Source organism: Sphingobacterium sp. SYP-B4668 (assembly GCF_027627455.1).
Classification (GTDB): Bacteria; Bacteroidota; Bacteroidia; order Sphingobacteriales; family Sphingobacteriaceae; genus Sphingobacterium.
In genome coordinates, this window is record NZ_CP115483.1 from 1,730,145 (window position 1) to 1,787,815 (window position 57,671).

Annotated in this window: 52 protein-coding genes (2 of these 52 cut by a window edge); 23 read left to right on the forward strand and 29 right to left on the reverse strand. The window is 40.7% G+C overall.

Annotated features, from left to right (window positions below):
• A protein-coding gene (locus OQ289_RS07325) for an RsmB/NOP family class I SAM-dependent RNA methyltransferase (protein ID WP_270090062.1) crosses the window boundary here: on the forward strand, positions 1–1,101 show its 3' portion. It extends 78 nt beyond the left edge of the window; the window shows 1,101 of its 1,179 coding nt (coding positions 79–1,179); its start codon lies off the left edge, out of view; it ends in the stop codon at positions 1,099–1,101.
• An 11-nt stretch (positions 1,102–1,112) separates the two neighbouring features.
• Here the strand turns inward: OQ289_RS07325 and OQ289_RS07330 are convergent, their stop codons facing one another.
• Positions 1,113–1,586 carry a universal stress protein gene (locus OQ289_RS07330; RefSeq protein ID WP_033566000.1) on the reverse strand — a complete coding sequence of 158 codons (474 nt, stop codon included), beginning with the start codon at positions 1,584–1,586 and terminating at the stop codon, positions 1,113–1,115.
• A gap of 79 nt (positions 1,587–1,665) precedes the next feature.
• On the opposite strand from OQ289_RS07330, the gene OQ289_RS07335 reads away from it, so the two are divergent.
• Together OQ289_RS07335 and OQ289_RS07340 are read left to right on the forward strand one after the other, a co-directional pair.
• The gene (locus tag OQ289_RS07335) at positions 1,666–2,439 is read left to right on the forward strand and encodes a C40 family peptidase (RefSeq protein WP_270090063.1); all 774 of its coding nucleotides are present in this window, start codon (positions 1,666–1,668) and stop codon (positions 2,437–2,439) included.
• A 247-nt stretch (positions 2,440–2,686) separates the two neighbouring features.
• On the forward strand, positions 2,687–3,766 hold the full coding sequence (locus OQ289_RS07340; protein WP_270090064.1) for a tetratricopeptide repeat protein: 1,080 nt from the start codon (positions 2,687–2,689) through the stop codon (positions 3,764–3,766).
• Positions 3,767–3,809: 43 nt separating this feature from the next.
• Here the strand turns inward: OQ289_RS07340 and OQ289_RS07345 are convergent, their stop codons facing one another.
• The 4 genes from OQ289_RS07345 to gpmI are packed head-to-tail and all read right to left on the reverse strand — an operon-like array spanning position 3,810 to position 8,019.
• On the reverse strand, positions 3,810–4,694 hold the full coding sequence (locus tag OQ289_RS07345; protein WP_270090065.1) for a DUF72 domain-containing protein: 885 nt from the start codon (positions 4,692–4,694) through the stop codon (positions 3,810–3,812).
• 12 nt (positions 4,695–4,706) lie between these two features.
• On the reverse strand, positions 4,707–5,888 hold the full coding sequence (locus OQ289_RS07350) for an MFS transporter (protein WP_270090066.1): 1,182 nt from the start codon (positions 5,886–5,888) through the stop codon (positions 4,707–4,709).
• A gap of 29 nt (positions 5,889–5,917) precedes the next feature.
• Positions 5,918–6,472, reverse strand: a complete 555-nt coding sequence (locus OQ289_RS07355; protein ID WP_270090067.1) for a hypothetical protein — start codon at positions 6,470–6,472, stop codon at positions 5,918–5,920.
• 17 nt (positions 6,473–6,489) lie between these two features.
• Entirely contained in the window at positions 6,490–8,019 is a 1,530-nt protein-coding gene (gpmI, locus tag OQ289_RS07360) for a 2,3-bisphosphoglycerate-independent phosphoglycerate mutase (RefSeq protein ID WP_270090068.1), read from the reverse strand.
• A 189-nt stretch (positions 8,020–8,208) separates the two neighbouring features.
• Between gpmI and OQ289_RS07365 the strand changes: the two genes are divergently transcribed.
• The 5 genes from OQ289_RS07365 (at position 8,209) to OQ289_RS07385 (ending at position 11,783) form a co-directional block, all read left to right on the forward strand.
• Positions 8,209–8,613: a DUF4783 domain-containing protein gene (locus tag OQ289_RS07365; protein WP_270090069.1), complete on the forward strand. Its 405-nt coding sequence runs from the start codon at positions 8,209–8,211 to the stop codon at positions 8,611–8,613.
• 75 nt (positions 8,614–8,688) lie between these two features.
• Entirely contained in the window at positions 8,689–9,546 is an 858-nt protein-coding gene (gene nadC, locus OQ289_RS07370) for a carboxylating nicotinate-nucleotide diphosphorylase (RefSeq protein ID WP_270090070.1), read from the forward strand.
• A 30-nt stretch (positions 9,547–9,576) separates the two neighbouring features.
• Positions 9,577–10,227 carry a glycerol-3-phosphate 1-O-acyltransferase PlsY gene (gene plsY / locus OQ289_RS07375; protein ID WP_270090071.1) on the forward strand — a complete coding sequence of 217 codons (651 nt, stop codon included), beginning with the start codon at positions 9,577–9,579 and terminating at the stop codon, positions 10,225–10,227.
• 185 nt (positions 10,228–10,412) lie between these two features.
• The gene (locus OQ289_RS07380) at positions 10,413–11,213 is read left to right on the forward strand and encodes a M48 family metallopeptidase (RefSeq protein ID WP_270090072.1); all 801 of its coding nucleotides are present in this window, start codon (positions 10,413–10,415) and stop codon (positions 11,211–11,213) included.
• 87 nt (positions 11,214–11,300) lie between these two features.
• Positions 11,301–11,783 (forward strand): ecotin, encoded by a 483-nt coding sequence (locus OQ289_RS07385; RefSeq protein ID WP_270090073.1) that lies wholly within the window; start codon positions 11,301–11,303, stop codon positions 11,781–11,783.
• A 172-nt stretch (positions 11,784–11,955) separates the two neighbouring features.
• On the opposite strand, the gene OQ289_RS07390 is transcribed toward OQ289_RS07385, so the two are convergent.
• The 8 genes from OQ289_RS07390 to OQ289_RS07425 all read right to left on the reverse strand — a co-directional run bounded on the left by OQ289_RS07390 (position 11,956) and on the right by OQ289_RS07425 (position 21,063).
• Complete coding sequence (locus tag OQ289_RS07390; protein ID WP_270090074.1) at positions 11,956–15,126, reverse strand: efflux RND transporter permease subunit; 3,171 nt, start codon at positions 15,124–15,126, stop codon at positions 11,956–11,958.
• Positions 15,127–15,152: 26 nt separating this feature from the next.
• Positions 15,153–16,298, reverse strand: coding sequence for an efflux RND transporter periplasmic adaptor subunit (locus OQ289_RS07395; RefSeq protein ID WP_270090075.1), 1,146 nt, complete (start codon positions 16,296–16,298; stop codon positions 15,153–15,155).
• Positions 16,299–16,321: 23 nt separating this feature from the next.
• The gene (locus OQ289_RS07400) at positions 16,322–17,641 is read right to left on the reverse strand and encodes a TolC family protein (protein ID WP_270090076.1); all 1,320 of its coding nucleotides are present in this window, start codon (positions 17,639–17,641) and stop codon (positions 16,322–16,324) included.
• 2 nt (positions 17,642–17,643) lie between these two features.
• On the reverse strand, positions 17,644–18,252 hold the full coding sequence (locus OQ289_RS07405; protein ID WP_270090077.1) for a TetR/AcrR family transcriptional regulator: 609 nt from the start codon (positions 18,250–18,252) through the stop codon (positions 17,644–17,646).
• A 554-nt stretch (positions 18,253–18,806) separates the two neighbouring features.
• A complete protein-coding gene (locus OQ289_RS07410; RefSeq protein WP_270090078.1) occupies positions 18,807–19,232 on the reverse strand; it encodes a c-type cytochrome in 426 nt (141 codons plus the stop codon).
• Between the two features lie 89 nt (positions 19,233–19,321).
• Positions 19,322–19,957, reverse strand: coding sequence for an SCO family protein (locus tag OQ289_RS07415; RefSeq protein WP_270090864.1), 636 nt, complete (start codon positions 19,955–19,957; stop codon positions 19,322–19,324).
• Positions 19,958–19,963: 6 nt separating this feature from the next.
• Positions 19,964–20,395, reverse strand: a complete 432-nt coding sequence (locus tag OQ289_RS07420) for a transposase (RefSeq protein WP_270090079.1) — start codon at positions 20,393–20,395, stop codon at positions 19,964–19,966.
• Positions 20,396–20,535: 140 nt separating this feature from the next.
• Positions 20,536–21,063: a DUF4442 domain-containing protein gene (locus OQ289_RS07425; protein ID WP_270090080.1), complete on the reverse strand. Its 528-nt coding sequence runs from the start codon at positions 21,061–21,063 to the stop codon at positions 20,536–20,538.
• A gap of 107 nt (positions 21,064–21,170) precedes the next feature.
• On the opposite strand from OQ289_RS07425, the gene OQ289_RS07430 reads away from it, so the two are divergent.
• Positions 21,171–22,406, forward strand: coding sequence for an MFS transporter (locus OQ289_RS07430; RefSeq protein ID WP_270090081.1), 1,236 nt, complete (start codon positions 21,171–21,173; stop codon positions 22,404–22,406).
• A gap of 344 nt (positions 22,407–22,750) precedes the next feature.
• Here the strand turns inward: OQ289_RS07430 and OQ289_RS07435 are convergent, their stop codons facing one another.
• Positions 22,751–23,521, reverse strand: a complete 771-nt coding sequence (locus OQ289_RS07435) for a LuxR C-terminal-related transcriptional regulator (RefSeq protein WP_270090082.1) — start codon at positions 23,519–23,521, stop codon at positions 22,751–22,753.
• A 116-nt stretch (positions 23,522–23,637) separates the two neighbouring features.
• Complete coding sequence (locus OQ289_RS07440; RefSeq protein WP_270090083.1) at positions 23,638–24,405, reverse strand: LuxR C-terminal-related transcriptional regulator; 768 nt, start codon at positions 24,403–24,405, stop codon at positions 23,638–23,640.
• 404 nt (positions 24,406–24,809) lie between these two features.
• Here OQ289_RS07440 and OQ289_RS07445 point away from each other — a divergent pair, with 404 nt between their 5' ends.
• The 3 genes from OQ289_RS07445 to OQ289_RS07455 all read left to right on the forward strand — a co-directional run bounded on the left by OQ289_RS07445 (position 24,810) and on the right by OQ289_RS07455 (position 27,447).
• Complete coding sequence (locus OQ289_RS07445) at positions 24,810–25,559, forward strand: trypsin-like serine peptidase (protein WP_270090084.1); 750 nt, start codon at positions 24,810–24,812, stop codon at positions 25,557–25,559.
• Positions 25,560–25,667: 108 nt separating this feature from the next.
• Positions 25,668–26,660: a hypothetical protein gene (locus tag OQ289_RS07450; RefSeq protein ID WP_270090085.1), complete on the forward strand. Its 993-nt coding sequence runs from the start codon at positions 25,668–25,670 to the stop codon at positions 26,658–26,660.
• Positions 26,661–26,670: 10 nt separating this feature from the next.
• Entirely contained in the window at positions 26,671–27,447 is a 777-nt protein-coding gene (locus tag OQ289_RS07455; RefSeq protein ID WP_270090086.1) for a hypothetical protein, read from the forward strand.
• A gap of 399 nt (positions 27,448–27,846) precedes the next feature.
• Here the strand turns inward: OQ289_RS07455 and OQ289_RS07460 are convergent, their stop codons facing one another.
• The 5 genes from OQ289_RS07460 to OQ289_RS07480 form a co-directional block, all read right to left on the reverse strand.
• A complete protein-coding gene (locus OQ289_RS07460; RefSeq protein ID WP_270090087.1) occupies positions 27,847–28,533 on the reverse strand; it encodes a hypothetical protein in 687 nt (228 codons plus the stop codon).
• A gap of 175 nt (positions 28,534–28,708) precedes the next feature.
• Positions 28,709–29,323, reverse strand: a complete 615-nt coding sequence (locus tag OQ289_RS07465) for a hypothetical protein (RefSeq protein WP_270090088.1) — start codon at positions 29,321–29,323, stop codon at positions 28,709–28,711.
• Positions 29,324–29,904: 581 nt separating this feature from the next.
• On the reverse strand, positions 29,905–30,939 hold the full coding sequence (locus OQ289_RS07470; protein WP_270090089.1) for a helix-turn-helix transcriptional regulator: 1,035 nt from the start codon (positions 30,937–30,939) through the stop codon (positions 29,905–29,907).
• A 198-nt stretch (positions 30,940–31,137) separates the two neighbouring features.
• Complete coding sequence (locus tag OQ289_RS07475) at positions 31,138–32,007, reverse strand: DUF808 domain-containing protein (RefSeq protein ID WP_270090090.1); 870 nt, start codon at positions 32,005–32,007, stop codon at positions 31,138–31,140.
• A gap of 169 nt (positions 32,008–32,176) precedes the next feature.
• Positions 32,177–32,551, reverse strand: coding sequence for a winged helix-turn-helix transcriptional regulator (locus OQ289_RS07480; RefSeq protein ID WP_033565971.1), 375 nt, complete (start codon positions 32,549–32,551; stop codon positions 32,177–32,179).
• A gap of 151 nt (positions 32,552–32,702) precedes the next feature.
• On the opposite strand from OQ289_RS07480, the gene OQ289_RS07485 reads away from it, so the two are divergent.
• Both OQ289_RS07485 and OQ289_RS07490 read left to right on the forward strand, forming a co-directional pair.
• Positions 32,703–33,380 carry a YceI family protein gene (locus tag OQ289_RS07485; protein ID WP_270090091.1) on the forward strand — a complete coding sequence of 226 codons (678 nt, stop codon included), beginning with the start codon at positions 32,703–32,705 and terminating at the stop codon, positions 33,378–33,380.
• 145 nt (positions 33,381–33,525) lie between these two features.
• A complete protein-coding gene (locus OQ289_RS07490) occupies positions 33,526–36,729 on the forward strand; it encodes a TonB-dependent receptor (protein WP_270090092.1) in 3,204 nt (1,067 codons plus the stop codon).
• Between the two features lie 170 nt (positions 36,730–36,899).
• Here the strand turns inward: OQ289_RS07490 and OQ289_RS07495 are convergent, their stop codons facing one another.
• The 3 genes from OQ289_RS07495 to OQ289_RS07505 all read right to left on the reverse strand — a co-directional run bounded on the left by OQ289_RS07495 (position 36,900) and on the right by OQ289_RS07505 (position 39,294).
• A complete protein-coding gene (locus OQ289_RS07495; RefSeq protein WP_270090093.1) occupies positions 36,900–37,538 on the reverse strand; it encodes a uridine kinase family protein in 639 nt (212 codons plus the stop codon).
• A gap of 67 nt (positions 37,539–37,605) precedes the next feature.
• Positions 37,606–38,526, reverse strand: coding sequence for a LysM peptidoglycan-binding domain-containing protein (locus OQ289_RS07500; protein ID WP_270090094.1), 921 nt, complete (start codon positions 38,524–38,526; stop codon positions 37,606–37,608).
• 15 nt (positions 38,527–38,541) lie between these two features.
• Positions 38,542–39,294, reverse strand: a complete 753-nt coding sequence (locus OQ289_RS07505) for a DUF4905 domain-containing protein (RefSeq protein WP_270090095.1) — start codon at positions 39,292–39,294, stop codon at positions 38,542–38,544.
• 40 nt (positions 39,295–39,334) lie between these two features.
• Here OQ289_RS07505 and OQ289_RS07510 point away from each other — a divergent pair, with 40 nt between their 5' ends.
• Positions 39,335–40,687, forward strand: a complete 1,353-nt coding sequence (locus OQ289_RS07510) for an NfeD family protein (protein WP_270090096.1) — start codon at positions 39,335–39,337, stop codon at positions 40,685–40,687.
• A 60-nt stretch (positions 40,688–40,747) separates the two neighbouring features.
• Here OQ289_RS07510 and OQ289_RS07515 read toward each other — a convergent pair whose 3' ends face one another.
• Positions 40,748–42,307 carry an OmpP1/FadL family transporter gene (locus tag OQ289_RS07515; protein WP_270090097.1) on the reverse strand — a complete coding sequence of 520 codons (1,560 nt, stop codon included), beginning with the start codon at positions 42,305–42,307 and terminating at the stop codon, positions 40,748–40,750.
• Positions 42,308–42,393: 86 nt separating this feature from the next.
• Positions 42,394–43,536 (reverse strand): hypothetical protein, encoded by a 1,143-nt coding sequence (locus tag OQ289_RS07520; protein WP_270090098.1) that lies wholly within the window; start codon positions 43,534–43,536, stop codon positions 42,394–42,396.
• A gap of 261 nt (positions 43,537–43,797) precedes the next feature.
• On the opposite strand from OQ289_RS07520, the gene proS reads away from it, so the two are divergent.
• From proS to OQ289_RS07540, 4 genes are all read left to right on the forward strand, one after another.
• Positions 43,798–45,270, forward strand: coding sequence for a proline--tRNA ligase (gene proS / locus OQ289_RS07525; protein WP_270090099.1), 1,473 nt, complete (start codon positions 43,798–43,800; stop codon positions 45,268–45,270).
• A gap of 113 nt (positions 45,271–45,383) precedes the next feature.
• Positions 45,384–46,169, forward strand: coding sequence for an NAD-dependent epimerase/dehydratase family protein (locus OQ289_RS07530; RefSeq protein ID WP_270090100.1), 786 nt, complete (start codon positions 45,384–45,386; stop codon positions 46,167–46,169).
• Positions 46,170–46,348: 179 nt separating this feature from the next.
• On the forward strand, positions 46,349–47,494 hold the full coding sequence (locus tag OQ289_RS07535) for a cystathionine gamma-synthase (RefSeq protein WP_270090101.1): 1,146 nt from the start codon (positions 46,349–46,351) through the stop codon (positions 47,492–47,494).
• A gap of 51 nt (positions 47,495–47,545) precedes the next feature.
• Positions 47,546–48,322, forward strand: coding sequence for a TIGR02757 family protein (locus OQ289_RS07540; RefSeq protein WP_270090102.1), 777 nt, complete (start codon positions 47,546–47,548; stop codon positions 48,320–48,322).
• Positions 48,323–48,324: 2 nt separating this feature from the next.
• Here the strand turns inward: OQ289_RS07540 and gap are convergent, their stop codons facing one another.
• The 4 genes from gap to OQ289_RS07560 form a co-directional block, all read right to left on the reverse strand.
• A complete protein-coding gene (gene gap / locus OQ289_RS07545; RefSeq protein ID WP_270090103.1) occupies positions 48,325–49,329 on the reverse strand; it encodes a type I glyceraldehyde-3-phosphate dehydrogenase in 1,005 nt (334 codons plus the stop codon).
• A gap of 3 nt (positions 49,330–49,332) precedes the next feature.
• Positions 49,333–49,944 (reverse strand): redoxin domain-containing protein, encoded by a 612-nt coding sequence (locus OQ289_RS07550; RefSeq protein WP_270090105.1) that lies wholly within the window; start codon positions 49,942–49,944, stop codon positions 49,333–49,335.
• Positions 49,945–50,142: 198 nt separating this feature from the next.
• Positions 50,143–51,201 (reverse strand): AI-2E family transporter, encoded by a 1,059-nt coding sequence (locus tag OQ289_RS07555; protein WP_270090106.1) that lies wholly within the window; start codon positions 51,199–51,201, stop codon positions 50,143–50,145.
• A 207-nt stretch (positions 51,202–51,408) separates the two neighbouring features.
• Positions 51,409–52,404, reverse strand: coding sequence for an acyl-ACP desaturase (locus OQ289_RS07560; RefSeq protein ID WP_033565957.1), 996 nt, complete (start codon positions 52,402–52,404; stop codon positions 51,409–51,411).
• A gap of 376 nt (positions 52,405–52,780) precedes the next feature.
• Here OQ289_RS07560 and OQ289_RS07565 point away from each other — a divergent pair, with 376 nt between their 5' ends.
• The 4 genes from OQ289_RS07565 to OQ289_RS07580 all read left to right on the forward strand — a co-directional run.
• Complete coding sequence (locus tag OQ289_RS07565) at positions 52,781–54,004, forward strand: cysteine desulfurase (RefSeq protein WP_270090107.1); 1,224 nt, start codon at positions 52,781–52,783, stop codon at positions 54,002–54,004.
• A gap of 11 nt (positions 54,005–54,015) precedes the next feature.
• Complete coding sequence (locus tag OQ289_RS07570; protein ID WP_270090108.1) at positions 54,016–54,435, forward strand: SufE family protein; 420 nt, start codon at positions 54,016–54,018, stop codon at positions 54,433–54,435.
• Positions 54,436–54,667: 232 nt separating this feature from the next.
• The gene (locus tag OQ289_RS07575; protein ID WP_270090109.1) at positions 54,668–56,056 is read left to right on the forward strand and encodes a sensor histidine kinase; all 1,389 of its coding nucleotides are present in this window, start codon (positions 54,668–54,670) and stop codon (positions 56,054–56,056) included.
• 337 nt (positions 56,057–56,393) lie between these two features.
• Positions 56,394–57,671: the start of a zinc-dependent metalloprotease gene (locus OQ289_RS07580; RefSeq protein WP_270090110.1), read on the forward strand. It continues 1,338 nt past the right edge of the window; only the first 1,278 of its 2,616 coding nucleotides appear in the window; it begins with the start codon at positions 56,394–56,396; the stop codon falls past the right edge of the window.

Genomic DNA, 57,671 nt, shown 5'->3' on the forward strand with positions numbered 1-57,671 from the left:
AAGGAACCATTTGCTCGATTTTTGACCCAGTTTTTTAGGGAAAACAAGCAAATGGGGTCTTCGGACCGAAGGATGACTTCCCGTCTATGCTATAATTTTTTCAGGATAGGCAATGCTGCCAAAGAACGGTCACTCTTAGAGCGATTGACAATTGCTGAATTCCTATGCGAACCACAAAGCGATGTCGTAGCGATTTACCAGCCATTATGGGTAGAGCAACAAGCTTATACTCCTGCTGAGAAACTGGCATTCTTGACAAGCTCCGGTTTCATCAATAAGTTAGATATCTTTCCTTGTATACAACACCTATCTCCTTCCATTGATACACAAGCTTTCCTCAATAATCAGTTCGAGCAGCCGCATCTTTATATCCGTGTGCGGCGAGGTTCGGAGCAACTTGTTGAAAGGGCACTAATTAAAGCTGAAATAGCCTTTCAAGCATTAGAGAAAAATACATGGGTACTTAAAAATGGGACCAATCTGCAGTTATTGAAAGGCATAACAGGTCACTATGAAGTCCAGGATTTATCATCCCAGCAAACGATGAAATTGATTAGTGTGACTGCCGGAGAAAAATGGTGGGATGCGTGTGCAGCGTCGGGCGGAAAAGCTCTTCTCTTTTTGGATCAGTATCCCGGCACGGATTTATTGGTATCAGATATTCGGATGAGTATCTTACGCAATCTCGATGAAAGATTTGATCAGGCCGGAATAAAGAAATACAGGAAGAAAATCATTGATTTAACGAAAGACCCTCTTGAAGCCCTCAACGGAGAGCAATTTGATGGAATTATTTTGGATGCACCTTGTTCTGGCTCTGGGACTTGGGGACGCAGCCCAGAAATGATAGCCCAATTTAAGGAAAAGAATATTGCGTCATTCTCCGTATTGCAGCGTCAAATAGCTAAGAATGTGTTGCGTCATTTGAAGCCAGGAGGTACCTTACTATATATTACCTGCTCGGTATTTAAAGAGGAAAATGAAGATACCATTCAATTTATAGAAGACAATCTCCACTGCAGGACTGAAAAGATATTGACACTAAAAGGATACGAACATCGCGCTGACACGATGTTTGCTGCAAAGCTTGTCAAGGTATAGCCCTCTCTCTACTACTCGCATTTTCCAGGAATCACAAGTACTGGGCATGCGGCCTTACGGATGACACCTTCAGATACACTTCCTGAGATGAAATGGTCGAATCCAGTACGACCATTGGATCCCATGATAATTAAATCTGCAGCCCATTCATGTGCTACCGACAATATTTCTTGTTTTACCGACCCCACCTTATTGAACGTAAATACCTCTCCAGCCTCTGTAAATTCTCTACTCATTCGTTCTAAAAAGTCCTGTGCCGATTTTTCTTGTATTTCAGTAACCTCTGGAATGATAATAGGTTGTTGACCCAAAAGTGGATCCGCACCGTAGCTTGCGGGTGTGGCGGGAGGGACTACAGTCACCAAGGCGATAGAGGTCTTTAGCAATTTTGTAATCTCTTTCGCGTATAGTATGGCTTTTATCGAACACGGCGTGTCGTCAATCGCGACGAGGACACGTTGGAATTTTGGATGCGTTGCAGTCATGATTTATCATTTTAAAAAATTACCTTCGTGTTAGTAAAACATACATAAGCGCTATATTGTTTCACTACAATCGATAATTATGGCTATAGGCATTTGCAATTTATCAATAGTACCTTTGCGGGCAAGTGCATCGCACAGAAGTGAGATGGTCTCTCAAATATTATTTGGAGAAGCATTTGAAATTGTCGAACAAGATAGTGATTGGGCATCCGTCCGTACATTGCAGGAGACATATTCAGGATTTGTGCAGCAGGGACAATTTGTGGTTCTTACCGAAGATGAGTCAAAGATATATTATGATAAACCGCTTCATTTGATAGGAATTGATGGTGGTATCGCTACAAGTGGAGATATGCAGATCAATTTACTTCATGGTACCCGTATCCATACCGAAGTGCTTGACAAGTTGAACTTTGGAACTTTCACCTATCATCTAGAAGCCGATACCTTCGCACCTGTCGCCGAACGATTTGATACGGATATCGAAGCTCTTGTACTGCATTACTTATCCACTCCATACCTTTGGGGTGGGCGTTCCCGTTACGGAATTGATTGCTCCGGATTTTCCCAGTTAATCTACAGTCATTTTAATATAAACTTACCTCGAGATGCCTATCAGCAAGCCGAATTAGGTGTTACAGTAGATTTTTTGACCGAAATCAAAAAAGGTGATTTAGCTTTTTTTGATAACGAGCAGGGACGAATTACCCACGTTGGAATCATGTTAGATGAAGAACGTATTATCCATGCATCCGCCAAGGTGCGGATAGATCGCATGGACCTGGAGGGGATTTTCAATGCAGAGCTTAATAAATATTCGCATAGATTACGAATAGTAAAGCGGTTTCTTTGATATTTATCACTTAAAATGATGATAAATTAATTTATCATCATTTTAAGTGATAAATAGATGCTGCATACATGGTAAAAGCATACGTAGTTTCTTTTCCTATGAAATACGACATTTTTAACCACGTGTGGCTAGGCTGTAGTTGTGTTGATGAATCAAATCAGCTTATTACCAATTGCCAGAATAACGAAGTCATGATATACATGTGAATTAAGACGCTTCTTCCAACTTTTTTGGGTAATTTTGAATTATGGACAATTTGGACGAGCAGATTTCACGACTAGACGAACAGTTCAATCACCTAGGTTTGGCAACTAACGTTTCGTTTGTTTTATCAAGTTTATATTTATTCCCTTCACCCGAGAATAAGCGCGAATATGGCGTTTCTATAGCAGTACCTCGAGCTGTTTCATTGGCTGTATCAGCCATTAATCTATACACTGCAGATCAGATTGAAGAGGCGCAAGCAGTATATAGTCAAGCGATAGAAGCATACCCCGAGGAGCCTTTTTTCTATGCTTGTAGGAGTTTATTAAATACAGCTTTGGGCGATGATGAAGGTGCTTTTTATGACTATCAAGTCGCTAAGAAATTAGATTTCAATTATTATTCCTTTATGGAATGGATTGAACAGCGTGAGTTTGAGAAGGAACACCTCGCCAACAGCGAACACCTTTCTGATTTGAATGCCCTTGTCCATAAAGAACCTGCAAACGTTAGCCATCTCGTCAATCGTGCCTTGGAAAAGGTATACGCATTTGCATATTGGGGAGCATTAGATGACTATACGCTCGCTATTTCACTTAACCCCACTTTGGCTGAATTGTATGTTTACCGTGCCGCGTTACAGACTCGACTTCTTCGATATGATGATGCGCTTTTCGACTATAATAAGTCTATTGAATTGGACAGCACGCATTTCAATGCCTACATCTATCGAGCAAAATTGTATGCCGCTATTCGTGAATATGATTTGGCACTGCAGGATCTATACCGAGCAGAAAATCTACAATCCAATGAAATACCAGTATTTGAAGAACGGGCTACTATCTACCAAAAAATTGGAAATCTAGCGATGGCGGAGCAAGATTTTGACCGTTGGATCAGTATCGCAAAAGAAGATTTCTATCCGTATACCCTTCGAGCGGAATTATTAGAGAAGATGGAGAATTGGGATGGCGCTTTGGCCGACTATGATATGGCTATCCATCTAAATCCCTACTATTCTGATTTGTATCAATATCGCGCCCAGATAAAGGAAAAGCTAGGGGATAAGACAGGTGCACAACTTGATTTTCAAAAATTTGAAGAACTGGAACAGGAGGGGTAATCTTTAAGGAGCTTTCCACTGGACAGCCCCTTAAATATTCATATTAAGAAAAGAGCGTGTCATCTTTATGAGGACCTCTCAAATCTAAATCAAAATTCTCATTTAACTTTTTGATGAAATGTGTAGCTAGTAGAGGTGATTCAAGCTCGATATTTTGATGGATAAAAAAATATAGATTTTCCAGACCTGCCGCTCTCCACTCTTTGATTACCTTCACCCAGTTATCCAGACGCTCATAGTCACTTGGGTGATTAGCACCTACATAGCGTACGAAAGCGCTGGTCGTTGTCAATCTCATATGTAACATATCCCGCCTCCCCGCTGTATCTACCAGGACATTGCTGATGTTGTTTTTTTTGAAAACTTCATATAGTTTTTCACTGATGTCTTTATCTGCAAACCATTCTGCATTGCGCACCTCCACGGCCAAAGGAACACCTTTTGGGAAGTCTTCCACAAATTTCTCCAATCTATCGAAGTCCTTGGGTTTAAAATTGTCAATCATTTGAAGGAACACCATTCCGAGTTTATCTTCAAAAAGGGCAACAGCATCCACAAAAGAAGCCACCTTCTCGCTGACGTTGAGCAGACGACCAAAATGACTGATCGATTGTGGGATTTTTGGGAAAAATTTGAAATCTGCCGGAGTCTTTGATTTCCACGTTTCCACCTGTTCTTTAGAGGGACTATTGTAAAAAGTAGCGTTCAATTCGATACTATTGAATTGGGTAGCGTAGTAGCTCAGTTCGTCTTTCGTACCACGGGGATAGAATCCTTTCAAATCCGTTTTGTTCCATTTTGCGCATCCCACAGACACTTCAAATGGACGAGTGAGGTCCCCTTTTCTCAAAACGTCCAACGTATCTGATGGTGTTGGGGGAAGTGTAAAATCTATCTCTTCTGGGTTGCTGACTTGTCCAAATTTCATTACCTAATTAGTTTATCTGTTTATTCGTTTATCATAACCAAGATGCGCTATCAACGTGAGGAGAGTAAAGCTGATACCCACTGCTACTACCCCTGTCCATCCATATGCTTTCCATGCTTGTGCCGCTAGGTATGTACCCGTAGAACCCCCAATGAAATAGCTCACCATATATACGGTGTTCAGCCTGTTGTTGGCTCCTAGATTGAGTGCAAAAAAGCTTGACTGATTCATGATATGCATTGATTGCAATCCTAAATCTATGAAAATAATGCCAATAATCAATCCAAAATAAGTGCCACCACCAAAATAAAATATGATCCAGCTTGCTAGCATTATCAATGTAGAGAATAACACGATTTGATAGGCACTGACTTTGTGTGACAATTTTCCCACCAAAGCCGCTGCTAATGCCCCTGCAGCGCCGACCAATCCAAAAGAACCTACTATTGCTGGGCCATCATGAAAGGGAGGACCTTCCATATGGAAGACCAAGGTGGTCCAGAAGGCGCTAAAGGCTCCAAATCCCATAGCCCCTCTAAATGCGGCCAAACGGAGTACAGGTTGTGTTTTGGTTAGTGAAATCAACGATTGCATTAGCGCTCTATAGGATCCTTTGAAAGTAGGTGTGTTTTCAGGCAGCTTGATAGCTATTAGTACAGCTAGTATAACCATAGCAGCGGCTGCCGCCCAGTACATCTCCCGCCATCCAAAGAAATCCCCTACTATGCCGCTTACTACGCGAGAGAGGAGGATGCCTATCAATAGTCCGCTCATTACCGTTCCGATTGCCGAACTACGCTTCTCCGGTGAGGCCATTTCAGCAGCCATCGGGACAAAAATTTGGGGTATTACTGATGTGAATCCTACTAAGAAACTAAGAGGGAGTAACCAATTGACAGAAGGAGCCAAGGCCATGCCCATAAGGGATAGGATAATAAAGACAAAGTCTATAAGTATAATTCGCTTGCGTCGCAACATGTCCCCCAGCGGTACGATAAATAGGAGTCCAAAAGCATAGCCAATTTGGGTGAGTACGGCAATGTTGCTGATGCTTGATTCGCTGACGCTAAAGTCTTTGGCCATCAACGCAAGCAGGGGTTGGTTATAATAGTTGTTTGCGACTACCAATCCACTTCCGATAGCCATTAACCATAATAGTGAAGGAGTGAGTCCGACGCTTTTTGAGTCAACCATGATCTATTTTTTTCGATATGAGGCTTTTGCTATTTGCCCTGAAATCTTCCCTCTACGTGATAGGTATTGTCACTGATTAGATTGATATGTTGCTTTTTATCAATAGCATATAATGAGTCTGTCACGTACACCAATTGTTCCACCGTATTGTACAGCATATTGTTGGTAATCTTTTCAATGCGCACAGCATGTACTTGACCATCTTGATTTTCTGTAATTATAATTTTCTGAACGGTAAGATCCGGTTGTAAAGCCGTGTATATGATATCACAGTCCAGGTGTTGGACCTTATACAAGCCAACATTTGCCTTTTTATTGATATCTGATGATAGAAATGACGAAAGCTCATTTTCCCAATTCGAAATCTTGAGTGATTTTGTCTCTTTTTCCCCATCTTTTGCAACTGTTTTTTCAAGGGTAGGATTGGCTTGGGTCAATCGTATAGTTTCAGCTCGAAAGAAGCTATCTAAGGAGAAGTAGTAACGCTCATTGTTAGAAGAGGTGGTTACATTGTTGGTGCATGCTGTTAATAATAGAGCACCGATCCCGATTCCGATCAGTGCTCTATAAATAAGATTATTCATCTTGTAAGTGTTTCTATTTAGCTAACTAAAATATTGCCAGACATGTCCACAGGAATCTCTACACCCAATATTTTTAATATAGTAGGTGCAATATCTCCCAATTTACCGTCATTGACATGATGGTAGTCCTTATCAATAAGAATACACGGGACCAAGTTGGTCGTATGTGCCGTATTGACCGATCCGTCTTCATTGATCATAAACTCCGAATTTCCGTGATCCGCGATGATAATAAAAGAATAACCCAATGCAATCCCTTTCTCAACAACCTGCTTTGTGCATGAATCTACGGTCTCCACTGCTTTTACTACTGCTTCAAATACTCCCGTATGTCCTACCATATCTGGATTCGCAAAATTCAGACAAATGAAATCTGGTTGCTTACTTTCCATGTCATCGATAATTGCGTCTGTGATACCTTGAGCACTCATTTCGGGTTGAAGGTCATAGGTCGCTACTTTTGGTGAAGGGACAAGCAGACGGTGTTCACCTTCAAATTCTTTCTCCCTACCTCCTGAAAAGAAAAACGTGACATGCGGATATTTTTCTGTTTCAGCAATACGGGTTTGAGTCTTATTATTTCGTTCCAAGACTTCACCAAGTGTATTGGTCAAGTTGTCCTTTTGGAAAACTACCTGCACTCCCTTAAATGTCTCGTCATAGGCAGTCATGGTTACATAGTACAAATCCAATGCGTGCATGTTGTACTCTGGGAAGTTCTTTTGCGTCAACGCTATGGTTATTTCTCGGCCTCTATCCGTTCTGAAGTTATAGCACAGTACGACATCGCCTTCTTGAATAGTCGCTTTTGGTGTCCCATCTGCATTGGTGATGACGATTGGTTTTACAAATTCATCGGTGATATTTTCATCGTACGATTGTTGGATAGCTTCCACAATATTGTCGGTAGGTACGCCTGTTCCATGTACTAATAAATCATAAGCTTCCTTCACACGTTCCCAACGATTGTCCCTGTCCATCGCGTAGTACCGGCCAATGGCTGAGGCTAAAGTGCCTGAGGAGTGGCTAAGATATTCTTGCATGTCTTTAACGTATCCGATTCCTGAATTTGGATCGGTATCTCTTCCATCTAAGAAGGCGTGGATGAATACTTGCTCACTGCTTAATCCAGCATTTTGGGCCGCATCACATAGTCCTTTGAGGTGTTTGGTATGGGCATGTACGCCTCCATCTGATAGCAAACCAATGAAATGAACTTTTTTATTGTTTTCTTTAGCGTAGTTGAAAGCATTGACTAGTACTTCGTGGGTATTGAAGACTCCATCACGTACAGCTTTATGGATGCGTCCTAGTTCTTGATATACTACACGACCAGCACCTAGGTTCATGTGTCCTACTTCCGAGTTGCCCATTTGGCCTTCAGGTAGTCCCACCGATTCACCAGATGCCTCCAATCTCGAATTTGGATAGGTTGCTAATAAATGATCTAAATATGGGGTATTGGCGGCTAATACCGCATTTGAAATATCTTCCTTGCCATATCCTAGTCCGTCCAGGATTAATAGCGCTACTTTTTTTGTGCTCACTCACAAATATAAATTTTATATCCCGTTTTTCCATGTGAATCCTGATTTTTGAATTTGAAATGTTAATATTGGTGCCATATCATTTATTGGCATACTTTTGGCTGCAAAATGGATGATTGGATTTAATCTGTGGGTTAAATATTTTTACAGAGCTAAGAGCCTTTATGTTGATAATAAGATGAGTGTACGATGAGAAAATGGATGGTGTTAGCCATCACTCTTTTACTATGTTTAGGTAGTTTTGGTAAAGAGTATGGGCAGGATATTTCGGAGCGTATTTTAACTAGTCTTAGAGCTGGAAGTTCCAAAGAGCTAGCTAAGAATTTTGCAAGCTCGGTCAGTGTGGCTGTCAAGCAGGAGGACGGCGTGTATTCCAAATTTCAAGCAGAGCTTGTGATTTCGGAGTTCTTTAGGCAAAATAAACCTACGAAAGTTTCTTTGGCGCAACGAATGACCAATAATGCGGCTAATGCATACTATGTTTTCTCATTGAAAACCCATAATCAGACCTACAGAGTATTTACCAAACTTATCGAGAATAAAGACACTTTTTACATCTCTGAAATAAGGTTTGAACTCGCTACTACAAAATAGCCACTTAAATTTCTTTTAGAATTTAATTTATTTCCTCATCTTCGTGTTGATTTATCGTGAGATATTATAATTAATATGGATAGAGTATTTGTTGAAAAGTTAACTTCTTTTGTTAACCAAGCCCTGCAAGAGGATCTTGGTGATGGCGATCATACTACATTGTCCACCATCCCTGTGGATCATCGAGGGGAAGCGAAACTGCTTGTTAAAGAGGACGGAATAATCGCGGGAGTGGAGGTGGCACGCCATATCATCAGGCTGGTAGATCCTACTTTGAACATCGAAATACATATCAATGACGGTCAGACTGTAAATATAGGAGATATTGCTTTTTATCTTCGTGGAGCTATTCACAGTATCTTAAAAGCCGAGCGTTTGGTATTAAATGTTATGCAGCGTATGAGCGGCATTGCTACACGTACGCATCATTATGTCAAACTGCTCGAGGGAACCAAGACAAAAGTATTGGACACTCGGAAGACCACCCCTTTACTACGGTTTTTGGAAAAAGAGGCCGTTAAGATAGGAGGTGGGGTCAACCACCGATTTGGACTTTACGATATGATTCTCATCAAAGATAATCATGTAGACTATGCCGGTGGTATCACAGCAGCCCTACACTCATCTAATGCATATCGTAAGGGGCTCGGTAGACCCATGGAAATTGAAATTGAAGTCCGCAATCTAGCAGAATTGGAGGAGGTACTTGAGTTTGGACATGTCGATCGTGTGATGCTCGATAATTTTACCCCAGAGCAGGTTGTTGATGCCGTGAAGTTAGTAGATGGACGACTCACTACAGAGGCTTCTGGCGGTATTACAGAGTTAACTATTCGTGCTTATGCCGAAGCTGGGGTTGATTTTATTTCGGTAGGAGCATTGACACATTCGGTGAAAAGTTTGGATTTGAGCCTCAAAGCTAAACTTATTTAATTATATTAGAACTTTCTATTAACGGAATACATGATTTCAATTTACCTTCTGGGTATAGTAATATTGGCATATTTGTTTGGCTCAATCCCTTCTGCAGTATGGTTTGGTCAGGCATTTTATGGAGTTGATGTAAGGGAGTATGGGAGTGGAAATGCCGGTGCAACTAACACATTTCGGGTTTTAGGACCCAAAGCTGGGAGTATCGTCATGTTTATCGATATCCTCAAAGGATGGACTGCAACCAATTTGCCTTATTTGCTGGATTCTTCAGTGGTAGGTTCTCAAGACGCCCCTCAGTTTGTTAATTTTCAATTGGCATTGGGCGTGATTGCAGTTTTGGGGCATTTATTTCCAATTTTTGCGGGATTTCGGGGTGGTAAAGGGGTTGCCACTTTGTTTGGTATGGTCCTAGCTATCCATCTTCCGGCTGCTCTCTGTTGTGTAAGTGTATTTATTTTGACGTTATTGATTACACATTATGTCTCCCTTAGCTCTATTTTAGCGGGCTTTACCTTTCCTTTCAGTATTGCTTTTATATTTCGGACATCAGTCCCCTCTGTTCTTTTATATGGGATTGCTATCTGCGCTTTAATTCTGATTACACATCAAAAAAATATAGAACGATTGCTCAAAGGGCATGAATCCAAGATATATTTATTCAAGAAAAAGACCAAATCCTAAATTTAGGCACAAGAATTGTAAAATACTTTGGTACAATATTAACATTATCATGTGGTATCCATGTCCTTTTGGAGCCTATTGGTTGATAGGAATCATGAGGATATTTTATCTTGATTATCGGGATAAATAAATAGGAATAGAAAGGCAAACCGAGCGTAACGAGCTCATGAAATAATTTTATACATATGAATAAGGTATTCAAGTACACAAGCATTGCATTGCTAGGTGTAACATTGGCAGGTTGTTCTACCGTTCCTTTAACCGGACGTAAACAGTTGAGCCTAGTCAGTGATAGTCAAATAGAACAGCAGGCTGCTGCGTCATATAAAGAATTCTTAGGGTCATCAAAGACCAAAGTTATTACAGGTACCTCCAATGCTGCTTTGGTGAAAAAAGTAGGTAATAACATTGCAGCAGCAGTGAATAGATATCTGAGCTCACAGGGACTAGCTAACCAATATAACTTCAATTGGGAGTTCAATCTCATCCAGAGTGATGAAGTTAACGCTTGGTGTATGCCAGGAGGTAAGGTGGCCGTCTATTCCGGAATCCTGCCCATCACACTTAATGAAACAGGGTTGGCCACTGTAATGGGCCATGAAATAGCACATGCCATAGCTAAGCATTCTGCCGAGCAGATGAGTAATCAGATGTTGTTGCAGACCGGAGGTCAGATCGTGGGTGCCGTGACAGCTGATCAAAGCATGGCTGTACGTAGTGGTGTCAATCTGCTATACGGTGTAGGTGGCCAGATAGGAATGTTAAAATATTCTCGTAGTAACGAATCCGAAGCTGATCGCTTAGGTTTGATTTTTATGGCTATGGCAGGGTACAATCCCGGTGAAGCCGTTAAGTTCTGGGAGCGAATGTCCAATGGAAAGGCATCCGGTACTCCTGAGTTCTTGAGTACGCACCCGAGTGATGCCAGGCGAATATCTGATATTCAGAAGCTTATTCCTGAAGCCCAAAAATATTATAAGAAATAGTAGAAAAGCCGCTTTTAGAAGCGGCTTTTCTGTAGCGTTTGATTTCTCAAAAGCGTTATATATACTTATAACAATACAATAAGAGATATGATAAAATTCATTAAAGTTTTAACCCTTATCGCAACTATCGGTATGTCCAATGTTTATGCACAGCAGCAGGCCAGTTCATCAGTATCCATGTTTCCAAAGCCCGAGAAAGGGCAAGTTCAATACATCATTGATGTGCCACATTCTACGAAAGATGATACCAAGAAGATTGAGTTTTTCGTTGGTAAAATGACAGAGACCGATGCTTGTAATAATCATGGCTTGATGGGGCAGTTTGAAGAAAAGGATTTGCAGGGCTGGGGTTACAATTATTACGAATTCAAAACGGATGGACAGATTCGTAGTACCATGATGGGCTGTCCAGATGCCAAGAAAATTCAACAGTTTGTATCCTCTACAAGTCAGTTGGTTCGTTATAATGGAAGATTACCTATCGTTATCTACGTGCCTGAGGGTTATGAGGTTAGATATAAGATTTATACGACCAATGACGAGGTATTTGTCGGTAAGACTTTAAAATAGGAAGTACAAGCTGATTCCAATAGTCTTTTCAGTGAAAAATAAAAAGGGAGTTTCAACTGGTTGAAACTCCCTTTTTTCTGGGGGCATGTTATAGCCAAATGCTTTATACAAGAAAAAGGTCCCGAACAGTATATTCGGGACCTTTTTCTTGTGTTATATACCAAGTGGACGATTAGTGTGCACTTAGGTTCTTCGCTTTTTCTTCATCGAATGAAGCTTCTAACTCGGCAAGTTTTTTCTTACCATATGCCATCCTCGTAATAACGACGAATAGTACAGGTACTATAAATATGGCCAAGAAGGTGGCGGCCGTCATTCCTCCAAATACTGTCCAACCGATGGTTTGACGCGATACCGCACCAGCACCTGTCGAAAGCATCAATGGAATAATACCCAATATAAAGGCGAGTGAGGTCATAATGATTGGACGAAGACGTAGTTTGACCGCATCTAAGGTCGCCTCAATCAGATTCATACCTATATCCACGCGTTCTTTGGCAAATTCGACGATTAGAATCGCATTCTTTGCAGCTAGACCAATAATGGTGACTAGACCAATTTGGGCAAAGATATTGTTGTCAAGTCTTGGAATCAATATCAATGTCAAGATTGCTCCAAATACACCCAACGGTACAGATAGTAAGATTGAGAAAGGGACAGACCAGCTCTCATATAAAGAAGCCAATAATAAGAATACAAATAAGATACAGAGCGCAAAAATCATGATCGTTTGCGAACCAGATTGTTTCTCTTGTAAACTTAAGCCCGAGAACTCATAGCTATATCCATTCGGTAATGTTTGCGCAGCAACCTCTTCCAAGGCTTTCAATGCATCACCCGAGCTATAACCAGGAGCAGCACTACCTGACACCTCAATACTTCTGAAGATATTGTAGTGGTTGATTAGTGAAGGACTCGTTGTCAATTCATAGCTGACCAACGTTGCCATCGGTACAGATGATCCCGCAGCATTTCTAACATACAATTTATTGATATCCTCTATCCCCATACGGTAGCTCGTGTCCGCTTGTGTGACCACACGGAAGTTACGACCATATTTAGTGAAGTCATTTACATAGCTACTACCTAGGTAGGCCGCGATGGTAGAATAGATGTTGGATACCGGTACCCCCATTCTCTTCGCCTGTTCACGGTTGACGTGAAGTTTGTAGTTCGGTGAGTTTGAGTTGAAGAGGGTATAGGCCATGCCAATCTCCGGTCGTTGATTTGCGGCAGCCAAGAACTTCCCAACAACGCCTTCAAACTCTTTGATGTCAACAGTCTGTTGATCTTGAATCATCAAGGAGAATCCACCTGAAGTACCTAATCCTGGAATCGCAGGAGGTGTCACGGCTAAAATTCTAGCTTTTTGATACCCCATGTATTTTGCCATAATAGCTCCCGTGATTTCTGCGGCCGTACGCTTACGATCTTTCCAGTGTTTTAAGGAAACGAATAGTGTAGCACCATTTGGCTTAAATGCACGGTTCAAGATGTTGATACCTGAGATTAGTGTCACGTGGTTGATTTCGGGGAAGTCTTTTCGCAAGTCAGCTTCCAATTCGCTAAGAACAGCGTCTGTTCGAGCAGATGAAGCACCCTCTGGGAGAGTCACACCAGCGAAGAACATACCCCCATCTTCCGAAGGAATAAATCCAGTAGGCTTGGCGGTAAACATGACGCCCGTCCCAACAAAAATACAGACGAGAATGATCAATACCAATGGAGCCTTACGGATACATTGTTGGACACCTTTAGAATAATTGTTTGTTACCTTTCCAAACCAGATGTTGAATTTGTAGAAGAACTTATTCAGTCCCCGAGCATTCTCATTTACAGCGGTTGGTTTTAGCATGATCGAACATAGTGCTGGGGTCAGTGTAAGGGCAATGAATGCAGATAGCATTACCGATACGGCAATGGTAATGGCAAATTGTTGGTACAGCTTACCCACCATACCAGGGATAAAACCTACTGGTACGAATACTGCAGATAAGATTAAGGCAATTGCAATAACCGGAGCAGTAATGTCTTTCATTGCACGTCTCGTTGCTTCTTTTGCATCCAGTTTATAATGGTCGATATAGTGCTGTACGGCCTCCACGACCACAATCGCATCATCCACCACGATACCGATGGCGAGTACGAATGCCAACATCGTCAAGTTATTGACCGAGAATCCGAATAACAAGAAGAAGATAAACGTACCCACGATAGATACTGGAATAGCAAGCACCGGAATCAAAGTTGCTCTCCAGCTTTGAAGGAAGAAGAATACAACCACCGTTACGAGCAGTAAGGCTTCTAACAACGTATGAATTACCGATTCGATAGATGCATTTACCACAGATATGGTTTCATAACCCACTACGTAATCCACGTCATCTGGGAAAGATTTTTTTAGTTGGTCTAGGGCTTTGTATATCCCTGCCGCAGTCTCTACAGCGTTACCACCAGGAGTCTGGTTGATCATCATACCTGTAGATACCATTCCATCTGTTTTGGTCGATGTACTGTAAGAGAATTGACCCAATTCAACGCGAGCTACATCTTTTAGAAGCACAATCGATCCATTGGCATTGGCTTTGACGATAATGTCTTCAAAGTCTTCAACATTGGATAGGTCACCATCTGTCAGGACGGGATATTCAAATACTGTCGATGATTCTTGCGGACGACCACCTACGCTACCTCCAGGCATACGGATATTTTGCTCCTGTATGGCATTTGATACATCTGTTGGCGTCAGGCCAAGGTTGGCCAATTTATTGGCATCCAACCATACGCGCATCGAGAACGGCTGTCCAAATACGGTCGCATCACCGACGCCTTTCACCCGCATAATAGCGTCCTTCACATACAAGTTGATGTAGTTCGATAGGAACTTATCGTCACGAGTCCCCTTTGGAGATACCAAAGAGACTAACATTAAGATATCGGTATTGGCTTTACGTGTCGTGACCCCTAAACGTCTTACAGCTTCAGGAAGAGCAGGTTCAGCAATCCCTACACGGTTTTGCACATCGAGCGTAGCAATATCGATATCCGTGCCCACTTCAAAAGTGACTGTTATCTGAGATTGTCCATTGGACGTACTGTTGGACGACATGTAAATCATCCCCGGTGTACCATTGATCTGACTCTCGATAGGGGTAGTTACCGTCTGCTCGACAGTCTGTGCATCAGCCCCTGTATAGTTGGCAGTTACAGATACAGTAGGAGGAGCAATAGAAGGATACTGACTGATCGGCAAGGTGGCAACTGATATCGTACCAATGATCGTAATCAGGATCGATATGACAATCGCCGTTATGGGTCTTTTTATAAAAACTTCTGAAATCATATTTTAATTTTTAAATGAGGATAGCATTACCCTTTTTTCGGAGCTGCTCCATTCTCTGTTCCTGTATTCTCAGTTACTTTAACGCCCGGTTGTACATTCATCACACCATCCGTGATGACTTTCTCACCAGCGCTTATACCTTTCTTGATGACAACGTTTTCGTCTACTTTGATACCCAATTCTACATGGCGTATTTCGGCCTTACTGCTATCGTTGACCACATATACGTTGAATACGCCCAATTGTTCCATTACGGCTTTATAAGGCACCACCAATTCTTCCGTTGCTGATTCACGTTTGATATTCAAAGAAAGGTTCATTCCAGGTATTAAGTTCTTATTTGGATTCGGAAATGACGCTCTTACTTTTAACGTTCCTGTTTGCGGGTCTATTGCGCGATCCAAGGTATGGATAGTTCCGTGTGCTGAATAGGTTGTTCCGTCAGGTAATGTCAACGATATCGCTGACGAGCTTTGTTTGTTTTTTAATGCAGTAAATTGGCTAAGATCTTTCTCATTGACTTGAATCTCTACAGCGATTGGATCAACCGACGAAATCGTATTCAAAAGAGTAGTTCCTGCAGATACCAAAGCACCAGATCTCACTTGTGAAATCCCCACAGTACCTGAAAAAGGAGCTTTGATGACCGAGCGAGCCAAGTTTGTATTTGCTGTAGTTAGCGCCGCTTTTGCAGAGAGTACCTGTGCTTCCTGATTGGCTAAGTCTGTTTTTGCATTATCAAGTGTTTGCTTTGCAATCGCATCTTGTTGCGCTAATTTTTCATATCTTCCTAAGTCCCTTTTGACCCGGTCGTAATTGGCCTGTGCTATGTTTAAACTAGCTTTGGCTTGTTCAACCGCTGCTGTATAACGAATACCATCTATTTCATATAATTTTTGTCCCTTAGATACGCTGGCACCGTCAGCTACATATATGTTCGTGATATAACCATTTACCTCAGCACGTAGTTCGGTTTCATTAAGCGGTACTACAGAAGCAGGGTAAGTAATATTTCCAGTAACGATTTCTTGGCTTGCGATAGCGGTGGTGACCGGTACCACACGCTCTGCAGGAGCTTGGGCACCCGCACCTTTTTGCTTTGCATCGCCACATGACTGCCAGATTAATGCAGAACCAATAAAAAATGCCGTTAATAATTGTCTTTTATTCATGATATTGTCGATTTCTTAAGTTTTTATTTCGTTTCTATATTTCCCAGTGCTTTCTGAACATCCAATTTGCTGGATAGTAAAGCATACAGCGAATTTAAATAATTAAGTTGGCTGGTTTTTAGATCAGTCTCAGCAGTCATCAAGTCCAAGTATCTCGTGATTCCTTCGTCGTATTGAAGTTTGATGGTATTATAGACCTCTTTTGAAAGCTCCATGTTATCTTTTGACGTTCTCCAGTCATTCAGATTGGCATTGTAAGAAGCCTTTGCAAGAGAATACTCCGTATCGATTTGGTTTTCCAAATTTTGGATATCCCAATCAATTCTGCTTTCTAACAATTGCGATTTACTGATTTCATGTTTTCTCTTGAATCCTTGAAAAATCGGGATTGATAAATTTAAGCCGACCATAGAGCTTGGAAAATTATCTTTAAACATGTCGCCAAATTGATCATTACGGTAATTCAAGCCGTAGTTGACAAAAGCACTGAGGCTAGGCAAGTATGTCCACTTGTGATATTGTGTAGTCAACTCTTGCATTTTCTTTGCTGTCTCCAATTGTTGACGTTCGATACGTCTAGAATTATCTAGGCCAGTAGCGGTATCCAATAAGATTTCATGCTCCATATTGGCATTGTCAAAAGACAATGTAAGGTGGTCTTTGATGTCGAGGGCCAAAAGATTTTTTAGATAATCATATTTATACTTACGAAGTTCAAGTGTACGCTTTTCATCTGCTTTTGTATTGCTTAGCGCTATTTGTGCCCTTTTGAAGTCAGTTTTATCAACCAAACCTACTTCGTATTGCACCTGAGCATCGTTCAGTTGCTTATTGAGCCTAATTATATTCTCACGAATGATATTTAATTGCTCTTCTGCAGTTAGGATGTCGTAATAAGCTTTGCTGACTTCGACTACTGTATTGATTTTGATATTCTCTGTATTCTGCTTGTTAGAGAGACGAACCAATTCTGCAGCCTTAGACGCTTGCATAAGGCCTGGGTTAAGCAGTTGCTGGTCAGCCTGTACAGTAAGCGCACTTGTGTTTTTCTGTCCCAAGGTAATTGTTTGTCCTCCAAAGTAATTGGTGGGTAGTTTTAGTGCATGGTTATAACTCCCGGTCACGCCGATTTGCGGATACCAACCTGATAGGGAAATGTCAATGTCCTTTTCTCCAATAGCTTCGTCAATTTGCGCTTGCTTGACTGAAATCTTATGCTCCAAAGCATAGTCGATCAGCTGTTCTAATGTCGCCTTTTCAGGAACTTGCCTTTGTTGTGCAAATGCCCCGCTGAATAGGGCAGAGGTGGCGAGAATGGATAATATAACTTTGTTGAACTTCATATCTATTTTACGTTGAGATTATTTTCATTTGTGACCCCATCCCAGACAATTTGAATCAATTGTCCGATTTGGGTTTCTGTATAATTTACTTTTGCGTAGAGTACTGTCTTTACTGTGGAGATTGCTATACCAATATAGGAGGTTAATAAAATGTTGATATCTAAATTCTTAAGCGTATTCGTTTTAATACCTTCAACAAGAAAATCGTGAATATTGTTTTCGCTAAGCGCACTATGTCTTTTGTTCTTTCCGCCGTGCTCCGAATAAGGCGAAGAATAGTATTGCTCTAAGAAGCCAAACATGTCTGGATTTTGAATAGAGCAATGGATAAATCGCTTCCATATCGTGAAAAATCTTTCCTTATAATCAGTTATCTCTTTGATGCCTTTAAAGATTAATTCATTGATGTGAAGTTTGCATGCTAAATGCAACTCTTCGATCAAGCAATCCTTTGATGGAAAATAGTGATAAATCGTGCCCGTAGCCACTTGTGCCGATTTTGCAATCATGCTCATCGCCGTTCCATGAAACCCATGTTGCACTATCAGTGCCAAGGTAGTTTCAAAAACTGCCGCCTTCTTCTCGTTAATATGTGTAAACCGAACGTTCATTCGGTTGCAAATGTAGACAAAAGGAATTTAAACATATTGGTCAAAGTGTCAAAAAACTGTTATAAAAACTTTTTTGAATAAATTTAACACTTTCTTAAGATTTGTTTACATTTTTTAATGAAAATAAGGACAGTGGGGGGAGGAAGGGTAAATCTTATTAACAAATCAAGCTAAATTTTTGGAAAAATAGATTACGAAATGTGCCGATTTAAAGGTTGGGAAATCAAAAGTTATTTTTTTAAAAATAATAGTTGGAATCTATTAAATCTTTTATTACCTTTGCGGTATCATAATTTAGGTTTATAATTGGTTAGTAAAGGTTTCCATTCTCCCCGTTTGGAAACCTTTTTTTTGTGCCCAATTTCCGTGTTAGATACACGGATAGCCTGGTTTTTGAACGAATTACACTTTATCGGTAGATGGTTTATGTGTGTGGATATTGAAATTCCGTCTTAGTGAATATAAAGCCGTTATCAAATAAACGGAATGAAGTATTACTGGAGTAACTAAATACCCCTATCGAGAGTGTGGGCTGAGGTCGTAGGAAATCAGGATTATCTTTGGGATTTAAGACTAGCTTTTACCTCCTCTAGGGAATATTTTTCAGTTTGTTTGCCAAAGGTCGTCGTAACATAAGTCAAAATGTACGCAATATCGACATCGCTCAGTTGCGGTACACCCGGCATTTTTTCATTGAAATGCTCTCCATTCACGGTCATGGGACCCTCGATGCCATTCTTGACTATATTTGCTAGCTGCCCTCGGTTTTCTTTCAAAAAAAGCGTATCTGTGAGGGGAGGATAGAGCTTGCCCAAACCCTCGCCTTTACTACCATGACAGTTTTCGCAGTGTGTTTTGTAAAGCTTTTGACCATTAACAGCGTACTGGGCTGTTTTAATACTTACATTTGGTTGGCAGGCATGTAATAGACTTAATATATAGACTATCACCAAACAGCCCAGTACGGTTATTATCCTCATGATATCCGGTAAAAATTCATCACTCTACGTTTTCGGTTGTAGTAGAGGGGGAGTTTGCTGCTATAGTTGCCAGCAAACGCCTCTCATCGTTACTTGTATTCGTTAAATAGGATTTCTAAATCCTTTAATAATTTCTCGACCTGCTCCTGGGCTGTACCATCATATGCTCCACGTATTCTCTTTTCTTTATCGATGACCACAAGATATCCCTGATGATCATACCCGCCCGGTACATTACTATCTTCTTTGGCGAATACCATATAGTCATTAGCGATTCCGTAAATATCGGCCTTAGAACCATTGACGAATTGCCATTGGTCGTTGGTGACACCTAGTTTGCTGGCATAAGCCTTCAAAATATGGGGGTGATCGTATTTGAAGTCGATGCTGTGTGATAAGAATGCTATGCGGTCATCCCCCTTGTATTTTTCGTAAACCTTCAATAGGTTACGCTGCATAGTGGGGCATATGCTAGGACAATGGGTGAAGAAAAAGTTTGCGATATAAATTTTGTTGTCGAAATTCTTTTCGGTCAGCATGACACTGTCTTGATTCAGAAAGCTGAATGGAGGAATCGTATGGTATACCGTATCCACTATGGTTTTTCCATCAACAGTCTTTTCTACAGGGTCTCTATCGCCGTATATTGGCAGTTTTCTGGTCTCATTTGAGCAACTGCTCAGGGCAAGTCCAAAAGCTAGTGCATATAAAAATATTTTTCCCATCATGGATTAGTATTTTGATAAGACAGTCTTGCTTTCCGCAGATACCTCATCAAATAATTTTTTCATGGCGTTAATTTTTTCAAGTTCATTTTGTTGATAGGCCGTATCCGTACTGTCTAATGCATATCCCATCATCCAGTCTTGCATAGACTCCGTCGCTTGGTCCAATTTTGATTTCAATGCAGTTAGTTCAACACGTGCTGCTGCGGTATCTAAAGCCGTATTGGAAGCTTTAAGAGCCGTTAAGTTGGTCAAGACGGAGTCAATATGTAGACCGCTTTTATCAAATGCTGAAATCTGTGGCATGATTTCGTCGTGTATCGCAATAGCTTCCTTTTGAATAGAGGCTACGTCAGCATCTTTTTTTTCGCTACCATTATTCTGACAAGAAACTGCGAAAGCTGTAGCAGCTAAAAACATAAAAGTTAGTTTTTTCATTTGTTTTTGATTTTTGTTTTCAGTTTTAAATGAGCGCTCGAGTATATGCTGCCTACACAATGTATCGACATCATCCAGCTCTCGGTTTCATTTGTGTTTAATTATAGACAAAACTGTCGATTCTGACAGTAGAATGTTGCTCATTCGTGTTTTATCGCATTTATTACTCTATCGGATGTTTCAGCTTCAATTGTCGAAAAGTCGAAAAGTAAATTACGAATATAGATTTCATTTTTTGAAACAGCACACAAGGTACCGTTAATGTCATGAATTTCTATTGTAAAGACCTTCGTCATTTTTCCTTGGGAGGCAATTGTTTCCAAAGCCTCTTGCACTTCAGCCTCCGAGATACGAATAGAAATTTCTAAATTTTTCAATCCTGGCTTTTTATATTCGATATGGGCAGATTTGACCCAAGTCACCGTCCTCTTGTATCCCTTGGATTTAAATATTTGATCGATTAATAAGGGATGTAAGGGGTCTGTCGCGGCAAATATTGTTCCTCCAAAGATGCTTTTGTTGCCATTAATGTTGAGTAGACTTCTATATATTTTGACATCGGCACCCATATAATTGGGATAGATTTTTTTTACCCAAATACGTTGGAAGACAAATGGAGGATAACTGCGTAGTATCCATTTAAGCAAAGTAGGAGCTAACGTCAACATACACCTACAAAAGTAACACAAAATTGGGACGAAGGCGAACATATCGAAAATATGTTGTGATAAATAAAATCTATCACTAAATTAGTCACCATCAAAATCTATTGTATATGCCTGACCCCCTTTCTGTGCCGGTTCAAAATAGACGTATCTGGATTGTCGTATGTATTGCTGCGCTCGGGTATTTCGTGGATATCTATGATTTGATTATCTTTTCCATAGTACGCATTAGGTCGTTCGAGGATATAGGAGTAGCTGTCCAAGATATGCGTGTCGAAGGAGAGTTTGTCCTTAATATGCAGATGGGAGGGCTTCTGATAGGTGGAGTCATTTGGGGAGTAATTGCGGACAAATATGGCAGATTAAAAGTATTGTTCGGCTCTATTCTATTGTATTCTCTTGCCAATATTTATAATGGTTTTGTGCACGATGTGACGACCTACGGCATTGTTCGCTTTATTGCCGGAATTGGCTTGGCTGGTGAACTGGGTGCGGGTATTACGCTTGTCAGCGAAAGCATGAGTAAGGAAAAGCGTGGCTACGGAACGATGATAGTGGCTGGTTTAGGTGTTTTAGGCGCTATATTGGCCTATTACGTTGCTGAGGCTTTTGATTGGCGAACGGCCTATTTTGTCGGCGGTGGGATGGGGCTCTTGTTATTACTTCTACGAGTAAGTGTATTTGAATCTGGATTGTTCAATAACCTGAAATCACCCGATATACAAAAAGGAAGTCTCAAGATGCTGTTTAATAATACCGAACGCTTCAAAAGATATGTATATTGCATGTGTATAGGTCTTCCCATCTGGTTTGTGGTAGGCGTGTTAGTTACTCAGGCTCCCGAAATTGGGCAGGCGTTGGGTGCCCCGGTAGTTTTGAGTGCGGGGAAAGGCGTCATGTTTACCTATCTCGGAATTTCACTCGGAGATATTATGGCGGGATTGCTGGCACAATGGTTGAAATCTCGGAAAAAAGTGGTCTTCATCTGTCAGGTACTTATCATTATCAGCTCTTGTTGGTACCTGTCCAGTACTGGAATATCCGAAGAGAGGTTTCTTCTATTGGCCTTTCTGATGGGATTGGGAGTAGGTTATTGGGCTACATTTGTCACGATAGCTGCGGAGCAATTTGGGACCAACCTACGTGCCACAGTAGCGACCACAGCACCTAACTTTGTAAGAGGAGCATTAATCCCTTCTACGATCTTATATGGTTATTTGGTAAGTTTATGGGGTATTATTACAGCGGCAATCGTCATGATTTTTCTATTATCTGCTATCGCTATATTTGCGCTGAGTCAGCTCAAAGAGAGCTTCGATAAAGACTTGGATTATCTTGAAAAATAGAGCTATCGGTCAGGACATTTCTTACAACGCTTACCTCGTTTGTATTTTTTACAGCATTTTTTGAAAATACAGCACGAAAAGTCTGAAGTAGGGTCCAAACCCTTTTTTAATTCGTCTATTCTAATATCCAGGGTATCCCACGTAACGCCAATTTGGCCTTCCCATTCATTCATATGACAAAGATAGCTAATTTATTTATATCGGTTCTAAATAAATTTATATAATGTTGCGTATCAGTTTCCTGTAATCTATATCCGCTATAGTATATCCCTATTATTTTAGACATATTTATCGTGATTTGTCAAATAGTAGGCTCTTGCTATAGGATGTCTTTTCTTGATGTACTAGAGAAGTCCTAATTCGATGCAGCGCTTGATAAGCGAGCTGCTATTTCGAGTTTGGGTTTTGCGAAGTATATTTTTTCGATGTACGCGTACGGTCAATTGTGAAATTTCGAGTAGCTTGGCAATTTCTATACTGGACAATCCTTGGGCGATATGAGGAAGTATTTGTAATTCACGCTTGGTCAATATATCTTGCAATTTGTTTTCTTTTGACAAGGGAGACAGGTCCATTTGATGGAAGTCATTTCGATCATTGATACCCATTACTGTGGCAATATAGTTGTTGACGGCTGTAAGATGCGAAATGTCTGTGTGGATATTCAAACTTCGAAGGATTCTATCTTCTTTGTCCACCACTAAGGTAATGGCTTGGTGGTGAAAAAGTTTATATTCCCCAGTAGCTGTTCGCATGCGAAAACAATAGCAAGATTTCAATGATTTTAAATGTTGATTTCCAATTTCAGCAATTTTCTTGGAACAATGTTCTTCGGCATTCAGTATGAAAGGAATATCATCTGGATGGATAAGGTCAATGATTTCTTGCAGATGAGTCGGTTGTTTTTCTAATCCATGTATTTTATTTAGACTAGGGTGCTGATGACTGATTTCCTGTTGTCGTATATCGATGACGTAATAATAGTATTCCCCTACGATAAACAGTTCCGAAATCAACGCCAATATGTTGGCAGCATCCACAGATATATTTTCTGAGGAAAAGATTTCCGGATATTTCTCCCAAATAGGGGTTAAGCTATGGTCATTGTGCTCCATTGTTACAATGATAAGTAATGTTCGTACAAAAGAAAATACCTTAAATTAGGTATTTTGATTGTATGTCCTATTCGGAGAGGGAGAGGACTTTACTTGGATAAAGGGACGAGTTAGTGCTAGATCAACCCCAGCTCAATACATTTTTTTATTAAGTTTCCACTATTGGTCACCTCTATTTTTTTTAATAGATTTTTTCGATGTACACGCACGGTCAATTCTGATATAAAAATCTTGTTGCCAATTTGTTGGCTAGATAGTCCTTGGGCGAGCAAACTGAGTACCTCCATCTCGCGTTTAGTGAGTTTGGGAAGTGGCTTGCTCGAGTTTTTTTTGGATAGATCCATTTGACAGTAGTCTGTGCGTCCACTTACACCAGTGACTAAGACAATCTTGTTGTTCACCTGGGTAATGTGATGGATATCAGTATGGATATTAAGTGCTGTTGCAAGGCCCCCTTTTGCATCTTTAGATAGGTGAATAGCTTGATGATGAAAGAGATGATAGGTGCCATCAGCAACTTTCATTCGGAAGCAATATGAATTCTTGAGCAAAAGTTGATGTTCGAAACCTATTTCCTGCATTTTTTGTAAAGTTGCAGCCTCCGCTTCAACGACAAAATCGAGATCATCCGGATGGATATAGTCGATGATTTCTTGTACCGTTCTCGGATATTGGCTGACGCCATGGAGGTGGAGTAGATTGTCGTGGATATGAGAGATTGTGTAGTCTGCTAAGGTGATGACATAGTAATAGAAGGGGCCGAGGGCCAATGTCTCGGTAATATAATCTCCAATTGATATGTTTTTGTTAGCTGCATGTTCATTGGCTAATGCCTCGGGATAACGTTCCCAAACATCCGCTAGTAAATGATTTTGTTTTTTCATCTCTCCATCGGTTAAGACTCATTTTGTCCAACAGAAATCGGCGAAAGTTTCCATATAGAAGGAGTACTATGCACTATTCAATCAGTCAATTATTGGCTTTACAAAAATAATTAAATAATACTAAAACCACGAACTTGAATGGGTTTCAAAAAATACCCAATTTTAGGTATTTGCAGACGTTGATGTTTTTGCTTCATTTGTATGTACCTATTATGTGAGATGAAAAGGCTAACTCTGTTTAAAAGAAGTTCTCGTCATTGCTCTTTGATCCATTTCCATGGAAGATGCGAAGGGCCTTATTGACCTTGATGCGTATGTGTAGCTGTGCAATGTCCCGTATTAGCGTGAGTATTTTGCAGTTACAAAGCATGTGGCGGTAGTGGTGTAAATTATAATAAATATATATGAAAAGTATTTTTTTAACAACAGCTATAGTACTCTGTTTTGTCCTACAAAGTAGGAGTCAGGGTAGAATTGATCCGCAGGTATTTCCTTACGCTTATGTGGTAAAGTTGAAGACCTATAGTATGGGCAGTAAATCGTACAATCATGGTACAGGAGTCGTCATCAATAGAAACTCCATTATTACCAATGCGCACAATGTCTTTGAAAAAGATTCTATTATCATCATATCTGGATATGGCGGAAAGGATAGCACTAAGATACATTCGGTATCCGTCTCTGTAAAAAAAGATAAAAATGCTTTTTACCCGTCCGAGTACGATGAAAATGAAAGTCAATTTGATTATGCAGTCGTCAAATATGCGGATGAGCAGTTTTTCGATAACATATTCCGTCAGTCCAATAATAGGCAACTTGAACTTCAAAAATTGAGTTTCGCCGACTTAGATACGATACACATAGCCGGATATCCATACTATCGTTGGTTCGAAAGGTTTATAAAAGATAGAACTAAGGGAGAATTACAGATTGCAAATGCTACCGATAAAAAAGAAATATTGGATGACAATATCGTTTTACAATATAAGCTCGGCACCAGAAAAGGTAGTAGTGGTTCCCCTCTGTGGGTAGTACGTGATGGTAGATGCATTCTTACAGGTATCCATCGATCGGGGTTCGGGAGCAGCAATGCAGGGATTCTTTATAATTTGGATGCAATAGCGCAGATTAATAAATGGATTTCTATCCAATAGAATGACTTGAAATCATGAAAGACGCAACAATTTCAAAAACAATTTTTCCCTAACCGACAAAGGTTATGGTCAAGCAGGCACAACCGCAGCTTATAATAATAGAAAGCAATGAAATTCAACTATTTTATCTTCACCTTGTTTGCTAGTACGTTTGTAGCATTTGCCCTTGCACAGCATACATCCTCTCGACATCAATTTGGTGCTAATATTGGTGTCCAAGTAGGTGTGAGACAGGAGACAGGCTATATGATGAAAATATTTGCGAATGGTGGTTATGGATACGAATTTAACTTTGCCTTTCCCAATGCACATATTGGAGCAGCTTTTAATCTAAAAACACTCTCCACTAGACAAGAAAAGAAATCAAATAGTAAAAAATATAAGCCTAACAGCTCCTGTGAGTTGGTCGGGGGGATATCATCGATTTTCAGGATTGGACCTTTAGACCGTCGCTCTACATGGACGAAAGATTTTTATAAAGGCCAAGCTTTCTATAGCTATGCTAATTTAAACCAATCGCCACTGATGCACCCTTTCCATAGTAGCTTTGCTTTCGGTACCCAGTTTATCAGGATCAAAGATGATCGAAAACAACCAATGAAGCAGCGTGTAGGTTTTTTAAACGTGAAAATCCACCGATTTCAGGCCTTCTTTCAGAATGACGGAGCCGAACCGTTTACGTGGTTAGGAAAGACTTTAATCAATTATAGGAAAGATCGGTACTACACCAGTAGTGTAATGCTATCATGGCATTTTCCTACCACACACCTTGGACAAGTCAATACCTTATCATTCAGTTTTAACAAGTTCACGGGAGAATACGGCGAGGCTTATCGTATTGCAAATCGCCTTCGAAATAATACTGTAGACTATCGAGATACCCTGCAGTATGCATACAATGTCAGTTTTGTTGGAGTAGGAGTTAAGTTGAACGATATAGGAGAGATATCGCTCAGAAAATACAATCCTGAAGATAGGCTCGATCCACAAAATCTAATCCATTATGGACGTGATATGTCTTATCATATCAATAGTACACCAGGACATTGGGGCCTGGATGTCCAACGTGCTTTCGGGATATTGTCAAATCATAAAAATTAACTTGTGTAAGATGATAAAGAGAGTTGAAATCAGATTGAAGAGCTTATGGACTGCGATGAGTATCATATTGTCCCTAATATCCCTTGGTGGATGTGCAAAGAAGTTTAGTTATGCTCGACAACTTCCAACTTCGCAACCCGCGGATTCCATCGATTTGAAATATTTTGATGTCTATGCGAATACCGAGTATTTCGATTTTGAAAAGAGACAGCGCAGACAAGGAGACGATTCCTCTAGTAACAATATTGAACGTATAGGCATCAATTATCTGCTTATCGAAAAAACAGGAGCTTACCCTAAAAAGGTCATACATATATCGCCTATAAAGTACTATTCTCAGGTTAAGATAAATGTGCTCGGCAAGAGAACTTCTGAGTTCTCCTCCTTTTCTCGGGAATATTTTGATAAGGGAAATATTCTGGATGTCCGACATTTTAATTGCTTTAGAAAAGGTTCTTATTTTGAAAATGGAAGAATAAGTTTTGATACGTTAGACTATTGGGGCACCCATCAACGTATCGCTGATCAAATAGAAATAGATAGCCTCACCTTGTCTGATGGAGAACTTGTATCTGTAAATAAGTACCTCCAGTTTGCACAAGTATTTGTCAAGGTAGATAATCCTAAATGGTTTTTTTCGAACTATAAATCCGAAAAAGAATATTATTTGACACCGATTAAATCGATGTTCATATATGGAAATGAAGAAAAAAACCAAGTATACTTTGAATTGGCCGAGAAAGACAACTTCAAAAATTATGTGAAATTTAGCAATCGTGTGCGTTAGCAGGTCACTGTCCTAATTTTTTGTATGTTTAGTTTTCGGAATATTGACCAGATGTTCGGCCTTGCGCTTGAAGCAAGACCGATCATTATAACAAGTCACCATGATGCATGAAGATAGTCGATTTAAAGACCAGCACCTGATATTGGAAAACCCAAGTTCTATCATGAAACCAAAAATAGGAAAGCCTTACTCGCCCTTATTGAAAAGTTAAAGAAAAAGTGATTGGCGAGAAGCGTGCTGCAAAGATCAGCTCTGGGCATAGTGGATGGTTGCCGGATGTTACGAATTGCGCGATTTGTTGGTCTTCTATAGAGTCGATGATACGATACTCGGTTTTACAGAGAGCTGTGTCAGTTGTGCTGGTGATTATAGCAGTGAAGGATTGCTAAGGGTTGTGTTTTAATCCTCCACTCGCCATAAAGGGCTGAGGATCTGAGCCGATTTGATCAAGTGTGTTGTTTTGTGCAATGCGGTGCTATAAGCACTATAGAAATCGCTGTAGGTCTGGAAATAATCATCTAATTGATGATATACCTCTGTCATCTTTGCCAAGAAGTCTTCCAGGTCTTTTTCCAATGTCCCTACGTCGACAGCCATGTCCGTATGATGATAAAAAACCGGGTCCAAAACCTTGAAATTTAAAGGATCTATGGGTTTTTCATAGCTGTAGTAGGTGTCAGCGATGTCAATATATTCTTTTTCTAAACAGGCTATCTTGTCGTAGAATGTAATCATACGCCGATGTAGGTGCTGTACCTGGAGATGGTAGTCCCGCAGCTCGATTTGAACGTTTACCTCTAAGTCAGCTATAAGATTGGAATTGTCAAAATCTATTGTTTCTTTATAGAATACCAAAGTATCGGCCAAATCCGTTCTTTCATCCTCTAAATCGTGAAGTTGGATAATCGTCAATAATACGAGTGCGTGCTCTTTTTCGAAACGCGTCTTCATTTCCCATACTTGGTCATGTGCTTTTCGATAGTCGGCTAAGGCCGTCCGTTCTAATTTTCCCTCTAGTGATGGTTCTTCTTTTAAATAGGTGATTTTTCTTAATGGATGATTGATAACAACACTCTTCATATTCATAATCTAGCAGTTTTTAAGTTTAGCTTAGGGGTGAAAGGCTTTAGACACACATCAGTGATTCGGTTAGTAGGAAAGCCTCCATCAGCATTTAAAATAAACAATAGTTTTACAAAAAACAAAGGATATCTTCTGATTACTTTTCGAAGCAATCGGAAGATATCCTAAGCATCATTGGCTATACCACAAAGCAACGGACGTTATCACTGTAATTGGGCGTAGGGTCAGGGCCTAGATAGGATACCCTAAACTCGTACTCTTTTAAATGATCGAGCTCTTTGAGGGTTATCCTAGATTTGGAACTCAATGTGATAGTCCAATCAATCGCACCCACGATTCGATGTTCAAATTGATAATACCGAGCGGATTTCCACGCCTTGGTGCTGAGATCAACCATCATTAACCCCTGTTCGTGGTTGCGCACAGTTAAGATGGTGGGCTTGGGTGATATACCAACTGGTATAGAGCGTGGTTTCGAGGGAGTAAATCCCGCTGCCAAGATAAGGTTAGGGTCTCCTTTGGCCACCATTTCTACATGCAAGGACAGTTGGTACAGTGCTTGTCTCAGGGCCGTACCATTCTGATTCTTGATGACTACCTGCCGTTTGTCGCGATAACTCGCTTCGGCGACACTGTTCCTGAACAGATCTAGCTCTGTCTTCAATGCCGCTACTAACTCGGTCGCATCTGGAAAGAGTACCGCATTTTCTGTTGATTTTTTCAATACATTGTCTCCGTACTTCAGCAACTTTGCTTCCGATCCGATTTCTGTTGTTACTTTTGGCTTTGCCATAATAAATGAATTTAAAAGGTTAAAAAAAATTTAATTGTTCAACAAATGTACGACAGAGGTGAAGGGAAAATGGGGGTAAATAGTGCCAACTTTTGGACAGTATTAGGCTTTTTACTGTCACTATTAGACACCTTGTATCTTACTTTTAAATGAAAGTGCTTAGATGAAGCCGTAAAGGCACTTTTTGGGCTGAGTTGATATCAGCGACAGGTCATGACCTCTGGAACAAATGCGACGATCTTTACATCCAATGTACCCAACTTAGTGCTTAATGAGCGGATTGTTTGATGAAGTGAGACCACCTTTGTATCCAATGGGACTTTCTTTGGGTCTAATTGGACAACCGCTGTAAGTTATGTGACCATCCCAAAGCTGGATAATAAGATGTTTAATCCAGAGGTGTGTCATGTTAGGTATACCGTCTGCTACTTTTTAGTAAAGGTGTGTAGATCGGTTTCCAAGTCAATCTCTTTCTTGTGATAATAACGTTCGTTTGATGCGATACTGCGTTCATTGTAATCAACGACGAAGTTTAATTGAGCAATAGTGGAGAAGTTTGTCTTGCCTGTTGTAATCTATTCTTAATCGAACCAATGTTTGACGAAGCTCTTCTGTTTTCCCATTTTCTCTCTGAATTCATTTGGTCCCATCCCGAATCGTTTTTTAAACAACCTAGAAAAGTGTTTTGCACAAGAAAAGTTTAATGAAAACGATATACTAGCCAAGGTATCGTCTGAGTTCAGCAAAGTCTCTCGAGCACTGGCCAGCCTATACTCTATGATATACCCGTTAACAGTCAAAGGCTTATTGACAAATGTACGGAACAGCTTGCGCCGGCTCACGTGCATAGCCTCTGCTATCTTATCTGGATTAAGATCCGAATCCCAAAAGTGTTCACGTATATAGACCAAAGCATCGCGATATAGTATCATGTCGTAATCCTTCGCATCTTTTTTTTCGTTCGTCAATTCTTGAAAAACCAATTGACATAATCGGAGGTTCCATGCTGCAAGCTGAAAGTTGATGGCAAAGGGTTTGAAATCAAATCGGCGTAGTGCTTCCAAAACGGCAAGTATTTTACTGCTTACCATCATGTTTCCAATAACTTGCTGATCATTAAGTTGGTCCACCGATTGAATAAGACTCCCTAGTTTAGGATAATCTTGAACAAGATTGGCTAAATGTTGCTGGGCTATACCCAGCATAAAAATCCAAGCTTTCCCCTCCTCAAGGGATAGCGTTTGTGCTCCTTCGGTAGTGTAGTAGCACAATAGCTTTTGTGTTTTCAAATATTGGGGAGTGGATAGCTCGATCTTTCCATCTCCTAGTATTGTCAAAAGCATCCAAAGATGACCGTTTCCCTTATTTAAATGAAGTTCTATTTCCTGTTTGCAAATTCTGTCTTTTAGTTCTAGCCAGCAGAAGTCTTGATTTTGTAAAATTCGATGTTGAAGGAGGATAGTGTCTTTCTCGGATGGCTCCTCTTCATCGCTGAATTTATCTGCGACTCCAAAAGAATACCCCATATAGGGTAAGAATGCTAGATAGCCGTCATATTGGACTGTCTCTTTGTGGGGAGTTGGATTTAAAGATTGTAAAAATCTAGATCTTAGCATACTGCTCATTGGTCATCAATAGCAAGATACTAAATTATCGAGAATCAACAAAATAGGAGGTAAGACAGTGCGATTATCCGAACCGCAATCCGGTTGCCATGTCCGGCCTTCATTCTGATTATATCAAGGCTATATAGGCTTCCTTTTTATGGGTATCTAACCTGAGGATGAATAGCGTGCTATAGCGTCGGGTAGATTTTAATGAGCTTTGGCTGTAGCAAAGATTTTTTTCCCGATCATAGTGAGGGCGACAATCACAATACCCGCTAGTAGGCCCGTTGCAAATTCTTTTACCACAGCTGGTAAATCAGGGGCAATATGGTGTAAATAGTCAATATTGTGCACAAAGATTCCACCTGAAACCAATATCAATGCTATAGTACCTACAACGGCAAGAAGCTTGATGATGACGGGAAGAGATTTAACCAGTAGGTGACCGATTCCAGAAAGCATGCCTTTATCGTTTGAATACGTAATTAATTTATGACCAGCATCGTCCATTCGAACAATTAGCGCCACAATTCCATAGACACCCACGGTGGCCAATAGAGCGACTACCGATACGGTGGCAATCTGTAATGCTAAACTTTTGTCCAAGACAGTTCCCAAAGCGATAATCACGATTTCGACGGACAATATAAAATCGGTCGTAACAGCAGACTGGATTTTGGCTTTTTCAGCGTCTTGACCGTTACTTTCTGCCTGTTCAATCACCTGATGTCCTTTTTTCTGACGATGAAAGAGATATTCGACAATCTTTTCTACTCCCTCGTATGCTAAATAGAATCCACCCAGAATTAAAATGAATTTGATAGCCACCGGGAAAAAAGCGTTGAGTAATAAGGCAATGGGTACGATGATGAGTTTATTAATCAGTGAACCCTTGGTAATGGCCCATAGCACAGGTAATTCTCGAGAAGAAAGAAATCCCGTCGCTTTCTCCGCATTGACAGCTAAATCGTCACCTAATATTCCGGCTGTTTTTTTAGTGGCGATTTTACTAGTAATAGCCACGTCATCCATTAGTGCTGCAATATCATCTAAAATTGCGAAGAAACCTGATGCCATATATGTGTTGTATCTTATTAGGCGTAAAAATATAAATATATATTTAATTTCAGCATGCGTTGATAAAGTGACCAATCCGGGTTATATAGATGGGTAGTCAGCATAAGCTGGAAGCGTATATAGTAGTAATTTGGTTAGTGGGATCGGGCTAGTCTTTTTTTGTGATACCTTAGTCATCTGAATTATGTTTTCTTAACATAGCATTCCTGTATGCTTCTCCCCATTTTGCTATTTCATCTATGATGGGTTCCAGTGTACGCCCGTATTCGGTCACCTCATATTCAACTGTAATGGGTTTGGTATTCATGACTGTACGACTTATGAGATGATTTATTTCCATATCCTGCAACTCTTTGGATAGCATTTTGGCTGCGATACCATCAATCTCCCGAAGCAGGTCCATAAAACGCATTTTCCCTCCCTCCATTAAGGTGCCTAAAATATGGAATTTCCATTTGCCGGATAAGATTTCCATGGCGTCCCTGATAGCAGTTGTTCGTGCTTTACAGTCAGGTCTATTGTTGAGGGTTGCATTTTTCTTCATCGCTATCGTTGTTGTGGGGTACAAAATTACAAGGTGAAATTACTGAAACGCTTATTAGTTTCCAAGAGGAAAGTAGTTTCAAAAAGGAAACTAATAGCGATTGTATACTATCGCTATATTACTTTTGCGACAGATTTTAAAAAAACATAAAATGAAAAAATTATTAGTTATCGCGGCAGTAGCATCCGTCATATTAGCTTCATGTGGAGGCGCAAACGGAGATAAAGCACAAACTGGAACAGAACAGCAAGTGGCTGAACAAAAAGGAGCAACTTTTACAGTAGATACTGCTGTTAGTTCAATCCAGTGGAAAGGATATCACAAAGGAGGTTTCGATCCACGATTTGGTACATTGAAAAGTGAAGGTACAGTATCTGTAGAAGAAGGGGTAATCACCGCTGGATCATTCGTCATTGACATGAACTCTGTGTTGACAAATGCAAGCTCAGTAGATCCTGCAAAATCAGGTGGAAAGACCTCTGTTGATTTAGATGGACATCTAAAAACCGCAGATTTTTTCGAAGTAGAAAAATATCCTACTTCTAAGTTTGAAATCACAGGTGTAGCTGCCTTTGATGCTGCAAAAGATAAAAGTGTGATTGCAGATGCAACGAATATCATCAGTGGAAATTTGACAATCAAGGATAAGACTGTGAATGTCTCTTTCCCTGCAAAAATCGTCGTTACAGACAATGAAGTAAGTGTTCAATCTAAATTTACGATCAACAGACAAGATTGGGGATTGGCTTACGGCACGGAAGGTGATCCTAAAGATTGGATGATTTCGCAAGAGGTTGATATGGAATTGAATATCACTGCAAAAAAATAATGATTGAAAAGCGCCTTACACCAAAGGCGCTTTTTTCATAAATCAGTTAACCAGGATTTAACCAGATTATAACAACATGTTGTTTATTTGGTAGCGTTACGTTAATATAGGTGTGATAAGTTTGTTCAAAACTTTAGAAACGCTTATGCTAACACTTCTACAACATTCCATTAAGAATTATTTAGTATTGATGCTGACCGTGATATCTCTATCATTCGGTCCACAGGCCTTTGCCCAAGGCACCCAAGCATCAATCAATGGACGTGTCACCGATGAAACCGGTACAGCCGTAAGCAATGCTACTGTACGAGTACGGAATGAGTCAACCGGATTTACGACATCTACAGTTACAAATGAGCGCGGTGGCTATGACCTTAAACAGCTTCCGTTAGGAGGGCCATACACTATTAATGTCCTTTCGATGGAGAAAGGGGAGGGGTCCGCAGTGGGCATTCAGCTTAATCAGGGCGATGTAGCTCGCGTCAATGTGGAGTTGATATCTAGTGCTCGTTCACTAGATGTCGTCGAGGTGAAGGCCAACTCGATGAAAAATACAAAAGACTACTTAGGTGCTGCTACTGCATTCTCCTCGAGAGATATTCGCTCACTACCCGTCAATGGACGTAATTTCACTTCCTTGACCGATCTGTCGCCATTGGCCAGAGGGGGAAGCATTTCAGGACAGCTCGGTTCGTCCACTAATTTTACTATAGACGGGATGAATGCTAAGAATCCTACATCGGCAGGTTCGACTACAAGCCGTAGTGGTGCTCCTTATTCGATTTCGATGGAGGCCGTACGTGAGTTTAAGGTAGTGACCAACCAATACGATGTTACCTTTGGACGTAGTGGGGGTGGTACTATTTCTGCAGCTACCAAAGCAGGTACTAACACGGTGACCGGATCGGTCTTTGGCTTTGGACGCGCCGATTGGTTGACGAGCAAATATGATATCCGTGGTAATCCGCGTATCGGAGATTACTCGACCTATCAGTTTGGATTTTCGTTGGGCGGACCTATCATTAAAGACAAATTACATTATTTTATGGTATGGGATCGGCAGCAGGACAATCGGTCCTTACTGATTGCCGATGTCCGTTCGGCGTCCAACGAAGAACTGTATAAGATTAATGCTCAGACATTGGATCGCTATTTGGGTATAGCACGTGGCAAATATGGGGTATCCGATCAGCCGCAGACGGGTGCTATAGGCAAAAAGAGGACATCAGATGCGGTCTTTCTTAGGTTGGACTACCAACTTAATGATAAGAACTTGTTAACCATCCGCAACAACCTGACGTATGATTACAATCCGATGGGATTAGGAGACAATACCAGTATCAATATTCTGGAATCATGGGGTAATGACAAAAACTTTGACAACAGTTTGTTGGCCACATTACGTACCTCCATCTCACCACGTGTGACCAATGAATTGAAAGCTCAATATTTATATGTCTATCAAAATAGTACGCAAAGCGATCAGATTGGTAAGAATTATATACCCCGTGCTATTGTAGAGAATATTTCCTCAGATATTAATGGCAAATCTCTGGCGACTAATATCCAATTGGGAGGGCATCGCTTTGCGCAAGAGGGTTTCCGCAATAATGTATTCCAGCTGACCAATAATCTGTACTATGATACGGACTTTGCTAAGTACACCTTTGGTGCAGACGTGATGGCTACACGTTCAAGCTCGGTTTATGGTTCAGAGGTTAACGGTCGTTTTCACTTTACAACCACAGCCAAGACTGCTACTGCGGCAGAGATTCCCGCTTTGGACAATTTTGAAGCCCTACGTCCTTACCGTTACTATAGAGAAGTACCTTTAAAGGATGATATCACAGTAAAGGGCACTATTGCAAACATCGGTTTATACGGGCAAATGAAGAAAAATCTAATGCCTGGTTTGGAGATGACAGCCGGTGTGCGCATGGACTATGCTTCTTATCCAAAAGCGAACTTCAATCAAATGGTATACGATGAGCTTGGCATTCGTACCGATAATGGCATTAGTTCCTTCATCGTACAACCTCGTTTGCAGTTTTCGTGGGATATCAACGAAAACCAAACTGATTACCTACGTCTGGGGGCGGGAATCTTTGCATCAGATCTAAATAACTATGTCATCATTAACAACTTGACATTCGACGGCTCTAACCTAGCCACAGTAGATGTACGTGGTAGTGATGTGCCTACACCTGACTTTAATGCCTATCGTAACGATCCTAATAGTATCCCATCTTTGGCAGCCCACCAACTACCGACAATCAACTATACCGGTGAGGACGTGAAGGTGCCAACAGTATACAAAGCGAATATTAACTATACTAAGTTCATTACGGATAGACTTAAGGTAGGGATTACCGGATACATGACCTTGGGCCGCAATAATTATACGTATGTGGAACGCAATATGGTCGACCAGCCTTTCTTTCGTCTAGCGAATGAGGCCAATCGTGGCGTATTCGTCCCGGCGGACAAAATTGATACTAAGACCGGACAGCCGGATTGGAAAGATGGACGCAAATCTAGTAAGTTGGGCCGTGTATTGGAATTGACAAGTATAGGTAAGATTAATCAATATGCTGTAGTAGTGGACGCGACATACAATTATTTTAAAGATGGAAGTATCACGGCCAGTTATACTTGGAATGACACGAAAGATAATACGTCATACAATGGAAATGTGGCTAATACTGCAACATTGGTACAACCGGTAGTGGATGATCCACGTGACTTGAGCGCCATCACGTACTCGGATAATCAATTTAGGCATAAGGTGGTCGCTTATGGTACTCTGCCAACATTCTTTGGCGTACAAGTCGGTGTGCGTTACACCGGACTTGGTGGAACTCGCTACACCATTCGTTCTGGAGCCAATACCAATGGTGACTTTGTGACTCCTGATAATGACTTGGCTTACATCTTTGATTGGAAGGATACCAATCTTCCCGAAGGTATTATCAAGGGATTCAATGGTATCATGGACAATCCAGAGGCGAGCGAAAGTTTGAAGAATGTATTGCATGAATATAGGGGCCGTATTGCCGAACGCAATGCGGGCGAAAACAGCTTTTATGGTACGGTAGATATCCGGATTGCCAGAAATTTCCGCTTCTATAAGACTCACGGTATAGAAGTGTCGGCTGAGATTTTCAATTTCGGGAATATGTTGAACAAAGAATGGGGAATAAATCACTCTCTGGGTAATCAGACCCTGTACAAAGTAAACTCTTTTGATGCTGCAAAACAGGAGTTTGTCTATAGTGTGAATTCTGTTGGCGCTAAAGGCTATTCTGGTAATCCTTTCCAGGTCCAGCTGGGTATTCGCTACGCTTTTTAAGCAAAGCTATAAAAACTATATGATACAAAAAGACCGGCATATGCCGGTCTTTTTGTATAGCTATTGGCTTGCGTCTCAAAATTGGAAGCAAATTCTCATTCTATATGTATGAACGTAGTAAGGCGTGAAACAATAGATGTATACGTAGTCAGATGTTATCGTTTTTGCAACTATTTTCGGGCAATGCGATCTCGTACTTCCTTACAAATATCGTCAGTGATTTCCCAGATAGGTTCGGGGTCGTCAATATTGTTGATAATGACCTTATCACACAATTCGCGATAAGGCAATAAGTATTCGTTATAGGATGGTACAACATGGTTGATCCATTTGTAAAGGACGTCATCTCGATCGTAACCACGTTCTATCAAATCGCGTCTAAGTCTTCTTTCCAATGCAATAGATTCTTCAGCATCTAAGAAAATGCGCATATCCAGCAAATCATTGACTTCTGTATAGTGAAAGATAAAAAGTCCTTCGATAACCAAGATTGGGGCTGGTTTGATTTCCAACATCTTGGGTGTAATCGCTGGATTGTTGAACGTATACTCTTCTTTATGTATCGTTTTGCCATCAAACAAATCTTTGATGTCCGAATAGAAAGCTTGTCTGTCTATCGATGTTGGGATGTCAAAATTGTAGAGTCTATTCTCTTCCTGTGTCTTGGTGTTTGCAGGGATGTAATAGTCATCTTGGGAAATCAATGTGATTTCCGTTGGGCCGAAATGCTTTAGGAAGCTGTTTAAGAAAAATGTTTTACCTGAACCGCTGCTTCCAGCAATCCCAATGACAAAGGGTTTGTTATCCATTTATTAAATCAAAAATATGGCTCTTGAGAAACAGAATGTGCTACTCGTAAGCCACTACATACTTATATTATTGCTCCAAAGGTACGCCATAATTTATTTCTACCAAAAAACGTTTGTCTAAGGCGCCAATATAAGTTGCCGCAGATTTTGAAAGTACGACGATGGCATTTTCTGTTTCTGCGTTGTCATTGAATTTGCCGACAACCTTTGCATAAGTTACACTATTTGTCATCGGATTGGTAATCTTGAGGATAGTACCGATCGGGGCTGTCTTATGGAGAGCAAGGTTACTTTTTCCTTCCGAATTTAGATTCGTCATCCACACGGCTATCCCTCTTTCTTTTTTCTCACGAATCCCATATTTGTTGGCCGAAATCTCGTTGTAAGATGAATCTCGCTCTTTATTCTCGACGCGTGTAGTATCAATAGGTGTCACCACTATCTTTGGTTCTTCGATAGGTTCAGGAAGCGCAGTGTTAGGGATTTTTAAGATTTGGCCCTCTCTGACAGCGTTATTCTTAAGGTTATTGAATTTCTTGATATCATCTACAGATATGCTAAATCTTTTGGAAATGGCATACAACGTCTCGCTCTTGCCAACTTTATATTCTGTAAAATCACCTTGCTGGGCCGCATTGATTTGACTTTTTATAACCTCTTTTACAGTACTCGGGTTTTTCTCTTGCTGCTGGTAAGGTCTCCCAGTCGGTATTTTGACGATATCACCGGGACGCAGATCTTTACTGTTGTTGGTGGACATGATATTTTTGACCACCACATTGTATTGTCGGCTAAGTTTATAATATGTGTCTTTTTGTTCTACTTTATGGAGAATATAAACCTCGCCTTTGATATTTTCAACGCCAACAGAATCCTTAAGTAAGGTGTAGGGTTTGTCTGAGGTTGCGTAAAGATTCGGAATAGAAAAACTTGCAAAAGCAACAAATGCTATTTTTTTAAAAATAGTAGATTTCGATAGTTTGTTCATGTTAAAATTATGCAATTATACTAAATACGAAACAATTTCCTGTTTATTATAAGACATGAGAAATAATTGTTCGTTTATTTGGAAATAGGGTTGGGGAATCATTTTTATCATATTATCCAACACCGTCATTTTTTGTAACTCTTTAAATTTATCGGATAACAAAATATCCAAGGTGTATCCATTTTCAGCTCTGGTGTGGTAGCACCAGATGAAGTTGTGCTTGACTTTGCTAATCCAGATGGTATCCTCATGTTCTTTCTTTTGCAAAAAATCTGGAAGTATACCATTATAAGCAAGTGGGAAATTGATGTGATTTGAACAATAAGCAATTTCGATTTCAGGAAGACGAAGATGCTGACCAGAACTTAGAGATAAGTATTCTTCAAAGCCAGCACTAATGGTATGATGCCTGACTTTCAGTACGTTCTTAAAAATATCGACTAAGAGGTAATGGTGCCACTCGTGGGCAATATGCCGCGAAGGGATGTGAACAACGAGAATACCTGAAGCTTGTGGCGCATTCGCCCCGATTTTTTTTAAAATGAGGTAGTCTTTTTGAATCTCAGCCAATGTCCATTCCTTAGTCTTAAGTCTAAAATCATCCATTAACGAATGTCCTTCAAAATCTATGACATGAAAGGAGGGGGTGGTGTCTACCTGGTTGCGTGTCTCTATGGCCAATAGCCGAGCATCAGTATCAGCTTCGATCTTCCAGATAGGACTCGAAAACTTTTTTTCAAATGCTTTATTAATTGTATATTTAACCATTACGCTCAACACAAATTTCAACCAGTTAATGATTGAATATATGAACAAATTTACGAAAAGCTTTTTAACCTTTCTAGGCTTAATGTTATGTTTTGGCATAACAACCATTCAAGCACAACAGATTTACAAAGTCCAAATCAAGGATGAGATTGGTCCTAACGCTTGGCGGGTTTATAAAAACGCTTATCAAAATGCACTTGACGCTAAGGCAGACTATATTTTAATCGATATGGATACTTTTGGTGGAGCGGTTAATTATGCGGACTCTATCCGTAGTGCATTGTTGAATTCTAGTGTAAAGACTATTGTGTATATCAATCATAATGCAGCTTCGGCAGGTGCTTTGATTGCCATAGCGTCGGACCATATCTTCATGCAGAAAGGTGCGAGTATAGGGGCGGCAAGTGTTGTGGATGCCAAAGGTGAAATATTACCCGAAAAGTATCAGTCTTATATGCGCGGTTTGATGCGTGCCACAGCCGAGGCCAAGGGAAGGGATCCAAGGATTGCCGAAGCATTTGTAGACCCGTCTATTTCTATACCTACGCTAAAGCCGGATGGCAAGCTCTTGACAATGACGGCTGGAGAGGCTGTAAAATCCGGTATAGCACAAGCAGAAGTCGTTTCAGAAAAAGATATCTTTGTCGCGCTCAAGTTCGAAAAACCTGTGGTAACACAACATAAAACGACTGTGGTAGATGCCATTATTGGGTTTTTAATTAATCCAATGGTGAGTGGTGTATTGATATTGTTGATTATTGGAGGAATCTATGCGGAAATGCAAACGCCGGGTATTGGATTTGCATTGGTCGTCGCCCTAGTGGCCGGAGCATTATTTTTTGCACCTTTGTATATGGAGGGGCTTGCCGCACATTGGGAGATAGCTCTATTTATAATTGGTATTGTGTTGATCGCTTTGGAGATCTTTGTGATTCCGGGGTTTGGAGTTGCAGGTGTGCTGGGCATTCTTTGTCTGGTATGTGGACTTGCCTTTAGCATGGTGTCCAATGATTATTTTGATTTTAAATTAGCGCATCCAGGGATGCTTTTTAATTCGTTTATGATTGTAATTGGTTCAATGATATTAGCCGTCATATTGATGGTGATTTTTGGGAAGAATATTTTGAAGTCTTCTGCTTTTAAAAGATTGGTGCTCCAAGATGAGCAAAAATCAGACGAAGGGTATACCTCTTCTATCCATAAAACTAGTCTACTGCATAAACAGGGTGTCGCGAAGACAGTGCTAAGACCTTCCGGTAAGATTGAAATCGAAGGGGTGTGGTATGATGCGGTGGCCTTAGATGGATTTATCGAGGTGGGGGCACAGGTTTATGTAGAAAAGCATGAAAATTATAATCTCTTCGTCCGTAAAATAGAGGAATTGGATGCATAATTATAAAAAAGAATGGGCTACTTGTTTAGGTAGCCCATTCTTTTTTATAATTATACGTTACTAGAACTTTGCGCCTAAGGTCAAGACTGCACTTGTACGATTATTCTTGATTTCGGCTACTGGACTGGCGCCACCCCAAAATTCTTCGTCAAATACATATGGACTTTCGTAATGTTTGAACCTGTCTTGTACCACCGCTAAATCTAAGTATAGCGCGTTTGTGAGCTTTAACCCAAGTCCAACAGAGCCTGAGTAGTGACTATAGTCAGCATTTTTGTATGGGTTTCCGTAATAATTGAAACCGGCACGACCACTTAATATGTTGGTAATTAGGTATTCTCCACCGATTCTTGCATTAATCGCAGCTTTGTAAGTGTCTTTTACAGAGGCCTTCATGTTGTCTTCGAATTGTTGATCCGGAAAATTGATGGACCTGAATCGAGTAGTCGAATAGTCTGTCAAATCAGCATCTACTGTAAGTAGACCTCTTGGGAAAAATTTGGTGACCCCTAAGCTATATTCAAATGGTGTAATGATGCGAATATCATCTGGAGACTGATCTTTGATTTGAGCTCCTTGTAACGCCGTTCCGCTGCCTGTGTAGATAAAGTCTGTTGTGAAGAATTTGTCGTCTTGCACCGTAAGCCAGGTCGGTGTTTTAATCGTGACACCTAAATTCCAGTCTACAGCTGGTTTGTAAATCATACCTAGTTTAAAGTCGAATCCCGAACCTTCGGAATGTTGGTCAAGATAATCGTCCACAGCATATGCAACATCGAGATACTTGTTTTCTAATTTTGTAGGATCTAAGAATACGGAGTTTGGATTTTCGGCCTTAACTTCTGCCGCATTTTTGGTTGTGCCTTCTTCCGTAAATCGTTGATAAGTCGTGTACCGGAAAGATGTCATCGAAAAAGTAGCTCCGATGAACAATGTATTGCTGTAGTTCGCTCCGAAGGATAGCGAGGTCTTTGAGCGATCTCCTTTGGTAATCAATTCATTTTCTTGATACTTGTCGCCATTCTGTTTTGCGATAGGGAAATAACCCGATTTATCAATGTCAGGATAGCCAGTGATAAATTTGGAGCCAATGAGACTTCTTTCCCAATCCGAATTTGGCGAGCGATAGGCATCGTCGGAAAAGAACTGGCCTATCGTACTTTCGGGATTGGTGCCGGAGTAAAAAACCTTCTCTGCGAAGTTGTTGGTCTTGTCGTAGCTAAGTCCCACATTGAAGTTTAACCATCCCTGAGTTAAATCATCACCTATACCTCTTGCAGATGGAAAATGAAAGACAGCCCCTGCATTATCAATCTGAAAACGGTTTTGATCTCTGGAATTATTCTGGCCAAAGTAATTTGTCTTGGCGTTGTTATTAAAGTAATTAAAGGTTACAGCAATGTCAGATTGACCAAAGAAACCCAAACCAGCTGGATTGCCTGATATGGAGCTGATGTCACCACCTAAGGCTGTCTGTACATTACCCATTCCTTTGAAGCGTGCTGTACCTCCTTTATATTCCTGAGAAAAAAGAAGGGCTTCTTTGTTGAATTGTCCATGGGCAGTTCCCAGGACACCTGCAATAAATAGAGTTGAGCTTAGTAAATGTTTTAAATTCATGTATCTGATATAATTTACATCATTGGATGACAAAATAATAGTCAATACGCTTGATGCATATTGACTATTATTTTGTTATTGGATAATTAACGAGATCTTGTAGAACGGCTTGAGGCACCACCTCCACTGCTTCCTCTTGAAGAGCTTCCGCTGCTCACACCAGATGACCTACCTGATGAAGATGAAGGCGTATACGAAGGTCTCGATGCAGGTTCAGATGATCTGCCTGTAGACCGACTGGAAGGTGCACTGCGAGTTTCAGCAGGACGTGAAGTAGGGTTTGTCGAGCGAGAACTAGGACTTGTAGAACGAGAGCTTGGCGTAGCACGCTCTGTTGAACGGGTTCTAGTCGAGCTAGATGGGTAAGTGGCCCTATTGTTGTCCCTTGATGTTGTGCCATTGTTGTAGCTGTCTCTTGTACGGCTAGAACGATCCGAAGTCACGGCTCCATTGGTACTACGGTTTGAACTTCGTACCTCTCCGCTTCTTGAGCGTGTAGTGGCACCTGTGATACGACCGTTTGCATCTCTGCTTACAGCTGTTCCTCTACCACCACTTCTAGCTGTTGCCGATCGATTTGAGGTATTTCTATAGCTTGAGCTTCTGGCAGAACCTCTACCGCTGGTATATGTATTTCTATAAGCAGTAGAACGATTGGAGGCTACGCGATGACCGCCACCCCAATAGTGATTGTGTCCGCCACCATAATATCCGCCACCATAGTAAGGATGTCCCCATGAATTGTAATACGAGTTGTATCCCCAATAGTTGCCCCAACCATAGCCAGGATATCCACCCCAACCATAGTAGGCGGGACCCCAAGGATTATATCCCCAGTTGAAACCAAGAGACCAACCTCCACCAAACCCGAATCCTACTCCTAGGCCGAATCCACTATAACCATACCATGGATCGAACCATGGGTCGTAGTAGGACATTCCAGGAGCGGCATAATAGAAGCGATTGATTCTATTTGCATACTCCAATTCTCCTATGTCATCGTTGTATTCTTCGTCTGAATACTCATCTGAATAGTAGCCTTCATCACGCTGTACATATTGATCTTCGTCGGTATAATAATAATCTGGACTCTGATATACCCGTTGAGCTTTAGATTGGTTATTATAGACATCATCCCTGTAGGTGATTTGCTTGCTGGTTGAACAAGAGCTGAGTGCGAGCACAGCAACTAACGTCAACCCACCGAATAATAATCTATTTTTTTTCATCTTAATTTTTTTTTATTCATTTGTAATGAAGTTATCATGACCATCTCATACATGTTTGTGAGCGTATGCTCATGTTCGATTCATGATTTCCATGTCTGTTAACCTTCGACAATACATTCTAATTTACTATCTTAGACGCCAAATTAAACGATTAGTTTAACGTAATTTGTAAAATATTTAAAATTACGGATTTTAATCCGTTCGTATCTTATAAAGACGAGAATTAATCATAGAATGTTACAATTTTTTGAATAAATATATATGAGTAAAGGAATTACAAGCCGCGCTGAAGACTATTCGCAGTGGTACAACGATCTGGTAATTAAAGCAGATTTAGCCGAATATTCAGCCGTGAGAGGATGCATGGTCATCAAACCATACGGATATGGCATCTGGGAACGTATACAGGCCATTTTGGATAAGAAATTTAAAGATACCGGTCACAGTAATGCGTACTTTCCTTTATTTATTCCTAAATCATTTTTTTCTAAAGAGGCTTCTCACGTAGAGGGGTTTGCAACAGAATGCGCTGTTGTGACTCATTATAGGCTTAAGAATGACGGAAATGGCAATATCATTGTAGATGAAGACGCAAAATTGGAAGAGGAACTAATCGTGCGTCCTACTTCGGAAACTATTATTTGGAATACGTATAGAGGTTGGGTTGAATCCTATCGTGATCTTCCAATCTTGGTTAATCAGTGGGCCAATGTGGTTCGCTGGGAAATGCGTACACGTTTGTTTCTACGGACTGCAGAATTTTTGTGGCAAGAGGGACACACGGCCCATGCTACTGAGATAGAAGCTATTGAAGAGGCGGAAAGAATGTTGGATGTATACGCTGATTTTTCTGAAAAATATTTGGCAGTGCCTGTGATAAGAGGTAGGAAGACTGAAAATGAGCGATTTGCAGGGGCCTTGGATACCTATTGTATAGAAGCATTGATGCAAGATGGTAAAGCATTGCAGGCCGGTACATCACATTTTTTGGGACAGAATTTTGCCAAGGCATTTGACGTTAAATTCACTTCTAGAGAAGGAAAGCTTGAACATGTATGGGCTACCTCTTGGGGTGTTTCTACTCGATTAATGGGAGCCTTAATCATGGCACATTCGGATGATCAAGGATTGGTATTGCCACCTATGTTGGCCCCTATTCAAGTGGTAATCGTACCTATCTATAAAACGGATGAAGAAAAGGCTAACATCGATGTATTTGTCAACCAGTTGATTTCCGAATTGAAAACAAAAGATATCTCGGTTAAATATGACGATCGTGATACCCAGCGTCCGGGATTTAAATTTGCGGAATGGGAATTGAAAGGCGTGCCTTTGCGAGTAGCGGTGGGATCGCGCGACATGCAAAATAAAACTGTCGAATTAGCAAGAAGGGATACCCAAACGAAAGAAACCGTGGCTCAGGAAGGGTTATCGGGACACATTACAACCCTACTGGACACCATCCAAGAAAATATCTTTCAAAAAGCGCTAGATTTTAGAGATGGACATATTACGGAAGTGAATTCCTACGAGGAGTTCAAAGAAGTATTGGAAACCAAAGGCGGATTTATCTCTTGTCATTGGGATGGAACAGTGGAGACTGAAAAGAGGGTCAAAGAGGAAACGAAAGCAACGATTAGATGTGTGCCTTTGGACGCGAAGGAAGAAGCCGGTGTCTGTATTTTTACGGGCAAGCCTTCGAATAAACGTGTTCTATTTGCAAAAGCGTATTAACAGAAGTAAAAGTGTTATTGAGTTAGAAAGTTATCAAGTGATGGAAATCGATCAGAGTTACTTGGAGCTCTTTTTAATACGTTCAATCACCATACGCCATACTAAATAACTATATGCGATATCTTATACTGGGTTGTGGTTGGGTAGGTCAATCTGTAGCTGACAAATGGTTGGCAGATGGGCATGAAGTTTGGGCTTCTACAACCTCCGTAGAAAAATACCATTGTCTTCAAGACAGTGGTATTTTTGCTTTTCAATATGATTTTGATACGAATGACCTTCCTGTTGAGGAAATGCCAGCAACTTTTGATTTTATTTTGGTAAGCATTCCAGCAACAAATCGTCATTCTGTTGAGGTGCTGAAGACAAGGTTTGAACACGTTCATACTTTTTTGGCCCGTCTCCATTATCAAAAACTAATTTTTCTAAGTTCTGTGGGAATTTATCCAGACATATCTGCTCGTATAGATGAAGCTAGTTTGGAGGAGGGCGATCTTAACGAAAAATTGAGGCTTGCAGAGCGTAGCATGCAACTGTTGAGCAATGCATATGTTTTCAGATTGGGAGGATTGTTTGGTAAGAATAGAATATTTGCCAAATATTTTGAGAATAGAGTATGCACTACTGGTGCTCAACGGGCAAATTTCGTTCATCTTGATGATGTCATGGCCTTGTTGGAATTGGCTTTTCGAAACTCTTTGCGTCAACCGATTTATAATCTTGTGGCACCCGAGCATCCATTGAAAAGGGATGTTGTCATCGCCTCTGCTCTAAAAAATAGTATGGCACTACCTAAATCCTTTCAAAATGACGAATCATTTCAGAAAGTAGTGCTTGGTGCGTTGTTACAAGACGAACTGAACTATACATTTAAATATCCTTCGCCATTAGATTTCTAATACACGAGCGGCTAGCACTTTGACTATGGCCCGTTTGGGCATAGTACTCTTTTTTCCATTATTTACATTCTCTTTATCACATGTTTCGGAGACGAACATGAGCCCCTCGATAGCTTGGGTGACGGCTTGTGAATACAAAGCATTTTATCTAAGTTTACAACTTACTAATTCATTAGAAGATGGCTTATAAATTTGCGACAAAGGCTATTCATGCTGGTCAACAAGCTGATCCTACAACAGGTGCAGTAATGACACCGATATATCAAACCTCTACATATCAACAAGCTGCTCCGGGAGATCATAAGGGGTTTGAATATTCCCGAGGTACAAATCCTACGCGCAAAGCGTTGGAAGATTGTCTGGCGGCTCTGGAGAATGGTAAACATGGTTTAGCTTTTTCAAGTGGTATGGCAGCTACAGACTGTGTTTTACGTCTATTGAAGCCGGGAGATGAAGTGATTACAGGTGATGATCTCTACGGTGGTTCGTACCGCATTTTTACCAAAGTGTACGAACAATATGGTATTGTTTTTAAATTTGTCAACACCTCTGATGTCACGGAGGTAGAAAGGGCTATAACGGCTAAAACCTCTCTTATTTGGGTGGAGACACCAACTAATCCGACGCTGAAATTAGCGGATATCGAAGCGATTGGCAAAGTGGCCAAAGCGGCCAATATCTTGTATGTGGTAGACAATACCTTTGCATCTCCTTATTTGCAGAACCCGTTGGATTTGGGAGCCGATATCGTGATGCATTCGGCGACGAAATACATCAATGGCCATTCAGATGTCGTAATGGGTGCGCTAGTACTGAATGACGATGATCTTTACAAAAAATTGTGGTTTTATTATAATGCAGTGGGAGGTACCCCGGGTCCCCAAGACGCTTTTTTGGCCTTAAGAGGTATCAAGACTTTGCATCTACGCATGGAGGCACATTGTGCTAATGCTCGACAAGTGGCTACCTATCTAAAGAACCACCCTAAGATTGAAACGATCTATTGGCCTGGATTTGAGGATCACCCCGGGCACGAAGTGGCTAAGAAGCAGATGAAAGATTTTGGGGGGATGATTTCTATTGTATTGAAGGATGCTGATTTACAGGAAACATTCAGGATATCTTCACAATTTCAAGTTTTTACCCTTGCAGAATCATTGGGGGGAGTGGAGTCTCTGATCAACCATCCAGCGACAATGACACATGGTTCCATCCCAAAAGAAGCACGTGAACGGGTTGGTGTCGTTGATAATTTGCTACGCTTATCTGTTGGAATCGAAGATGCGGATGATTTAATAGCTGATTTAAAACAAGCGCTAGCTTAAAATATTATATTTACACTCGCTTCGGTATCCGAAGCGAGTGTTCTATACCTTATGTCTGATTTCAATCTTAAAGATTTCCTCGATCAAAAGGTCGATGAATATAATCATGTTGGGTTCATCCCTCACGACCCCATATCCATTCCACACTTATTTGTAGAACGGGAGAATATCGAAATTATGGGCTTTATTGCCTCAATCTTGGCTTGGGGCCAACGAAAGACCATCATCAATAAGTGTAAAGAATTAATCGATCGTATGGACGGGAACCCATATGATTTTGTCTTGCATCATCAAGAGACGGACCTGAAGCAATTGTTGGGGTTTAAGCATCGGACCTTTAATGATACCGATTTGTTGTATTTCATTTCTTTTTTCAAGTTTCACTATTCCCGATTCGATTCACTGGAAGATGCATTTTTAATAGGGCAAGAAGATAGTGAAGACGTGAATATCGAAAAATCCTTAAATGAATTTAAATCGTATTTTTTTTCGTTGCCGGATTTTCCTTTGCGAACTAGAAAGCACATTAGCGCACCAATTCAAAAGTCTACTGTCAAGCGGATTAATATGTTCTTGAGGTGGATGGTACGCTGTGACAACAAAGGTGTGGACTTTGGTATCTGGACAAAAATTGCACCTAGCAAATTGATATGCCCATGTGACCTACATGTAGAACGTGTAGCACGAAAATTTGGGCTGATAACCTATGATAAAGTAAATTGGAAGACAGCGATGGAGCTCACGGAGAATTTGAGGATATTAGATCCTAATGACCCGGTAAAGTATGATTTCGCGCTCTTCGGTTTGGGAGTCGAACGCGAAATGTAAGATTATAGGCTATTGACTCGGACCAAGAGATCTACTAATCTATTGGAGTAACCAAATTCGTTGTCGTACCATCCTACAACTTTGACTAAGCCACCGACTATGGAGGTTAATTGTGCATCAAAAACACAAGAATAAGGGTTGTTAATAATGTCTACAGACACGATGGGATCTTCTGTATAATATAATATATGCTTGAGCTGGCCTTCGGCAGCCTCCTTAAATTTTTTATTGATTTCGGTTACGGATGTCCGATGTTTAAGTGTACATGTAAAGTCCGTAAGGGACCCATTTAACACGGGAACACGTATTCCAGCGCCACCCAATTTGCCTTCGAGGTGTGGAAATACATTGGTGATGGCTTTTGCCGCTCCGGTGGTAGTCGGGATAATGGACGAAGATGCTGCTCTGGCCCGACGTAAATCCCGATGGGGAGCATCATGTAGATTTTGGTCACCAGTCATAGAATGCACGGTGGTGATATATCCATCTTCAATTCCCCAATTTTCATCCAAAATCTTTACCATAGGTGCCACGTTGTTGGTGGTGCAGGAAGCATTAGAAATAATGGCGGTAGAGAGGTCAAATGTGGTGTCATTGATGCCCAATACAATGGTTGGAATTTCTTTATCTGTTGGTGGGGCGGAGATGATAACCTTTCTAGCTCCAGCTATCAGGTGTAGATTGGCTTTTTCTTTGCTGGTGAAGTGGCCTGTTGACTCAATGACTACGTCAACCTCAAGGGACTTCCAAGGGAGAGCCTCTGGACTCTTCTCCTTGAACACGCGTATATATCGACCATTGATAATAAGGTGGTCGTTATCAAAAGCAATAGTGCCCTGAAATGGACCGTGTACGGAGTCGTATTTGAAAAGATGTGACAGCGTCTGGGTATCTGTCAGGTCATTAATAGCAACGACCTGAAGATCTTGATCCAGATTTCGAATTAAAATATTGCGAAGGGTGTGTCTACCTATTCGGCCAAACCCATTGATTGCAACCTTTATCATCAATTATTTAGTATATGCTGCTATGATTTCGTTGATATTTCTGTCACCCTCCCAGTATTCTTTAAGCTGACCATCTGGACCATACACGTAGTTAGCTGGAAATTGTGCCGGTACGTGGAATTTCTGAATAAAGTCCTGATTTCTATCATAAAGCATTTCAATATTGGCTTTACCATTTAATTTAGGACCAAAGCTGTCTAAGAAAGAGGCCATCAAAGCCGGATCATTCATCGAAACGAAGTAAATGTTTACGTTTTTGATACGGTCATAATTCTCAGAAAGTGCAGTAGCTTCGTGCTGGCAATGGTTGCATCCCGGATCGAACAATACAAAAACCGAATTTTTGTCTTTTGCAAGGTCGATGTTGTTGAAACTTATACCTGATTTTAATTTGTAGAAAGTGAAATCAGCAGGAAGTTTTTTTGCTACTTCTTTTACCATGGCAGGAGCCGCAGGCTGTTGTTGATGTGCGGACGAGCTCGCATGCGGATCTGGGGCAGTCTCTGTAGTGTTACTGGCTTCTTTTTGCTCGCTAGACTTGTTCTCGCTATTGCAAGAAAGAAGAAGAGCGCTAAAAGCTATTCCAATCAGTCCTAAAATGAATTTCTTATTCATATGTATGTTACTTTTTCTTGATCGTTTAATATAAAACATGTTATTCCTCTGAAAGAGAGGTGTCTATATACAGATCCTGTTGTAATGAAAATTATGCTCAAAACTAGGAAAAAAATAGATGTTTATACGGCAATAGTTCGTATTATGACAGTGACATGTAATAGTCTGGATTTGCAAAAATATGGTTTCTCCTTCGGGTTAGGTGGGTATTTGTGGTTCATCATCTCGGTTGGGAGACGACTTTCCATATTCATTGCTATATACCTTTAATAACACGCCGACCGAGGAAAGAATGAGAGGACCAAAGATAACACCCAGCATCCCAAACAATTTTAAACCGAGCAATACTCCGAATACGGTTATCAATGGCGGAACATTGCCCAATGTCTTTAGGATGGTGAAGCGGAGCACATTATCTATACCACCTATTACTATAAAGCCATAAGCAAGTAAGCCTAGTCCATTTCCCACCTGACCATTGGCCAATAGAAAAATAGATAGGGGAACATATACAGTCATTGTACCCAACACGGGAATAATGGTAGACAGTGCAGTCATCCCGCCCCAAAAGATAGGGTTTTCAATACCCAATAACCAATAGCCGAGTAGGGCTACAAAGCCTTGGCATAAAGCCAATATAGGTATCCCTATCGCATTGGACCTAACCATCATATTTACTTCACTCCAGAGCTCTTGCTTGCTTTGTTGCGAGAAGGGGATAGCATGGTAGATCGTGGATTCCATCCGCTTGGCATTGACTAACATAAAATATAGGACAAATAAGGCAACAAGCAAATTGACGCCCACTTCGGCAATCGAATTTAGAATGTTGGGCAGGTATTTAGTCAATTTTTGTAGAATGCTCAGGAGTGCTTCTTCGGACAGGTCTACATTTTTTAGAATGGGGACTGTCTCCACATAATTTTTGATCGAGTTGAAGTTTTTTACGATATCGTTTTTGTCACCAACAAGAGATGTCAATTGAGGCGTAATATAGCTGATGAGCCCCCAAGTTGGTAGGACAATAAAAATAATGGTGATGAGGATAAAGAGCAAACTGACCAGTGGTTTGTTCCATTTGCGTCGTTCTGTCAGCTTGAAAAAGAAATTGCGAAAAAGAATATACAATGTTACAGCTCCTAAAAAACCAGGGAGGTAGTAAGAAAGGTTGGTGAATATCAAAATGCAGATCAAAATTGTAATAGTGATCAGCATAATCTGATTGATCGAATTGTTGTGGATTTGTCTGTATTTCATTTTTCAATTACTTGATTTCAACCTGATTTCTCCATGTAGAAATAGAGGCGATCTATTTATGTACTCAACAGTTAATAAAGGTCAGAGAGACCTCATCATTTGTATATAGCAATTATATAAAAAAAGCGTCAGATTATCCGACGCTTCAATATATTCCGTTATAAAAAAATACGGTTATGACACCTTCCCTCTAATGCGATCTCAGCTTTATCCATAAATCCATTTGAACTTGTACTCTTTTATGGGCGTCTGCATACGGTCGGCAAGTCTTAAAAGGCGATCCGGAAGTTTGAGTAAATAATCCCTTGCTTTTTCGGCTTTTTCATTCAATCCTGTTAATTTGTCCAAGTTCCAGTCTGTATTTAACTCTTTGAGAATGTCTACATAATCTACTGCGGTATACACTTCCAATCGTTGTGCGGCATCGGAGAAATGCGAAAATGCTTGACCTTGCGGTTCCCCTGTTTCTCTTAAAAACTGTGCGGGCATGACAATTTTTTTGCGCATCATATCTTCAAAAGCCAACACTACTTCGCTGGCATCAACTGTCAATGCTTTAGAAATGAACGACATATAAGCTTTGGCATGCCGAGCTTCGTCAGCGGCGATAACCCCACACATTTTGGCTAAAAGCTTGTCTCCATGTTTTTTGGCCAGTCCCGCCACACGACGATGGGACACGTTGGTCGCAATCTCTTGGAAGGAAGTGTATATAAAATTACGATAAGGATCACTGCCTGTGCCAATATCAAATCCATCTTTAATCAAATATTGGGCAGACCGTTCAAATTCGCGCATATTGACACGTCCCGTCAAGTAAAGGTATTTATTTAAGAGGTCGCCATGGCGATTTTCTTCTGCAGTCCATGCACGGACCCACTTCATCCAACCTCCCTGTTCGTTTTTTTCAACATCTTCCACCATAGTAAGCCAAGACTCGTAAGTGGGGAGCGCCTCTTCAGTGAGTGTATCACCTATCAATACGGCCATGAGATCGTACGACAACTCTTTTGCGCTCTCCTGTAAGTCCCTCACTTCTTCAAAGAACGTATCCCGTGACGAATCTGGAAGGAAATCAGCCGGCTGCCACATATCCTCAACAGGTTTCAGATATTCGCTCATTTCATTAAGCATGAAAGGCTCCAAGTATTTCATGACCTCCTTACGGGATCCTTCGGGGATTTGTTGGTTTAACTCTTGCATAACAACACAAAGATAATTAAATAATGCCTAATAATTTTTTAATAATTCGATAATTTCCAGGGTAAAAATGTGTTTCGATTACAGAGATGCAATGGATAATGTGGTGAGGGTAAGGGGAGTGAAATGGTGCCGCAGCCAGCAAAGCTGGAGGAAAGATGAGTGATAGATGACAATCAAATCGGACATTATTGTACATCTGAAAACGAATGTGTGAGTGTATTGTCGAAGTGACTATTTGAGGGATTGGTGGTGAAAACGTGAACGGAGTTCCAGAAGGCAGGGGAGTAAAATGAGAGATTGGGTTTAAAAGAATACAGTCAATTGACTTATTTCTGATTTAATACTATTAACTTTGTCTACTTTAATAAGATACATTTTGAAAAACTTAGATATCACTAAAATCAGAGCTGATTTCCCGATTTTGTCTCGGGAAGTAAATGGTAAACCCCTAGTATATCTCGATAATGGTGCCACTACACAAAAACCGAAGCAGGTGATTGATGCTATCGTCAAGTATTATACAGATATGAATAGCAACGTGCACCGTGGAGTGCATTATTTAAGTCAGATTTCCACTGATGCTTTTGAAGTAACGCGTCGTAAAGTTAAGCAGTTTATCAATGCGGCGCACGAACATGAAATCATTATCACAACTGGAACTACTCATGCAATTAATATTATTGCGACCTGTTTTGGTAAAGCACATATTCGTAAAGATGATGAAATTCTTATTTCGGCAATGGAACATCATTCCAACATAGTGCCTTGGCAGATGTTGTGTGATGAAGTAGGTGCCAAACTGAAAGTCATTCCTATGAATGAAAAAGGTGAATTGATAGTAGAAGAATACGAGAACTTGTTGAATGATCGAACGAAAATTGTATCAATTACCTACGTTTCCAATGCATTAGGGACGGTGAATCCCGTTAAGGAGATGATTGAGATTGCGCATCGATATCAGATACCGGTCTTAGTTGATGGAGCACAGGCTGTCCAACATATGGCTGTCGATGTTCAAGAATTGGATGCTGACTTTTTTACCTTTTCTGGGCATAAGATGTACGGCCCTACAGGAATAGGAGTGTTGTATGGAAAAGAAGCGTTGCTAAATGCAATCCCGCCCTATCAAGGTGGTGGTGACATGATAAAGGAGGTAACTTTTGCAAAAACGACGTATAATGAGCTTCCTTTTAAATTCGAAGCAGGTACACCCAATATCGAAGCAGGTATATGCTTAGCGGATGCAATTGATTATATTCAATCCTTGGGACTGGAGAATATTGCTGCGCATGAAGAGGAATTGTTGGCCTATGCAACAGAAAAGATGATCCAAATCCCTGGACTAAGAATTATTGGTACGGCAGCTCGCAAATCGTCGGTATTATCCTTTGTAGTGGAAGGAGTCCATCCTTATGACATTGGGGTAATATTGGATAAATTGGGAATTGCTGTGCGTACAGGGCACCATTGTGCTCAACCAGTGATGGAGCAGTTCGGTATACCGGGCACTGTACGGGCTTCTTTTGCGTGCTATAATACCAAAGAAGAGATCGACAAATTAGCGATGGGAGTAGAACGTGCAGTGGCTATGTTGGTGTAATAAATAGAATTATGACGATAAACGAAATACAAGATGAGCTCATCGAGGATTTTTCCTTCTTTGATGACTGGATGCAGAAGTACGAATACATCATTCAATTAGGTAAAGAATTACCATTGATCGATGAACAATTTAAGGTCGATAGTTATATTATTAAAGGTTGCCAATCTAAGGTGTGGCTTCATCCCGAAATGGAGGCTGATAAATTGATGTTCAAGGCCGATAGTGATGCTGTTATCACTAAAGGGCTGGTCAGCTTAATGGTCAAGGTTTTATCAGGGCATACTCCTGAGGAAATCGCAAAGGCCGATTTATACTTCATTGATCAGATTGGATTAAAAGAACACCTTTCACCGACAAGGGCCAACGGCTTACTCTCCATGGTGAAACAGATGAAACTTTACGCAATAGCGCTTCACGCTAAGAAATAAATTAATGCATATTTAAGGGACAAAATGCTCCCTTAAACATGCTGTCCACGAGGCACTATTGTTGTCAGCCCGATTTTTACTTTCTTCTTTCGCTCATCTTAAATATAGGTTCCCCTAAAATCTGTTTTACGTAATTTTGTCTTTTAATATGATATCTGCTAGAAAAATATGGACTCGGCGTAGTATCCTCATTATTACGGGGGGGGCGTTTATTTTTCTGCTTACAGCTTTAATGCTATTACGTGTAATTAATGGTCGGTCACAGTCGCTCAATGTGAGGATGTTACAAGAGCTGAGTGCCGAGAAAGCCCTGTTGATCCAGAAAGAATTTGATATTCTGGATCAAAATGTGTTTTTGATTCAAGAATTGGCCAATACGGGTGATTACAATGCGATTGACCATTTGATCGGTCGCGGAAGAAAAGGGGATTTTATAATGGCTTATCAAGTTTGGTCACCAGAAGGGAGAAAACTTCATCACAGTTGGAGTGCAAAGGGTACCGATCTTGCGAATCTGTTACCCTCCGAAATCTTGCAGGGGTCACCTTCTATGCCTGATTCAGTTATCCTAGTGAAAACCGGACAGAGCTTGTATGTGAGTAGGGGGTATGCTTTGAAAGACAAGAACCTCAGAGTCTACATAGACCTTTTGAAGCTCAATGAATACTTCATGAATTCCAAATTGAGTGTGCGGGCTTATTTCGAACTTTATGATGTAAATGGTTGGTGTCTTATTCATCCTGATATCAAAAAAGTGGGACAGCGAGATGTGAAAAAAATTTCGATGGTCAAGGAGAAGCAGGATACGGTATTGATGTCCGACTATATAAATTTGAAGGTGCTTGTGCAGAAATATAAAATAGAAGGGATATTGGGACCTACTGAGGCCCTTATATCTGTTCTCTTTTTATTGACGGATGAAGATATAGAGGGAATCGGTCACCTTAGTCTATTTTTAGGACTTACTATGTTGGGAGTGGTCCTGCTATTGTCTTATATCCTGTATCGGGAAAGGCAAAAAATCTTTAGGTTGGAGATGGAAGGGTTGCACCATCAAAAGGAGGAAGCCGTGTTTAAACTGGAACGCTTGCGTGAAAAGATGGACCCACATTTTCTTTTTAACACGCTGGGCACCCTGCAACAGCTTATTAAAAAGGATAGTGAATTGGCGCAGACATTTGTGTCTAAACTGTCGAAAGTCTATAGGCGATTTCTAACACAGGATGATGGTGAACTATCTCCTATAGCCACTGAGCTTGCCTTGGCGGAGGAATATTTCTTTCTTCAGAAGATTCGATTTGGAGCGGGGCTCCAACCCCTGGATGTGCAGGTAGGGCAGGATATATATGCAGGAAAGATACCCAAATTGGGTTTACAGATGCTTATCGAAAACGCTATTAAGCATAATGAAATTTCGACAACCCATCCGTTGTCAATCAAAATTGAAGTCGAAGATGGGAGAATTGTGGTGGTCAATACTTTGAATCTAAGACGGTCTGCGGACGAGTCAAATGGGTATGGTATTCCATATTTGAAAAATGTCTATAAGTATCATGGTGTTGAGGGATTTGAGGTTATTCAAAGCGGACATGCTTTTAAAGTTTATCTCCCTATCTTATAAATAGGGAAGATGCTTCATCTCTTTTTTTCGAAGGTTCACTCCGATTTGATGCGTATTCACGGATAAGGGCTTCCTATTCTCTGTATTTCTTGGCATCTTCACCACTCAAATTTTTTGGCCCTACTTAAAAGCACTAATACGTACATGGTTTTTTGGTCCATCGCAGAGCGAAACGGATATATTAATCGTGATATCTGTCTACAAGAGGCAGGAGTTCAGCGTCTTCAGAGTAGACAATTTTAGAAACAGATCAAGCCGGCATCATTCCACATCTCTCAATACGCTCAGATTATTGGAACTAGGCTGCATCTGAAACAAATAAAGCAGAAATACCCAGATGAACAACATTAATTTTAAAAGTACTTCACGACTTGCAATCCTTTGCTTATGTTCAACCACGTTACTTGGCTCTTGTCAGTTGATGAGCACACTCGGCCTTCGGAAGGAGACCAAAACCGTGCCAATAAGTGATACGACTGCTAAAGATAGTACGGTTGCCTACGAAAAAATTGTCAAAGGAGCCAAATTGGATAGTGGTGTGTTTAATGTTATAGCGAAAGGCAAAGATTTCTTTTTTGAGATTCCACTGTCCAAAATGGATAAAGACTTTTTATTAATCAATAAGATTTCTGCGGTGCCACTTGCGCTAAATGAAGCAGGGTTAAACAAAGGAATGAACTTTGAAAATAAAGTACTTCGTTTTTCCGTAAAAAAAACAAGGAATGAAGTATGGGTGGGGGAAGTAAAGCCGCAAGTGGAGGTGCCGAATCAAGATGCCATCGCGCGCTCGGTAGAGGATAACTTTACTCAATCTTTTATTGAATCCTTTAAGATAGAGAGCTACAGTAAGGACTCGACAGCTGTATTGATTAAGATAAACAAGGTTTTTGATGGTACAGAAAAGAGCTTTAATGATGTGTTTACAAATATAGGGTTGGGTACATCGGCCAAAAGCGCTCTTTCCAATATTGAACAGGTTAAATCTTTTGATAATAATATCGTCGTGAGGTCGATCCTTAGTACACGAGTCACGGAAGGTAATGAGTCTATTCCAATCAGCTTGACCATCACCAGTAATATCTATGAATTACCTGACGATAAAATGAAACCCCGATTTGCAGATCCACGTGTTGGGTACTTCACAACACCTCGCTGGTATTTTTCGGATGCGCAGCAAGAGATGGAAAAGCGGGAATTGGTAACACGGTGGAGGTTGGAACCAAGAGATGAGGATAGAGCGCGTTACTTGGCGGGTGAATTGGTGGTGCCTAAGAAACCTATTGTATTTTACATAGACCCAGCAACCCCTCAACAATGGAGAAAAGAGATTATTGCTGGTGTTTATGATTGGCAACAGGCCTTTGAGCAAGCGGGGTTTAAAGATGCAATTATAGCGAAAGAAGTACCTAAAGATATGGATTTCGACGTTGATGATGCTAATACTTCGACCATTACCTATGCAGCATCTCCTCAAGCGAACGCAATGGGGCCATCAGTTGTAGATCCTAGAACTGGCGAGATTCTAGAATCTGATGTAATTTGGTGGCATAATGTGATGACCATTTTAAACAGTTGGATGCGAGTACAGACGGGAATCATTGATACCGCTGCCAGG

Coding starts and splice junctions, on each gene's coding strand:
- OQ289_RS07330 (WP_033566000.1), bottom strand. CDS start 1,586: ATGACTGCAACGCATCCAAAATTCCAACGTGTCCTCGTCGCGATTGAC.
- OQ289_RS07335 (WP_270090063.1), top strand. CDS start 1,666: ATGGCTATAGGCATTTGCAATTTATCAATAGTACCTTTGCGGGCAAGT.
- OQ289_RS07410 (WP_270090078.1), bottom strand. CDS start 19,232: ATGAGGATAATAACCGTACTGGGCTGTTTGGTGATAGTCTATATATTA.
- OQ289_RS07505 (WP_270090095.1), bottom strand. CDS start 39,294: ATGGTTAAATATACAATTAATAAAGCATTTGAAAAAAAGTTTTCGAGT.
- OQ289_RS07400 (WP_270090076.1), bottom strand. CDS start 17,641: ATGAAGTTCAACAAAGTTATATTATCCATTCTCGCCACCTCTGCCCTA.
- OQ289_RS07425 (WP_270090080.1), bottom strand. CDS start 21,063: ATGTTGACGTTAGCTCCTACTTTGCTTAAATGGATACTACGCAGTTAT.
- OQ289_RS07515 (WP_270090097.1), bottom strand. CDS start 42,307: ATGAATTTAAAACATTTACTAAGCTCAACTCTATTTATTGCAGGTGTC.
- plsY (WP_270090071.1), top strand. CDS start 9,577: ATGATTTCAATTTACCTTCTGGGTATAGTAATATTGGCATATTTGTTT.
- OQ289_RS07445 (WP_270090084.1), top strand. CDS start 24,810: ATGAAAAGTATTTTTTTAACAACAGCTATAGTACTCTGTTTTGTCCTA.
- OQ289_RS07380 (WP_270090072.1), top strand. CDS start 10,413: ATGAATAAGGTATTCAAGTACACAAGCATTGCATTGCTAGGTGTAACA.
- OQ289_RS07350 (WP_270090066.1), bottom strand. CDS start 5,888: ATGGTTGACTCAAAAAGCGTCGGACTCACTCCTTCACTATTATGGTTA.
- OQ289_RS07480 (WP_033565971.1), bottom strand. CDS start 32,551: ATGAAGAAAAATGCAACCCTCAACAATAGACCTGACTGTAAAGCACGA.
- OQ289_RS07405 (WP_270090077.1), bottom strand. CDS start 18,252: ATGAACGTTCGGTTTACACATATTAACGAGAAGAAGGCGGCAGTTTTT.
- OQ289_RS07490 (WP_270090092.1), top strand. CDS start 33,526: ATGCTAACACTTCTACAACATTCCATTAAGAATTATTTAGTATTGATG.
- OQ289_RS07390 (WP_270090074.1), bottom strand. CDS start 15,126: ATGATTTCAGAAGTTTTTATAAAAAGACCCATAACGGCGATTGTCATA.
- OQ289_RS07440 (WP_270090083.1), bottom strand. CDS start 24,405: ATGAAAAAACAAAATCATTTACTAGCGGATGTTTGGGAACGTTATCCC.
- nadC (WP_270090070.1), top strand. CDS start 8,689: ATGGATAGAGTATTTGTTGAAAAGTTAACTTCTTTTGTTAACCAAGCC.
- OQ289_RS07450 (WP_270090085.1), top strand. CDS start 25,668: ATGAAATTCAACTATTTTATCTTCACCTTGTTTGCTAGTACGTTTGTA.
- OQ289_RS07395 (WP_270090075.1), bottom strand. CDS start 16,298: ATGAATAAAAGACAATTATTAACGGCATTTTTTATTGGTTCTGCATTA.
- OQ289_RS07470 (WP_270090089.1), bottom strand. CDS start 30,939: ATGCTAAGATCTAGATTTTTACAATCTTTAAATCCAACTCCCCACAAA.
- OQ289_RS07485 (WP_270090091.1), top strand. CDS start 32,703: ATGAAAAAATTATTAGTTATCGCGGCAGTAGCATCCGTCATATTAGCT.
- OQ289_RS07570 (WP_270090108.1), top strand. CDS start 54,016: ATGACGATAAACGAAATACAAGATGAGCTCATCGAGGATTTTTCCTTC.
- OQ289_RS07465 (WP_270090088.1), bottom strand. CDS start 29,323: ATGGCAAAGCCAAAAGTAACAACAGAAATCGGATCGGAAGCAAAGTTG.
- OQ289_RS07500 (WP_270090094.1), bottom strand. CDS start 38,526: ATGAACAAACTATCGAAATCTACTATTTTTAAAAAAATAGCATTTGTT.
- OQ289_RS07460 (WP_270090087.1), bottom strand. CDS start 28,533: ATGAATATGAAGAGTGTTGTTATCAATCATCCATTAAGAAAAATCACC.
- OQ289_RS07550 (WP_270090105.1), bottom strand. CDS start 49,944: ATGAATAAGAAATTCATTTTAGGACTGATTGGAATAGCTTTTAGCGCT.
- OQ289_RS07510 (WP_270090096.1), top strand. CDS start 39,335: ATGAACAAATTTACGAAAAGCTTTTTAACCTTTCTAGGCTTAATGTTA.
- OQ289_RS07535 (WP_270090101.1), top strand. CDS start 46,349: ATGGCTTATAAATTTGCGACAAAGGCTATTCATGCTGGTCAACAAGCT.
- OQ289_RS07355 (WP_270090067.1), bottom strand. CDS start 6,472: ATGAATAATCTTATTTATAGAGCACTGATCGGAATCGGGATCGGTGCT.
- OQ289_RS07420 (WP_270090079.1), bottom strand. CDS start 20,395: ATGAAAAAACTAACTTTTATGTTTTTAGCTGCTACAGCTTTCGCAGTT.
- OQ289_RS07455 (WP_270090086.1), top strand. CDS start 26,671: ATGATAAAGAGAGTTGAAATCAGATTGAAGAGCTTATGGACTGCGATG.
- OQ289_RS07415 (WP_270090864.1), bottom strand. CDS start 19,957: ATGGGAAAAATATTTTTATATGCACTAGCTTTTGGACTTGCCCTGAGC.
- OQ289_RS07520 (WP_270090098.1), bottom strand. CDS start 43,536: ATGAAAAAAAATAGATTATTATTCGGTGGGTTGACGTTAGTTGCTGTG.
- OQ289_RS07340 (WP_270090064.1), top strand. CDS start 2,687: ATGGACAATTTGGACGAGCAGATTTCACGACTAGACGAACAGTTCAAT.
- OQ289_RS07385 (WP_270090073.1), top strand. CDS start 11,301: ATGATAAAATTCATTAAAGTTTTAACCCTTATCGCAACTATCGGTATG.
- OQ289_RS07435 (WP_270090082.1), bottom strand. CDS start 23,521: ATGGAGCACAATGACCATAGCTTAACCCCTATTTGGGAGAAATATCCG.
- OQ289_RS07575 (WP_270090109.1), top strand. CDS start 54,668: ATGCTATTACGTGTAATTAATGGTCGGTCACAGTCGCTCAATGTGAGG.
- OQ289_RS07560 (WP_033565957.1), bottom strand. CDS start 52,404: ATGCAAGAGTTAAACCAACAAATCCCCGAAGGATCCCGTAAGGAGGTC.
- OQ289_RS07345 (WP_270090065.1), bottom strand. CDS start 4,694: ATGAAATTTGGACAAGTCAGCAACCCAGAAGAGATAGATTTTACACTT.
- OQ289_RS07495 (WP_270090093.1), bottom strand. CDS start 37,538: ATGGATAACAAACCCTTTGTCATTGGGATTGCTGGAAGCAGCGGTTCA.
- OQ289_RS07540 (WP_270090102.1), top strand. CDS start 47,546: ATGTCTGATTTCAATCTTAAAGATTTCCTCGATCAAAAGGTCGATGAA.
- OQ289_RS07530 (WP_270090100.1), top strand. CDS start 45,384: ATGCGATATCTTATACTGGGTTGTGGTTGGGTAGGTCAATCTGTAGCT.
- gap (WP_270090103.1), bottom strand. CDS start 49,329: ATGATAAAGGTTGCAATCAATGGGTTTGGCCGAATAGGTAGACACACC.
- OQ289_RS07430 (WP_270090081.1), top strand. CDS start 21,171: ATGCCTGACCCCCTTTCTGTGCCGGTTCAAAATAGACGTATCTGGATT.
- OQ289_RS07555 (WP_270090106.1), bottom strand. CDS start 51,201: ATGAAATACAGACAAATCCACAACAATTCGATCAATCAGATTATGCTG.
- OQ289_RS07475 (WP_270090090.1), bottom strand. CDS start 32,007: ATGGCATCAGGTTTCTTCGCAATTTTAGATGATATTGCAGCACTAATG.
- OQ289_RS07365 (WP_270090069.1), top strand. CDS start 8,209: ATGAGAAAATGGATGGTGTTAGCCATCACTCTTTTACTATGTTTAGGT.
- proS (WP_270090099.1), top strand. CDS start 43,798: ATGAGTAAAGGAATTACAAGCCGCGCTGAAGACTATTCGCAGTGGTAC.